Source organism: Streptomyces sp. NPDC086989 (genome assembly GCF_044745505.1).
Taxonomy (GTDB): Bacteria; Actinomycetota; Actinomycetes; order Streptomycetales; family Streptomycetaceae; genus Streptomyces.
The window spans coordinates 170,681-219,241 of sequence record NZ_JBIVAL010000007.1 but is presented as its reverse complement, the minus strand read 5'-3'; the positions used below and the strand labels follow the sequence as shown (position 1 = coordinate 219,241).

Annotated in this window: 36 protein-coding genes; 7 read left to right on the top strand and 29 right to left on the bottom strand. The window is 73.3% G+C overall.

Features of this window, described 5'->3' with window-relative positions; all coding sequences use genetic code 11:
• On the top strand, positions 1-1,391 hold a 1,391-nt coding region (locus ACIPK4_RS19010), incomplete at its 5' end, for a condensation domain-containing protein (RefSeq protein WP_402313979.1).
• A complete protein-coding gene (locus ACIPK4_RS19005) occupies positions 1,384-2,565 on the top strand; it encodes an NAD(P)/FAD-dependent oxidoreductase (RefSeq protein ID WP_402313977.1) in 1,182 nt (393 codons plus the stop codon). The genes ACIPK4_RS19010 and ACIPK4_RS19005, both read left to right, overlap by 8 nt.
• Positions 2,566-2,625: 60 nt before the next feature.
• Here the strand turns inward: ACIPK4_RS19005 and ACIPK4_RS19000 are convergent, their stop codons facing one another.
• The 14 genes from ACIPK4_RS19000 to ACIPK4_RS18935 form a co-directional block, all read right to left on the bottom strand.
• The gene (locus tag ACIPK4_RS19000) at positions 2,626-4,689 is read right to left on the bottom strand and encodes an amino acid adenylation domain-containing protein (RefSeq protein WP_402313975.1); all 2,064 of its coding nucleotides are present in this window, start codon (positions 4,687-4,689) and stop codon (positions 2,626-2,628) included.
• Positions 4,686-5,924 (bottom strand): MFS transporter, encoded by a 1,239-nt coding sequence (locus tag ACIPK4_RS18995; RefSeq protein ID WP_400768589.1) that lies wholly within the window; start codon positions 5,922-5,924, stop codon positions 4,686-4,688. Before ACIPK4_RS18995 ends, ACIPK4_RS19000 begins: the two co-directional genes overlap by 4 nt.
• Before the next feature lie 162 nt (positions 5,925-6,086).
• The gene (locus ACIPK4_RS18990) at positions 6,087-6,662 is read right to left on the bottom strand and encodes a hypothetical protein (protein WP_402313973.1); all 576 of its coding nucleotides are present in this window, start codon (positions 6,660-6,662) and stop codon (positions 6,087-6,089) included.
• Between the two features lies 1 nt (position 6,663).
• Positions 6,664-7,941, bottom strand: a complete 1,278-nt coding sequence (locus tag ACIPK4_RS18985) for an adenylosuccinate synthase (RefSeq protein ID WP_402314392.1) — start codon at positions 7,939-7,941, stop codon at positions 6,664-6,666.
• 124 nt (positions 7,942-8,065) lie between these two features.
• Positions 8,066-9,070 carry a hydroxyacid dehydrogenase gene (locus ACIPK4_RS18980; RefSeq protein ID WP_054226546.1) on the bottom strand — a complete coding sequence of 335 codons (1,005 nt, stop codon included), beginning with the start codon at positions 9,068-9,070 and terminating at the stop codon, positions 8,066-8,068.
• Positions 9,071-9,244: 174 nt separating this feature from the next.
• Positions 9,245-9,853, bottom strand: coding sequence for a sigma-70 family RNA polymerase sigma factor (locus ACIPK4_RS18975; RefSeq protein ID WP_376195387.1), 609 nt, complete (start codon positions 9,851-9,853; stop codon positions 9,245-9,247).
• 150 nt (positions 9,854-10,003) lie between these two features.
• Positions 10,004-11,275, bottom strand: coding sequence for an aspartate aminotransferase family protein (locus ACIPK4_RS18970; RefSeq protein ID WP_402313971.1), 1,272 nt, complete (start codon positions 11,273-11,275; stop codon positions 10,004-10,006).
• An 85-nt stretch (positions 11,276-11,360) separates the two neighbouring features.
• Complete coding sequence (locus tag ACIPK4_RS18965) at positions 11,361-13,391, bottom strand: class I tRNA ligase family protein (RefSeq protein ID WP_402313969.1); 2,031 nt, start codon at positions 13,389-13,391, stop codon at positions 11,361-11,363.
• A 78-nt stretch (positions 13,392-13,469) separates the two neighbouring features.
• Positions 13,470-14,801 carry a lysine N(6)-hydroxylase/L-ornithine N(5)-oxygenase family protein gene (locus ACIPK4_RS18960; RefSeq protein WP_402313967.1) on the bottom strand — a complete coding sequence of 444 codons (1,332 nt, stop codon included), beginning with the start codon at positions 14,799-14,801 and terminating at the stop codon, positions 13,470-13,472.
• A gap of 13 nt (positions 14,802-14,814) precedes the next feature.
• Positions 14,815-16,002, bottom strand: a complete 1,188-nt coding sequence (locus tag ACIPK4_RS18955; RefSeq protein ID WP_402313965.1) for a saccharopine dehydrogenase family protein — start codon at positions 16,000-16,002, stop codon at positions 14,815-14,817.
• A 31-nt stretch (positions 16,003-16,033) separates the two neighbouring features.
• The gene (locus ACIPK4_RS18950; RefSeq protein ID WP_402313963.1) at positions 16,034-17,296 is read right to left on the bottom strand and encodes an acetyl-CoA carboxylase biotin carboxylase subunit family protein; all 1,263 of its coding nucleotides are present in this window, start codon (positions 17,294-17,296) and stop codon (positions 16,034-16,036) included.
• Between the two features lie 388 nt (positions 17,297-17,684).
• On the bottom strand, positions 17,685-18,242 hold the full coding sequence (gene ssuE / locus ACIPK4_RS18945) for an NADPH-dependent FMN reductase (RefSeq protein ID WP_402313961.1): 558 nt from the start codon (positions 18,240-18,242) through the stop codon (positions 17,685-17,687).
• Between the two features lie 41 nt (positions 18,243-18,283).
• Positions 18,284-19,513 carry a Rieske 2Fe-2S domain-containing protein gene (locus tag ACIPK4_RS18940; RefSeq protein WP_402313960.1) on the bottom strand — a complete coding sequence of 410 codons (1,230 nt, stop codon included), beginning with the start codon at positions 19,511-19,513 and terminating at the stop codon, positions 18,284-18,286.
• Positions 19,514-19,622: 109 nt separating this feature from the next.
• On the bottom strand, positions 19,623-20,549 hold the full coding sequence (locus ACIPK4_RS18935) for a PfkB family carbohydrate kinase (protein WP_402313959.1): 927 nt from the start codon (positions 20,547-20,549) through the stop codon (positions 19,623-19,625).
• Positions 20,550-20,675: 126 nt separating this feature from the next.
• Between ACIPK4_RS18935 and ACIPK4_RS18930 the strand changes: the two genes are divergently transcribed.
• The 4 genes from ACIPK4_RS18930 to ACIPK4_RS18915 all read left to right on the top strand — a co-directional run bounded on the left by ACIPK4_RS18930 (position 20,676) and on the right by ACIPK4_RS18915 (position 25,679).
• On the top strand, positions 20,676-21,830 hold the full coding sequence (locus ACIPK4_RS18930) for a transposase domain-containing protein (protein WP_402313957.1): 1,155 nt from the start codon (positions 20,676-20,678) through the stop codon (positions 21,828-21,830).
• 202 nt (positions 21,831-22,032) lie between these two features.
• The gene (locus tag ACIPK4_RS18925) at positions 22,033-23,100 is read left to right on the top strand and encodes an LLM class flavin-dependent oxidoreductase (RefSeq protein WP_402313955.1); all 1,068 of its coding nucleotides are present in this window, start codon (positions 22,033-22,035) and stop codon (positions 23,098-23,100) included.
• A 4-nt stretch (positions 23,101-23,104) separates the two neighbouring features.
• Positions 23,105-24,466, top strand: a complete 1,362-nt coding sequence (locus tag ACIPK4_RS18920; RefSeq protein ID WP_402313953.1) for an NtaA/DmoA family FMN-dependent monooxygenase — start codon at positions 23,105-23,107, stop codon at positions 24,464-24,466.
• A 43-nt stretch (positions 24,467-24,509) separates the two neighbouring features.
• Complete coding sequence (locus ACIPK4_RS18915; protein ID WP_402313951.1) at positions 24,510-25,679, top strand: amidohydrolase family protein; 1,170 nt, start codon at positions 24,510-24,512, stop codon at positions 25,677-25,679.
• Positions 25,680-25,742: 63 nt separating this feature from the next.
• On the opposite strand, the gene ACIPK4_RS18910 is transcribed toward ACIPK4_RS18915, so the two are convergent.
• From ACIPK4_RS18910 to ACIPK4_RS18845, 14 genes are all read right to left on the bottom strand, one after another.
• Positions 25,743-26,906: an NAD(P)/FAD-dependent oxidoreductase gene (locus tag ACIPK4_RS18910; protein ID WP_402313949.1), complete on the bottom strand. Its 1,164-nt coding sequence runs from the start codon at positions 26,904-26,906 to the stop codon at positions 25,743-25,745.
• Positions 26,903-28,558 (bottom strand): FAD-dependent oxidoreductase, encoded by a 1,656-nt coding sequence (locus tag ACIPK4_RS18905; protein WP_402313947.1) that lies wholly within the window; start codon positions 28,556-28,558, stop codon positions 26,903-26,905. The genes ACIPK4_RS18910 and ACIPK4_RS18905 overlap by 4 nt, the downstream gene beginning before the upstream one ends.
• Before the next feature lie 93 nt (positions 28,559-28,651).
• Entirely contained in the window at positions 28,652-30,076 is a 1,425-nt protein-coding gene (gene purB, locus ACIPK4_RS18900) for an adenylosuccinate lyase (protein WP_402313945.1), read from the bottom strand.
• A 17-nt stretch (positions 30,077-30,093) separates the two neighbouring features.
• Positions 30,094-31,116 carry a beta-ribofuranosylaminobenzene 5'-phosphate synthase family protein gene (locus ACIPK4_RS18895; RefSeq protein WP_402314390.1) on the bottom strand — a complete coding sequence of 341 codons (1,023 nt, stop codon included), beginning with the start codon at positions 31,114-31,116 and terminating at the stop codon, positions 30,094-30,096.
• Positions 31,117-31,148: 32 nt separating this feature from the next.
• The gene (locus ACIPK4_RS18890) at positions 31,149-32,138 is read right to left on the bottom strand and encodes a phosphoribosylaminoimidazolesuccinocarboxamide synthase (protein WP_402313943.1); all 990 of its coding nucleotides are present in this window, start codon (positions 32,136-32,138) and stop codon (positions 31,149-31,151) included.
• Positions 32,139-32,284: 146 nt separating this feature from the next.
• Positions 32,285-34,255, bottom strand: coding sequence for an alpha/beta hydrolase family protein (locus ACIPK4_RS18885; RefSeq protein ID WP_402313941.1), 1,971 nt, complete (start codon positions 34,253-34,255; stop codon positions 32,285-32,287).
• Between the two features lie 7 nt (positions 34,256-34,262).
• Positions 34,263-35,117: an HAD family hydrolase gene (locus ACIPK4_RS18880; RefSeq protein ID WP_402313939.1), complete on the bottom strand. Its 855-nt coding sequence runs from the start codon at positions 35,115-35,117 to the stop codon at positions 34,263-34,265.
• Entirely contained in the window at positions 35,114-36,310 is a 1,197-nt protein-coding gene (locus tag ACIPK4_RS18875; RefSeq protein ID WP_402313937.1) for an MFS transporter, read from the bottom strand. Before ACIPK4_RS18875 ends, ACIPK4_RS18880 begins: the two co-directional genes overlap by 4 nt.
• Positions 36,307-36,744 carry a hypothetical protein gene (locus ACIPK4_RS18870; protein WP_402313935.1) on the bottom strand — a complete coding sequence of 146 codons (438 nt, stop codon included), beginning with the start codon at positions 36,742-36,744 and terminating at the stop codon, positions 36,307-36,309. Before ACIPK4_RS18870 ends, ACIPK4_RS18875 begins: the two co-directional genes overlap by 4 nt.
• 39 nt (positions 36,745-36,783) lie before the next feature.
• Complete coding sequence (locus tag ACIPK4_RS18865) at positions 36,784-37,452, bottom strand: SDR family oxidoreductase (RefSeq protein WP_402313933.1); 669 nt, start codon at positions 37,450-37,452, stop codon at positions 36,784-36,786.
• 88 nt (positions 37,453-37,540) lie between these two features.
• A complete protein-coding gene (locus ACIPK4_RS18860; protein WP_376199353.1) occupies positions 37,541-38,260 on the bottom strand; it encodes a phosphoribosylaminoimidazolesuccinocarboxamide synthase in 720 nt (239 codons plus the stop codon).
• Between the two features lie 323 nt (positions 38,261-38,583).
• Positions 38,584-39,756: an MFS transporter gene (locus tag ACIPK4_RS18855; protein WP_402313931.1), complete on the bottom strand. Its 1,173-nt coding sequence runs from the start codon at positions 39,754-39,756 to the stop codon at positions 38,584-38,586.
• Between the two features lie 13 nt (positions 39,757-39,769).
• Entirely contained in the window at positions 39,770-42,631 is a 2,862-nt protein-coding gene (locus ACIPK4_RS18850) for an FAD-binding and (Fe-S)-binding domain-containing protein (RefSeq protein WP_402313929.1), read from the bottom strand.
• Between the two features lie 57 nt (positions 42,632-42,688).
• Positions 42,689-43,183 (bottom strand): DUF402 domain-containing protein, encoded by a 495-nt coding sequence (locus tag ACIPK4_RS18845; protein WP_402313927.1) that lies wholly within the window; start codon positions 43,181-43,183, stop codon positions 42,689-42,691.
• A gap of 339 nt (positions 43,184-43,522) precedes the next feature.
• On the opposite strand from ACIPK4_RS18845, the gene ACIPK4_RS18840 reads away from it, so the two are divergent.
• The gene (locus ACIPK4_RS18840; RefSeq protein ID WP_402313925.1) at positions 43,523-46,030 is read left to right on the top strand and encodes a SpoIIE family protein phosphatase; all 2,508 of its coding nucleotides are present in this window, start codon (positions 43,523-43,525) and stop codon (positions 46,028-46,030) included.
• A 90-nt stretch (positions 46,031-46,120) separates the two neighbouring features.
• On the opposite strand, the gene fusA is transcribed toward ACIPK4_RS18840, so the two are convergent.
• Complete coding sequence (gene fusA / locus ACIPK4_RS18835; protein ID WP_402313923.1) at positions 46,121-48,199, bottom strand: elongation factor G; 2,079 nt, start codon at positions 48,197-48,199, stop codon at positions 46,121-46,123.
• Positions 48,200-48,561 lie beyond the last annotated feature (362 nt).

Here is a 48,561-nt window from a genome sequence, read left to right as displayed (position 1 = left end):
TCCGGGCACTGGCCGGCGGGGACGACGGACCGCAGCCGCCCGCCGCGCGGGCCGAAGGCCCCGCTGCGGGTGTCGAGGACGACGACGTGGCACAGCGGTTCGGCCCGGAGGTCGAGAGCGCGTATCCGGCCACGCAGATGCAGCTCGGGTTGCTCTTCGAGGCGGAAGCGGACCCGGACAGCGGCCTGTACATCGACGTCATCAGCCGCCGGGTGTCCGGCCGGTTCGACGAGGCCTCGTTCACGGAGGCCCTGCGGCTCGCCCTGGAGCAGCATCCGGCCCTGCGCACCGGCTTCGACCTGCACACGCTGAGCACCCCGGTGCAGCTGGTGTTCGCCGAGCCCGTCGTCGACCTGGAGATCACGGACGTCCGCGGCCAGGATCCCGACGTGTCGGCCGCGGCCGTGGCAGCGGCCGACCGGGCGGCAGGCCTGCCCTTCGCCCCGGACGCGCGCACGCTGATCCGTTTCCGGCTCGTCCTGACGGCTGCCGAAGAGTACGTCCTGACGTACGGCTTCCACCATGCCGTGATGGACGGCTGGAGCGAGTCCGTCTTTGCTGCGGACCTCCTGCGCCGGTACGACGCGATGCTGCGTGGGGCCGCTCCCGAGCCGACCCTGCCGTCGCGGGGCTGCGCCGAGTTCGCCGCCCTCGAACAGCAGGCGGTCGGTTCGGAGGAGACCCGCAGGTTCTGGAAGGAGCGCTGCGCGGCCCTGGCCCCGACCCTCACCAGCCCCCGCGCCCAGGAGGGTTCCGACCGCAGGACGCTGGTCTCCGCGGTCCCGCAAGACGTCGTGGCCGGGCTCCGGCACGGGTCGCGGCTGTGGCGGCTGCCGTACAAGAGCCTGATCGTAGCCGGTCACCTCGCGGCGCTCGGCCGCTTCACCGGTTCGGTCGAGCCCGTGACCGGCCTGATCGTCAACGGTCGTCCGGAGACCGCGGAGAGCGATCGCCTGGTGGGCCTCTTCCTGAACGTGGTCCCGATGTCCGTCCCCGTCACCGGCTCGTGGAGGGACATCGTCGAGGGCGTCTTCGAGGCGGAGAAGGAACTGCTGCCCCACCGTCGTTTCCCGTTCCCCGCGTTGCGCGAGGTCATGGGTGCACCGCTGTTCGACGTGGCGTTCAACTACGTGCAGTTCCATCGCAGTACGGAGCTGGACGCGCTCGAGGCCGTACGCGTGCTGGACACCCGCATCGAGGACAAGACCAGCTTCCCGCTGGCGTTCGACGTGGTGCAGTCACCGGACGGCGAACGGCTCGTGATCGAAGCGGCCGCTGCGGCCCATGCGTTCTCCGCGGCCGATCTCGACGCGGTGGCGGCTGCCCACCTGGACGTCTACCGGGAGATCGCGGCAGAGGCGCTCGCGGCCGGGGCAGCCCGCGATGTATGACGTCATCGTCGTGGGGGCCCGCTGCGCGGGAGCGTCCACCGCGCTCCTGCTCGCACGGCAGGGCCACAAGGTCCTGCTCATCGAGCGGGCGAAGTTTCCCAAGGACACGCTGTCCACCCTGTACATCCACCAGCCCGGCGTGGCCCGCCTCGCCGCGTGGGGCGTTCTCGACGACATCGCCTCCACCGGCTGCCCGCCGGTGGACACGGTCGAGTACCGCGTCGGGGACGTACGGCTGACCGGGTCGAGTCGGCCCGTGGACGGGCAGCGGGCCGCATACGCCCCGCGCCGGTACCTGCTCGACCGCATCCTGGTCGACGCGGCCGTCGCGGCGGGCGTCGAGTTCCACGACGAGACCACCGCGGGCGACCTGCTCTTCCGGGACGGACGGGTCGTCGGTCTCAAGTGCCGGACCTCCGGCTCGGCGTGGACGGACCGGCACGCGCGCCTCGTGGTCGGCGCGGACGGCATGCGCTCGCGGGTGGCCGACCAGGTCCAGGCGGAGGTGTTGGACAGCACCGGCCCCAAGACCTGCGCGTACTACACGTACTGGGACCTGCCGGGGCCGCGGATGGCGCTGCACGAGGCCCCCGGCCGCTGGGTGGGCGCCGTGTCGACCAACGACGGGGCCACGCTGGTGGGGTGCTACTTCCCGCAAAGCGACTTCCGGCAGATGAAGGGCAACGCCACCGAGGCGTACCTGGGCTGCTTCCGCGAGCACGCTCCGGAACTCTACGAGCAGGTCGCAGGGAAGGGACCAATCGACCGGCTCTACGGAACGGGTGACCAGCAGAACTTCATCCGTCGGGCGGCGGGTCCTGGATGGGCCCTCGTGGGTGACGCGGCGCACCACAAGGACTCCATCACGGCGCGCGGCATCACCGATGCCTTCCTCCAGGCCCAGTTGCTCGCCGATACCCTGCCGGGCGAGGCCGGCAACACGCAGGACCTGGACACGGCCCTGCGCCGGTACGCCACCGCCCACTACGACCTGGTCGTCGAGGGGTACCACAGCACCTTGTTCGTCGCGGATCTGACGGTGACCCCGGAACGGCTGGCGATGCTCCGCGCCGTCGCCGAGAGCGCCGAGATGACCGGGCTGTACTTCTCGATGCTGTCCGGTGCCTGTGGCTCCGACGAATTCTTCAGCGACGAGTTCGTGGCCTCGCTCTGATCTTGCGCCGCACGACCGAACGGTCCGGCGTCCTGCCCGCGGGCAGGACGCCGGACCGTTTCAGCGTGCGCCCAGCATGCGGCGCACCTCGGCGCGGTCGACCTTTCCGTTCGCCGTCAGCGGCAGCGCCTCGGCACGGACCAGGCGGCCGGGGACCGCGTACGGCGGAAGCGTCCTGCGGACCTGTTCGAGCACGGTCGCGTGGTCCAGGTCGGCGCCGCCCACCACCAGAGCGCCCAGGATGCGGCCGCCTCCGGCGGCCTCGGCCATCTCCACGACGGCCTGGCGGACCCCGGTGGCGGCCGCGAGCACGCCCTCGACCTCGGCGGGCTCGACACGGAATCCGTTGACCTTGACCTGTCGGTCGATCCGGCCCAGATAGTCCAGGGCCCCGTCGCCGCGCCACCGCGCGAGGTCTCCGGTGCGGTACACCCGCGTCCCGGGCACTTCGGGCAGTTCTACGAACGCGGCGGCCGTGCGCTCCGGATCGTCCAGGTAGCCCGTGGCCAGGGACGGGCCCGCGATGCACAGTTCCCCGACGGCACCCCTCGGCCGGAGCCGCAGTTCCTCGTCCACGACGAAGGCAGTGCATCCGGGGAGGGGACGCCCGATCGGCGGTGAGACGGTCCACTCGCCGGTGAGCCGCTGCAGGGTCACAGCAACGGTGGTCTCGGTGGGGCCGTAGCCGTTCCACAGTTCGCGTTCGGGCGAGTCCCACTCGGCCACGAGCGCCCCTGCGACCGCCTCCCCTCCCACCGAAACCATCCGCAGGGTGGGAAGTTCGGCCGCGTCCAGCAGCGGCAGCAGTGCCGGGGGCAGTTCTGCGAGGGTGACGCCCTCCTCATTGATGACGTCGGTGAGGAGCATCGGGTCCAGTCGTGCGTCCGCATCCGGGATCACCACGCGGGCGCCGGCGGCCAAGGTGGCGAACACTTCGAAGACGGAGACGTCGAACACCGGGCGTGCGAAGGCGAGGACCCGGTCCTCGTCGCCGATCGCGTAGGCCGCGTTGATCTCACGGCAGAAGTGGGCGAGGCTGCGCTGGCTCACCTCGATCCCCTTGGGGACCCCGGTGGTACCGGAGGAGAAGAGCACGTACGCGGCCGCCGAGGGCTCGGGAGGGCGGTGCACCGAGGGCTGCGCCGCCCGGGGGGCGAGGGTGACGGGCACGAGTGGGGTGCCCTCCGGGAGGAATTCGGCTCCCCGTGCCGTCGCCGTCGCCTCGTCGGCCCAAAGGCAGGCAGCGGCGCCCGTCCCGGTGGCGACCTGCTCCAGCCGTGCGCCGGGGGATTCGACGTCCAGGGGTACGTACGCGGCGCCGAGCAGGTGGCAGGCGAGCATGCCCACCACGGTCAGGTCCGACTGGGCACCGTACAGCAGGACGCGCGCACCAGCCCCGACGCCGGCGGCCCGAAGTCCCGCGGCGGTGGCCTGCGCCTGCCGGATCAGGTCCTCGTACGTGAGCGTCCGGCCCGCGAAGCGGACGGCGGGACGCCGGGGGTGGCGCTCGGCCCGGTCGGCGATCGCCTCCACCACGGTGCGGTACGGGGCGTGCGTGGGGGCTCCGCCGTCACCGAGGGAGAGCAGACCGCCGGTGTCGGTCGGGGAGAGCAGCGGGAGGGAGCCCAGGTCCGCCCCGGGGTCGGCGAGCCATCCCGTCATCAGGGTGTGCAGGGAGTCGAGGAACGCCGCCACCGTCCGCGGGTCGAGCGTGCCGGCGTCCCAGGATGCGGAGAGGGTCATCTCTGCCCCCGCCGCGGTGTCCGGTGCGGCTCGCACGGCGAGCGTGAGGGCTCCCGCAGACTCCGGCGGCGGCTCGACGACTCGCTCCGGGATGCGCTGCAGGACCTGCCCGAGCGTCTCCCCGGGTTCGGGGCGGGCGTATGCGCTCCACCGCTCCGCCAGGTGGGCCGCCATCGCCTGGACCACGTCCTGCGGCTCCACTGCGTGACGGTGGCACCAGGTGAACAGCGAGCGGGCCGTTTCGCCGGCGCGCAGCACACGGTGCGCTTCGCCGGATCCGCTTCCCCCCGCGTTGTGGTCGGGTGGAAGGAGCAGGTGCCGTACGGCTTGCGGCCGCGCCCCTTCCTCCGTGCGGCCGGCGGGGTGCGGGGTGGTGTTCACGCCTCTTCACCCTGTTTCATAGTGGCGTTCCGCAGCGGGGCGGACGACAGGGCGAGCAGGCCGGCGGCGACCAGGACGGCGGCGCACACTACGGCCGTGGTGAACGCGTCCACGGCTTCGGCCAGCTGGCCGAGCAGGTTGAGGGTGGCGACCAGGACGAGGCTCTGCACCAGCGTGATGAGCGACTGGATCCGGGCGAGGTGGGTCTCGGGGCTGGCTCCCAGCATCAGCGGGCCCAGGTGCGTCACGAACAGGCCCAGCCCGAGGCCGAACAGGGTGGCGGCCGCCACGGCGAGCGGGGCCGCCTCGGCCAGCGCGAGCAGCCATATGCCGAGGCCCATGGGTACGACGCTCAACGCCGCGACCAGGCCCGGCGCCCGGAGGGCGCCCTTGCGCGCCACGGTCATGGCGACGGCGAGTGCACCGACCGCTTGGCCGCCCAGGACCACGCCGGCAGTCTGCGCGCTCCAGTGGTTCTCCCGTGCGAGGAGCGGGACGAGCAGGGAGCCGACGGGGATGGCGAAGCCGGCGACCGCACCGGTCAGGATCAGGGCCGGCCGCAGGACCTGGTGGCGCAGCGAGAACGTCACGCCCTCGCCCGCCTCGCTCAGCAGGTTGCGCCGCTCGCCCTGCGGCACTTCGTGGCGGGGGCGGACGAGGACGGCCACGAGGACGGCGAAGGCGAACGTGAGGCCGTCGAAGACGGCGGCCCCGCCGAGGCCTCCGGCCGTGACCAGGGCGCCGCCCAGGGAGCCGCCCACCAGCGAGATGAGCTGGCCGCCCGTCTGGCTGAGGCCGACCGCACGGTCCAGCTGGTCCGAGCCCACGAGCCGGCGCGGCATCGAACCCGACACCGGCAGGTAGAAGGCGTCGATGGTGCCCATGACGACGCCGGCCCCCACCAGCAGCCACACGGTGCTGCCCCAGGTGAACGCGACGAGGGCCACGATCACCGTCATGGCCAGCATCAGGGAGTCGCCGATGATCAGGATGCGGCGGGGGGAGAACCGGTCCGCAACGGCCCCGCCCAACAGGAGGAACAGCGTCCGCGGCAAGGCGACGGCGGTGAGTACGAGGCCGGCGGCACCTCCTCCGTGCGAGGTGGCGGCCCAGCCCAGGGCGAAGTACATGGCGGCGTCGCCCAATTGGGACGTGAACGCTCCGCTGAGCCACAGGAGGTACGTTCTGGAAAGGCGGGTCCGGGCCGCCGTGATGTGATTATCAGCAATGGTCATGAGAGATCACAGTAATGGTGCTGACACCCCTGTGTCCCGAACAACTTGGCGCCGGATCAAGGGTGTTCCACCTGCGACGACGTCGTGCCGGGGGCGGGCACCGTGTCGCACCCGGTGCCCGCCCCCGGCCGCCCGCGTCAGGCCTGAAAGAGCCCGCGTGTGTCAGGCCTGGAAGAGGGCGCGGACCGAGTCGTCGTACGCGGCGCTGATCCGGAAGGCCTTCTCCGCCAGGGCCAGGCGTCGGGACAGGGGGACCGCCGAGGGGCTGCCCGCACCGGACTCCAGCAGGGCGAGGACCTCGTCGTAGTCGTCGGGGTCACCGAGCGGGATGACGTGCTCGCAGTTCTTCGCGGCGCCACGGAGCATCGCCGGGCCACCGACGTCGATCTTCTCGCGGAAGGCGGCGAAGTCGATGCCCTGCTGCCGCTCGGGCAGCAGGTAGTAGTTGCAGGCGACGAGGTCGACGCGGGTGATGTCGTACGCGGCGATCTCCGCCAGGTCCGCGGGGGTGTCACGGGCGAGGATGCCGCCCATGACGGACAGGGTCAGGGTCTTGACCCGGCCCCCCAGCAGCGTGGGCGCGCCGGCCAGGTCGGCGATCCGGCCGACCGGGTGGCCGGCGTCCGCCAGCTGCTTCTGGGTCCCCTCGGTCGCCACGACGTCCCAGCCCAGTCGCAGCAGGCCGATCGCCAGGGTGTCGATGTTCCGCTTGTCGCTCACGGCGAGCACGGCAAGCACGTCAGTCCTCCTCGGTGATGGTGATCAGGGCGTCCCGGTGGGAGCCCACCGAGACGTGGCGGACGGGTACGCCTAGCAGTTCCTGGATGCCCTCGACGTAGGCGCGGGCTGCGGCCGGGAGCTCCTCGTACCGGCGGATCCCGGAGATGTCCTCGTCCCAGCCGGCGAACGTCCGGTACACGGGCTTCATCCGGGCCAGTTCGGCCGGGCTCGTGGTGAACTCGGACACCACGGTGCCGTCCTGCTCGTACGCGGTGCACACCTGGAGCTCGCCGATGCCCGTGAGCTGGTCCAGGTTGGTGACGGCGATCGCGTCCGCGCCCTGGACCCGGGCTCCGTAGCGGGTGGCCACCGCGTCGAAGGCCCCGAGCCGGCGCGGCCGGTTGGTGGTGGAGCCGTACTCGCCCCACTGGCGGCGCAGCCGGTCGGCGCGCTCCTCGTCGAACTCCGTGACGAAGGGTCCCGCGCCCACGCAGGAGGAGAACGCCTTGGTGACGCCGACCGTGTGGTCCACCGTGGCCCACGGCACGCCCATGCCGACCGGGGCGTGCCCCGCCAGGCAGTTGGACGAGGTGGTGAAGGGGTAGATGCCGAAGTACAGGTCCTTCAGGGCGCCGAGCTGGCCCTCGGCCAGGACGGCGGCGTTCTCGTCGAGGGCGCGGGAGAGCAGCGCGGTGACGTCCGCGACGTGCGGCTCCAGCCGGTCGCGGACGTCGGCGGCCCACCGCTCGACCTCGGCGAGGACCAGCGGGGCGCCTCCGTACAGCTTGGTGATCCGCTCGTTGGCCCAGTCGACGACGGAGGCCAGCCGGCCCGGCAGGCCCTCCTTGTCGAACAGCTCTCCCACCAGCAGCGTCTTCTTCATGACGCGGTCGCCGTAGGCGGGTGAGATGCCCTTGCGGGTGGAGCCGTAGCGGCCGTGGGAGAGGCGCTCCTCCTCCAGTCCGTCCAGGTCCCGGTGAAAGGGGAAGCAGACGGACGCCCGGTCGGAGACGAGCAGCCGTTCGGGGGTCACTCCCGGATGGCCGGCCAGGGCGTCGATCTCGCCGAGCAGGCCCTCGACGTCGACGGTCATGCCGGGGCCCAGAATGCTGATCACGTCGGGGCGCATGATGCTGCTGGGCAGGCTGTGCAGCTTGAACGTGCCCTGGTCGGTGTGGATGGTGTGGCCGGCGTTGCTGCCGCCGTGGTAGCGGACCACGTAGTCGGCATCCGCGGCGAGATTGTCGACCATCCTTCCTTTGCCCTCGTCACCCCAGTTGAGGCCGACAACTGCCATGAGCACGATGGAACTCCTCTGTTCTGTTCCGGCGGTTCTGTGAAACGGGCGTGCCGGGCCGCCCGCCGGGGTGTCCTGCGTCGCCACCGGCGGGCGGCCCGTCACGGATGCCTCGGACGGCCGCTCAGGCCAGCAGCTCGCGCCGGCGCTCGGCGGCGCGGCCCCAGGCGTCCGGGTTGAGGGCGCTCGGGGGCTGCTTGCCGCCGAGGGCGGTGATCAGCTGGTTGGCGGCGTTCAGCGCCAGGGCGCGCTTGGTCTCGACGGTGAAGTCCGCGATGTGGGCGCTGAGCACGACGTTGTCCAGGGTGAGCAGCGGGCTGTCGTCCGGCAGCGGCTCGTCCTCGTACACGTCGAGGGCGGCGCCGGCGAGGTGGCCGCTGCGCACGGCGCGGACGAGGGCGTCGGTGTCGGTGACCCGGCCGCGGGAGGTGTTCACGAAGTAGGCCCCGGGCTTCATCTGCGCGAAGGTCTTGTCGTTGAACATGTGCTCGGTCTCTTCGTTCATCTCCGGGTGGGCGGTGACGAAGTCCGCCTCGGCGAGGAGGTCTTCCAGTCGCTCCACCTTGATCGCGCCGACCTCGGCCATCTTCTCGGCCGAGACGTACGGGTCGTACGCGAGGACCTTCATCAGGAAACCGCCGTGGGCGCGCCGGGCGGTCCAGCCTCCGACGTTGCCGAGGCCGACGATGCCCAGGGTCTTCCCGGTGAGTTCGACGCGGTGGCTGCCCAGCCGGCTCTCCCCCCAGGCGGCCCGGTTGCCGTGGCGGTGGATCGCGGCGAGGTTGCGCGTGACCATCAGGAGCAGCCCGAAGAAGTGCTCGGAGACGGGCTTGCCGCCCAGACCCGGGTTGTTGGCGACGACCACACCTGCCTCGGTGGCGGCCTCGATGTCGATGTTGTCCACGCCGCGTCCGCTGGAGAGCACGGCGATCAGGTGGGGGGCGGCCGCGAGGAGTTCCCGGTCGATCCGGGCGGGGTAGCGGGCCACCAGGCCGTGCGCGTCGGAGAGGGCCGCCAGGACGGCCGCCCGGTCGGAGTCGTCCACGCGGCGGACGTCGGCGTGCTGCTCCAGCAGTTCCTCGGCTTCGGCGGCGTACATCGAGCCGACGAGGACTACGTTCGGTCGCATGATGGTGTGCTTCCTGTGGGGCCAGGGGCCGACGGGGCGCTCCTGGACGCGAATGCGGATCGAAGGATGCGGTGGATGCGAGGGATACGGGGGTAGCGGCGTGCGAGGGGTACGGGGGTGCGAGGAACGGCGCGGTGCGGGTGATACGGGGGTGCGGGGGCCGCGGAGGCCGGATCAGGCCGCCACGCTCGCGGCCAGCAGGCTTTCCAGCGGCCTGAGTTCTCCCCCGCGGCTGGCGGCGAGCAGCCGCTCGGTGAGTTCGGCCTGCTCCACGGGCGCGGCCGTGAAGCGGGGCCGGCCCTCGGCGAGCCGGTCGTGGGCACGGCCGTACAGCTTGCGGCAGTACACCTCGCTGATGCCCAGTACGGCGGCGATCTCCCGGTAGCTGTACTCGAATGCGGTGCGGAGCACGAGCACGGCCCGCTCGGCCGGGCCGAGGCGTTCCAGCAGCCAGGCCACGCCGCGCCGGAGTTCCTCGGCCCGCTCCACGTTCTGGAACGGCTCAGGGGTGGTGGTGACGGTCTGCTCCGGCACCAGGGCGCCGACGTAGGAGACCCGCCGGGTGTGCGCGGACTTGCGGTAGTCGGCGCACAGGTGGGTGACGACGGTGGAGAGGAAGGCCCCGTGGTTCTCGACGTTCTCGACGTTCTGCGCCGTCATCCAGCGCAGCCAGGCCTCGGAGATGATGTCCTCGGCTTCCTCTGCGGAGCCGACGCGACGGTAGGCCAGCGCCTGCAGGCTCGCCCTGCGGCGGTGGAACTCTTCCTGATCAAGATCGAACAAGGTTTTGCCTCCAGGCCGGCCCGTGGCGCAGCCCATCACTCGGGTCAGCTCAGGTCACTAGGAGCAGTACGGGTCACTCGGAGCAGTACGGTCACTCGCAACAGCCGGTGCCGGTCCGGGCCGGCGCGGGCCGGCCCGGACCGGCACGGATCAGGCCCGGCCCTCGGCCAGCACCTGGCGCACGCTCGTGTCGAAGGCCTCGGCGAACGCGGTGATGTCCTCGTCGGACATGGGGGTGGAGATGCAGCCGAGGCCGCTGTCGCCGATGTGGACACCGTTGTCCAGCAGCACCCAGTACAGGCGCTTCATGGCCGCCGCCGGGCTGGTGTAGCCCTGGGGGGCGCTGGTGGCGATGACGCGGAACAGCGAACCGAGGCCGTTGACCTGCCAGTCGAGTCCGGCGGACTCGATCGTGGCGCGCATGGCGGTGCGGGCCCGCTCGCCGAGCTCGCCGATGCGCTCGTGGGCCTCGGGGGTGAGCAGGCGCAGGGAGGTCACGCCGGAGCTCATGCTGACCGGGTTGGCGTTGTACGAGCCGGAGTGCGGCAGCGCCGGGGAGCCCTGGCTCGGGTCGAAGACGCCCATGAACTTGCGGCGGCCGGCGACCGCGCCGATCGGCATGCCGCCGCCGATGACCTTGCCGAGGACGGTCAGGTCGGCCTCGCTGCCGAGCAGGTGCATGGCGCCGTGGTAGCCGACGCGGTAGGAGCCGACCTCGTCGGAGATGAGCAGGGCGCCGCTCTCGTCGCAGAAGGCGCGCAGCGCGTCCAGGTACTCCTTGTCGGCCGGGACCAGGCCGATCCGCCACGGCACCGGGTCGATCAGGACGCAGGCCAGGTCGTCGGCGTGCTCGCGGAGCACCGCGAGGGCGCCCTCGGCGTCGTTGAAGGGGAACACGACGGTGTTGTCGACCACGCCCGCGGGGTTGCCGGTGACGGCGTGGTTGATGAGCGAGCCGGAGCCGTCGTTGTTGACGGCGACCGCGTCGTAGGCACCGTGGTAGGCGCCGGCGATCTTGGCGATCTTCGGGCGCTTGGTGTAGGCGCGGGCCGCCTGGACGGCCATCATCACGGCCTCGGTTCCCGAGCTGGTGAAGCGGACGTGCTCGAAGGTCTCGTTGCGGGCCGAGAGCGCCTCGGCGTACTCGACCTCGACCGGGGTGGGCATGCCGAAGCTGGCGCCGCGGCTCACGGCTTCGGTGACCGCCTTGACCATCTCGGGGTGGGCGTGGCCGTGGATCAGGGTGGTGCTGTTGTTGAGGAAGTCGAGGCGCTCGACGCCGTCGGCGTCGGTCACCCGGGCGCCGCTGCCGGACTGGATGTAGACCGGGTACGGGGCGCTGTAGACGGCGGTACGGCTGTTGCCGCCGGGCATGACCTCGACCGCGCGGGAGTACAGCTCGGCAGACTTGTCCGTGTTCACGTTGTGCCCTTTCACTACCGGAAGGAAGAAATGGAGGGGGACGAAATGGAGGGGGAAGCCGGGGTGACGCGCGGGGCGCGTCGGGTCAGCGGGCGGTCCTGATCGCCACGTCCGCCGTGAAGTACGGTCCGGCCAGGCGCACCGGGGTACCCGCGGGGACCCATTGCGGGGTGTCCGTGGCCACCGTTCCCGCCGTGCCGAGCTGTTCGTCGAGCCGGGCGGCCAGGACGGGCACCAGCGGACGGGCCGTCTCGGCCAGCGTGCGCACGGCCATCAGCTCCAGTGCCACGCAGGTACGGGCGTCGCCCGAGGGCGCCCCGGCGGCCAGCACGTCCTCGGCCACCTCCGCGAACCGGCGGGCCCGGTGGACGAACGTACGGAGCAGTTCGGCCGCGCCGCGGGAGTCGAACCGCTCGGGCTGCAGGGCCCGGGGCAGTGCGGCGCGGAACTCGCGGATCTGTCCGTAGAACCGCTCGGCCTCGGCGTTCCAGCTGCCCGCCTCGGGGGCGGCGCCGCCGAAGTGCTTGTCGACGCGGGCGGCGACGGAGGCGAGCCAGGGCTCCCAGCCGTCGAGGAGTTCGGTCCGGACGAACGCGGCGTACTCGTCGATGACGAAGTCCCGGCGGCGGATGTCGGGCCGGGTGCCGGCCAGGTAGAGCCGCAGCTGGTCGCGGGTCTGCTCGCGGAAGACCTCCCGGCCCCAGATCGCGTGCATCCGGCCGGTGGAGAACTTCTGCCCGTCCAGCGTGTAGAACTCGTTGCAGATCATCGTGTCGGGCAGGGCCGGCCGGTCGGTGAACGAGCCGAGGACGGCCGGGAAGACGATGGTGCGCAGGAAGGCGTTGTCGAAGCCGAAGAACAGCACCGTGCGCGGGTCGTCCGCCCGGACGTACTCCCGCCAGCCGCTCTCGCCCTTGCCCCGGGCGAGGGCGTCGAGGGCGGTGATGAAGCGGGCCGCGAGCTCGAACGCGGAGTACATGCGCTGGCCCTCGGTGCCGCCGGTGGGGTCGGCCGGGACCAGGATCCCGTCGGGGGCGACGGTGCTGACCGGGAGGTCGGGCAGCGGTCCGGCGAGGACCCGGTCGACGTACGTGCGCAGCCGGGCGCTCATGTGGACGGTGCGCAGGTACGCGGTGAGCTTCTCGCGCAGCGGCTCCAGGGGCAGGTACCACCGGGTGAGGTCGCGCTGCTCGGCGGGGGTGCCGCAGGTGGCGCAGCTCGGCTCGCGCAGGTCCTCGTCGGCGAAGGGCAGCGCGCAGGCCTCGCACTCGATGCCGGCGGTGTCGTGCGAGCCGCAGTGCGGGCAGGCTCCCGCGACGAACGCCTCGAAGAGGAACGTGCCGCAGGGGGCGCAGTGGTTGGCCCGCACGGTCTTGGTGACCACGGCGCCCTTGGCCCGGAGGTCCTCGAAGATCTCCAGGGCCACCCGGGGGTATTCGGGCGAGGAGGGGCGGACGAAGACGTCCCAGCGGACGTCGGCCGCGGTGAGGGCCTCCTGGATGGCGTCGGTGTTGCGTTCGGCCAGTTCGTAGAAGGACAGGCCCTGGCTGATGGCGGCGGAGGCGACCTGGGACTGGTGGCCGACCGTGCCGAGCAGCAGGTGGGCCTGGGTCCCGCGGCCTTCCAGGCCGCGCCGGACCAGGTCCGCACCGAGGAACGGGCCGACCATGTGGCCGAGGTGCAGCTCGCCGTTCGGGGTGGGGAAGGAGGGCAGCAGCAGGACGGGCCGCTCGGCTCCGCCGGGCTGCTCCGCGCGCTCGCCGTGTGCCGCGTCGAGGGCCGCCATGTCCTCCCACCAGGTGGTGAGGAAGGTCAGCGGGCGGTCGCCGGCGGTGTTGTGCAGGGTGTGGACGCCCAGCGGCGGCAGGCTTACGGTGTCGCCGGCGCCGACCCGGACGGTCTGCCCGTCCGAGGTGACCTCGCCCTCGCCGTCCAGGACCACCCACACCTCGGTGTCGTGGTGGTTGTGCGGGGCGGTCTTCTCGCCGGGGCGGAGGGTGACCCGGCGCAGGTTGAAGGGGAGGGTGCCCCCGCCGGCCCAGGCGGGCTCGACGCTGCGGACGAAGTCGGGCAGGTCGAGTTCCCCGACCGTACGTGGGATGCGTATGACGTGCATGGCTGGGCGCGGAACGCCGTGCGGCCGGAGCCGGCCGCGGACGCCCCACTGCTCCTCTCGGGAAGGTCGTGTGCGGGATCAGGCCCGTCCGGCCGCGACGGCCCCCGGCCGGCTCGGGTCCGGCACGTCGGAGCCCAGCGGCTCCCAGTCCAGGGCGGTGCTGACGGATCCGGTGTCGTACCGCTCGTGGCCGAGCAGGCTGTTGGCGATGACGGCGCTGCGCCAGGCCAGCAGGCTCAGGTTGGGGTCGGCGACGCCGAACTCGCGGCGGGCCGCGTTCTGCACGTACACGCGGTGGTCGGCCGGCCCGTCCCAGTCGAGGCTGAAGTCGGAGCGGACGACGGGCAGTCCGTCGTGCAGGTTGAGACGGTCCTTCAGGCCGAGGAGCGGTTCGGACATGCCGTGCTCGTAGCCGGTGGCGCAGATCACGATGTCGACGCTCTCGTGCACCGGGTCGCCGCCGCGGGTGGCCTGCCAGGTGGTGGCGAGCCCTTCCGGGGTGCGGGTCAGGGCGGTGAGGTGCTGGTCGAGCAGGATCCTGCAGGGCCGGCCGCCGCCCTCCAGCAGTTCCAGGTCGTACAGGCGCCGGTAGAGGGCCTGGAGGGTCGACAGGGAGATGCCGTCGCTGGCCATCCGCAGCCGCCGGACCACGTCTTCGCGTTCGGCCTCGGGAAGGCTGTGGAAGTGGCGGCTGTAGTCGGGCAGGAAGAGCTCGTCCACGAACGGGCTGTCGTCCAGCGGCAGCAGGTTGGTGCGCCGGGTGCCCCATACGATCCGTGCCGGGCGCTGCGTCTCGGAGGTGAGCAGGTGGCTGACGACCTCGGCGCCGCTCTGGCCGCCGCCGATCACGGCCACCCGCTTGCCCGCGAAGTCGCGGGGCCTGCGCATGAGCTGCTCGGCGTGGAAGACCGTCTCGGGGTCGTGGCCGACGGCGCACTGCGGGAGTTTGGCGGTGAGTCCGGTGCCGGTGGCCACGTTGCGGGCGCGCAGCACGCCGTCGGTGGTGTGCACCAGGAAGGCGGAGCCGTCCCATTCGACGGTCTCGGTGGTGACGCCGAACCGGAGGTTGTCCAGGCGCTGCGACACCCAGCGGCAGTACTGCTCGAACTCGCGCCGCGGCACCTTGGAGCGGCCGGTGACCAGCAGCCGGTACAGCCGCTTCTGCTCCACCTGGAAGGCGAGGAAGGAGTGCGGGTTGGTCGGGTCGACCGGTGTGACCAGGTCCTTGAGGAAGTGCACCTGCATCTCGGCGTCCGGCACCATCAGGCCGGGGTGCCAGTCGAAGGCGTCCTTGCGGTCGAGGAACACGGCGCAGAAGCCGGGCTCCCGCGAGGTGAGCGCGGCGAGGCTGAGGTTGGAGGGGCCTAACCCTATGCCCACCAGGTCGTAGGTTCGCGGTGTTGTACTCATCATGGGGCTCCCGTTACAGGTGGGGGCGTTCGGCTTCGGCGACCTCGTGGGCCGGCAGCCAGGTGACTCCGCGCCCGGTCAGCGACTGCATCACTCGCTCCGTCAGCTCCTGCGACAGGGCGAGGTGCGGTTTGATCCACCCGGTGCCGGTGACGGCCCGCTCGGCGAGCAGCCGGGTGGCGGCGGCCATGGTGAACCCGGTGGTGCGGGCCATCGCGGACAGGCCGGTCGTCTCGTCGGCGATGTCCACGACGGTGGTGCGCAGGGAAGCGGGCCGTCCGTCGAGTTCCCCGTGGGCGGTGAGGTCCAGGACCACCGCGTCCCGGTCGTCCGCCGTGGCCCGCACCTGGGGGGAGAGCACGCGCTCGACCAGGCGCCGGGGGACGACGCGGGACCCGTCCACGTCCACCGGGTCGTCGGCCAGCAGGCCGAGACGGGCCAGTTCGGTGACGACGCGGGCGAAGCCCGGCCAGCGCAGGGTCTTCTGGGTGCAGTCCGCGTCGCGGAGGGCGGGGTGTTCGCCCAGCCAGGGGGCCATCCCGTCGTGGTAGGCCTCCAGCCGGCCGACACCGGCGTATTCGCGGGTCACCACTCCGGAGAACCGGGGGTGGTGAACCGGTCGGCCCCGGTCCAGGGCCAGTGCCTCCCGCTGGGCGATCGGCAGGTGGTGGTCGTTCTCGCCGCCGAAGAAGGCGGTGTAGCCGAGGGGCTCGCGGGGCTCGGTGGGTATGCCCCCGCAGTAGATCTCCAGGGAGTGGACCCGGTCGAGCCGCTGCGCGAGGTGGACGGCGAGCAGTTCGGTCAGGCCGGGTTCCAGGCCGACCGGCAGCAGAACGGTGCCGCCGGCGGACCGGATCCGGGTGTCGAGCAGGGACAGTTCGGCCGTGGGCGGCCGGGTGATGGCGGCGACCGGGCGGCCGGCGCCGACCGCGGCGTGCAGGGCCTCGTCGGTGGGTGCCCAGGGCATCGCCATGGCGACGACCTCGCACCCGGTGAGGGCGGAGTCGAGACCGCCGGTGGCCCGGACCGTGGCGGCGGGCCGGTTCCCGGTCCCGCCGCCGTCCTGTAACCAGTCCCGCAGGGCGGCGGCCTGGCCGGGATCCCGGTCCAGGAGCAGCAGCTCCTCGGTTCCGGGGTCCGTGGCCAGCGCGTACGCGGCGGCCCGGCCCATCTGGCCGCAGCCGAGGAGGGCCACCTTCATGAGCACGCCCTCCGTTCCAGCGTGCTCCGGGTCATTCCGCGGGGTCGGCGGCAGGTGTGATCCTGGCCGTCGCCTCGGTGGTGACACGGTGGAGGAGCTGCTCCAGCCCCTCGCGGGTGGCGTGGCGGGCGATGACCGCGATCACCCGCTGCTGGCCGAAGTTCTGTGGTGGCAGGGCCACTTCGGTGCCGACGGGGACCTCGGTGAAGAAGTGGTCGTAGCCCGCTTCCTCGCCGAGGGGTGTCAGGCCGTCGGCGCCCTCGAACCGGCCCGCCCGCTCGGCGAGGACGAAGCGCAGGCCGGCGTTGAGCTGCCGGTCGTGCTCCAGCCTCAGCGGCTCGCCGGTGGCGACGCGGATCACGTTCTCGAAGTAGTCGACGCCGGTGGCCAGCGGTACGAGGTGGGATCCGATGTAGTCGCCGGCGGGGCGGCCGGCGATCTCGATGAACCGCAGGCCCCGCTCGCCCCACTTGGCCTCCAGGTGGAAGGAGCAGTTGTCGAACTCCAGGGCCCCGACGATGTCCTTGGTGGTGGCGCTGATCTCGGCCCAGGCGTCCGCGGGCAGGGCGCTGGGCACCTTGTGCTCCAGTTCCAGGTGGAACGGGACGCTGGTGATCTTGTCGGTGACGGTCACGATGTGGACCTCACCGCCGGAGACGAAGCCCTCGACGCTCAGTTCGTCGCCTTCGAGGAACTCCTCGACGATGAACTCGGCGCCGAACTGCTTGAACACCGGGTCGAAGTCGGGCCGGGCGATGTCGGCGAGGCGCTCCATCGCCGCGTCGAGGTCCTCCGGCCGGCGCAGTTCGAAGATGCCCTTCGAGCCGGAGGCGCCGGTCGGCTTGACCACGGCCGGGAGCCCGACTTCGTCGACGGCGGCCTGCAGGCCGGCCAGGTCGGTGACCTTGGCGAAGCGCGGGAGGACCCCGTCCAGGTGCCGCAGTGCGTCCTTCATGACGTACTTGTTGCGGGCCCGGAGGGCGGCGGTCTCGGACATGCCGGGAAGTCCGAGATCGGCGGCGATGGCCGATACCAGCTGGACGTCGACTTCGGTGAAGTTGGCGACGCCGGCGAATTCGTAGGTGGCGTGGAGTTCGCGGGCCGCTGCGATGGAAGCGGCGCGGTCGTACGTGTCGACCTGCCGGAATTCATGGACGAGCGGCTTTGCGAATTCAGGAATGGACCGGCCGAGGAGAACCACTCGGTATCCGAGGCGCCGGGCGGCGAGCAGGGACTCGAGCCCTTCCCTCTGGATGCGCCGGAGATTGACAAGGAGAAGATGACGTTCCGTCATGAAACAGCCCCCGCTACATCGGGCGTACATATGGAATCTCAAGCACCAATCGAGTGTCAGTCAAGCACAGCACCTGAGGGTTGTGAAGGGGATCTTGGGTGGATCCTCGCCAATTCAGTTAAGACCTGGCCGAAACCTTTCACCCTCTCCCCGAAAGCCATGGTTTCGGCCATGAAGCGATAACTCTGAGGCATCCGGGCGGCGACTTCGATGACTTACCGGGCGCTTAACTTAATTGATCGCTCCCTCGCGCCCACAGCCCGGCCGATCACCCTGGTACCCCCTCTGACATGCGGAAACGCCGCCCGGCCGACCGGTCCCGGAGTTATCCGGGCCGGCCGGTGCGGACGGCGTCGTGAGAACTGTGTAAAGGTGTCGCTGGAATGCGTTAAAGAACCGCGCCGACCGGCGCCCGGCGATCGCAGAGCGCTGCGGAGAATTGCTCGGTGACGCGTTCCAGACCCACGGCGGATTCCGCGGCCACGCTCACCTCGCCGGCCTCCCCCAGGGTGATGTGCCGGTCGAGGGTGAACCAGCCCGGCGCGATGTACGCGGCGCCCATGGAGGCCAGCACCGGTCGCAGCGCGTAGTCGATGGCCAGGACGTGGGCGGTGCTCCCGCCGGTGGCCAGCGGCAGCACCGCCTTGCCCGCGAAGGCGTACTGCGGCAGCAGGTCGAGCAGCGACTTCAGCAGTCCGGAGTAGGCGGCCTTGTAGATCGGCGTGCCGATGACGATGCCGTCCGCACGCTCGAAGAGTGCGGCCGCCGCCACGATCGCGGGATGCCGCACCTCGGCCCTGAGCAGGGGTTCGGCCGGCAGGGAACGGACGTCGAGGTGCGTCACCTCGTGCCCCTGGGCGAGGAGTCGGGCATCCAGGTGACGCAGCAGCCCGGTGGTCCGGGAGGTCGCCGAGGGACTCCCCGAGACGGACAGGACGGTGGCCATGAGAGGTCCCTTTCACTGGGGTGGCCTGGGGCCGGAGCGGGCTACGAGGACGCGGAGCGCCAGTCCTCGCCCTCCGGTACGACGATCACGGCGGAGCGGACCGCGGCGTAGTCGGCGTCGGGGCCCAGACCCGCGGGGGTCCCGCCGGCGGCGTGCGCCTTGAGGGCGTCGAGCAGGAAGCGGCGGGTGCGGACGATGCCGCGGTCGCTCTTGCCGGGGTTCTCGATCGTGCGGTCCACGATCGGGCCCATGCTCTCCTGCACGGCCACGTCCTGGAGGACCAGGCCGCGGATGCCCGAGAAGCTCTTGCCGTCGCGCATGGCCTGCCGGTCCTGGCCCCAGCCGTTCTCGGCGGTGTAGCCCTCCCGGATGTTGTCCGGGTTGAGCGTGTCCAGGTCCAGGCCGAACTGCTCGCTGAAATAGGACGGGTCGACCGGCTGGTCGTCGTTCCACCACAGGTACCACATGATCGTCTGGTGGTCGTTGACCGGAACCCAGGCGTGCCAGAGCCGGTCCCCGTTGGGCAGTTCGGGCACCACCGTGTACCAGGGCATGGCGAAGGGCTTCACCCGGGCCAGGGTCTCCCCCGAGGAGAGGGTGCGCAGGGCCGCGAAGCGCAGTCCGTAGGGCTGCGGGTCGATGTCGTCGCGCGGGGCGGTGTCGTCCAGCAGGTCCTTCAGCGGCCCGTTGCGGGCCTCGGTCTCGTGCAGCAGGGAGACGTGGGCGGAGTCAATGTCCGCCTCCAGGCCCTGCAGCCAGTTGCAGTCCACCAGGGCGATGGTGGCGAAGACGTTCTCCGCGGGGAGCTTGGTGAACGGGAACTCCGGGAAGGGCGCGGGCTCGCGGCCGGTGCCGCCGAGCCAGACCCAGACGACGCCGCCGGCCTCGACGACCGGGTGGTGCTGCAACTTGACCCGCTCACCGAACCGGGGGCCGTCCTCCTCCGGCTCGGAGGGGGTCTCCAGCACCCTGCCCGACACGTCGAACTTCCAGCCGTGGTAGATGCACCGCAGCGCGCAGTCCTCGTTGCGGGCCAGGACCAGCGAGGCTCCGCGGTGCGGGCAGGCCTCGGCGAAGCAGCCGACGGTGCCGTCGTCCGCGCGGAAGAACACGTACTTCTCACCGAGCAGTTCCACCGGGAGCGGGGCGCCGCCCCGTTCCGCGATCCGCTCCGAGCGCATGACGGGCAGCCAGTACTCGCGAAGCAACTGCCCCATGGGGGTGCCAGGACCCACCTGGGTCAGGGTCTCGTTCACCTTCTGAGTGGTCACTTCCGGCCTCCGTGATGATCGATATCCGGGATCGGCGCCGACTTCCCGGCCGCCGCCCACCCTTCAAGACGATCCAGGCCCGCCCGGTGTGACAGCCGGCGGCGGCGGATCAGGCCCTCGCCTGGTCCGCCAGGACCCCGTACGGGTGCGGAGCGTCCTCCGGCGCTCCGAGGAAACGGCTGGTCAAGGCGGTGGCCTCGGCGAGTGCCGGAGCCCAGTCCAGGCCCGCCAGCCGGCCGGCCAGCAGACAGCCGAACAGCACGTCGCCGGCGCCGACCGTGATCACCTCGCCGGCCAGGGAGACCGCCGGCTGGTGGACCGGTTCGGAGCCGTCGGCGGGTATCAGCAGGGCTCCGTCCGCACCGAGGGTGACCAGGCAGCGCCCGCCGGGGGCGGGCAACCGGCGGGCGGCGGCGACGAGATCGGCCCGCCCGGCCAGCGGCCGCCCGGCCCACAGCGAGAGTTCGCGCAGGTTCAGGGCGACGAGATCGGCCCCGCGGCCCTGCGGACGCAGTTTGGCCACCTCGTTGGGGTCTGCGGACAGCAGCCAGAACGGCACGCCCCGGGCTCGGGCGGTGTCGGCCAGCCAGGCCAGCCCCGGCTCCTCGGCGTCCGTGCCGGCGGCCAGCACGCCCGCGTCCTCGAACAGGTCCCGGGACCGGTCGAGGAGTGCGGGCGTGATCAGGCCGAGGGCCCGCTCGCCGAGGAACCTCTTGTCGGCCACGGACCCCTCGACCAGTTCGGCGTGGAACACTGGCAGCGGCGCCCGTTCGGGCAGCCGCAGCCACTCCACGCCGTTTCCGGCCAGATGTCCGCCGACCGCCGGACCCAGCTCCCCCGTGTACGCCACGGTCGCCAGGGCCGGCCGGGCGCCGCGCGCGGCGAGCGCGCAGGCGGCGTTGTTGGCCACCCCGCCCCACCGCACGGTGGCCGGGTCCTGGCCGCGGCCCAGCGGGCCTTCGTGCAGGAAATCCAGGGTGACGGTGCCGACCAGCACCGGCCGTCCGGTCATGGAATTGCTCTTGATGGAACTCACCCTTCTTTTTTGAATTTCTTTGCCGGGGCGGAAGGAAATCGCATAACGCGCACGGGGCGTGGCGGAGCGTGAGAATATGCACCCTCTCCACCCCACCCAACCCGATCGGCAAAAGGAGGACCCTAAATGGTGCGCGCCGGCGAAGTGGCTTCGGCGGATTACGCCCGCCAGGCGGACGGAATTACCGCCGGCATTCTGACCTGGGCCTTTCCGCCGGCCCTCGTGGACGAGGCCGTCGCGGCCGCCAGCCGCACCGAGCAGCGCTCGCGGACGCTGTCCGCCCGGACCATGGTCTATCACGCCCTGGCCATGTGGCTGTACCCCTCGGCAGGCCACGAGGAGGTGATGCGCAGGCTCATGCGGGGGCTGGCACGCAAGCACGGCTGGGCCCGCGGCTGGCGCATGCCCACGCCGTCGGCGCTCGCCCAGGCCCGGCAGCGGCTGGGACCCGCCCCGCTGCGGCTGTTGTTCCGTACGGTCGCCCCGCGTGCCGTTCCGCAGGCGCCGCCCGGGATGCGGCGGCCGGTCACGCTGGACGCGCTCACGCTGTGCGTGCCCGACACCCACGCCAACCGGGACCGGTTCGGCACGGCGGTGACCGCGGACCGGGGCACCGTGCCGCAGGTGCGGCTGGTCGCGCTCGGGCACTGCGGTGCACACGCGGTGCTCGACGCGGCCGTGGGTCCGCCGGCCCTGGGTTCCGCCTGCCTCGCGCTGGAGCTGCTGCCCTCGCTCGGCGAGGGGACGCTGCTGCTCGCCGAACTCGACGCACTGTCGGTGGGTTTGTGGCGGCAGGCCGCCGGCACCCGGGCCGACCTGCTCTGGCGGGCCGGGCCGGACTGGCCGCTGCCGGTGGACGAGGTCCTGGCCGACGGGAGCTACCTCTCGCGGCTGGCGGAGCCCGAGGCTCCGGCCGCCGCCTCGGTGCCGGTGCGGGTGATCCCGTACGACCGCGACGGCTGGTCGGGTCCCGCGGAGCGGCTGATCACCACGCTGCTCGCGCCCGAGGAGGCGGCCGCGGCCCAGCTGATCGAGGCGCACCGCAGCCGCTGGGGGCTGGCCGACATGGTGGAGGACATCCTCGCCGGCGGCCTGTCCGGGATCGAGCTGCTGCGCTCGCGCGGCCCCGATCTGGTCGAACAGGAGATCTGGGCCATGCTGCTGGTCCACCACGCCGTGCACGGACTGATCGTGGACGCCCAGGACTTCGGGCCGGCGGCCGCGGAGGGGCTGGGCGCCTTGGCCGGAACCGTACGCATGGGACCACCGGACCGCTTGTAGGCCCCTCCAAGATCGTGTTAGCTTCCGGCGAGTCTGCCCGGTTCTGCCGACGCGACGGAGCACCTGTCTCCGGCCGGCATCGAACCGTCACGCGTTCCCGCCGCCGCCCCCTGTGCGGGTGTCCGTTGCGGCCGCGTCTCCTCTTCCGCCCCTCTCCACGATGCTCTGCCCGTCTGTTCTCCCCTGTCATTGGAGGCACCACGTGAGCACGGGAATGCTCCTGGGTTACGAACTGCCCGAGGCGGGTCTTCCGGACCCCACCGCCTTCCTGCTGGCCGTCGCCCGCAAGGCCGAGGCCGCCGGGGTCCACCACCTCGTCCTCGGGGACCGGCCGGCCGCCGGCCCCGCCGGGCCCGGGACGCCGGCGTCGCTGGTCGCCGCGTCCCTGCTGGCCGTCAGCACCAGCCGCATCGGCCTCGTCATGACCGCCGCGCCCGCCTACAACGAGGCGTACAACCTGGCCCGCATGGTGGCCTCGGTGGACCACATCAGCCATGGCCGGGCGGGCTGGCGGGTGGTCACCGGGCCCGACGCGGCCGCCGACGCCAACCACCGTCGCGAGGGGGTGGATCCGCTCACCGACCGGGAGGCCCGGGCCCGCGAGTTCGTCCCCGTCGTCCAGAACCTGTGGGACACCTGGGAGGACGGTGCCTTCGTCCACGAGAAGGGCACCGGCCGGTTCATCGACAGCGGCCGCGTGCACGTCCTGGACCACCGCGGCACCCTGCGGGTCCGCGGGCCGCTGAACGTGGTCCGCCCGCCCCAGGGTCACCCGGTGGTCCTCGCCGACGCCGCCGACCCGCTGGTCTCGGCCCACGCCGACGTGCTGACCGTGGGCGACCCCGACTCCGCGCCCACCGCGGCGCAGGCCGGCGGCCGGCCCCGGCTCGGGGTGGTCACCCCGTTCGTCGCCGCCACCGAGGAGCGGGCCCGCGAGCTGCACGAGCTGGCCGGCGCCCCGGCGTCCGACCGCGGCCGCGCGGTGCTGACCGGCACGCCCCGGCAGGTCGCCGAGCGGCTGGGCGCCTGGTTCGACCGGGGCGCGGTCGAGGGATTCACCGTGCGCTTCCCGGCCCCCGCCCCCGAGGGCGGCGCCGCGAGCACCGACGGCGTCGCGGAGTTCACCGACGCCGTGCTGCCCCTGCTGACCGCCGCCGGACGGTTTCCGGCCACGTACACATCCGACACGCTGCGCGGTCACTTCGGGCTGACCCGGCCCGCCAACCGCTTCGCCGAGCGGATCGCCGCCGCCGGCCCGGAAAGGAATTGAGGGCATGCCCACCGAACGACAGCTCCATCTCGGCCTGATGTTCTGGGCCACCGGCACGCACGCCGCGGGCTGGCGCCACCCGGACGCGCGCGCGGACGCGGCGTACGACATCGACCTGATCCAGGAGGTCAGTGCGGAGGCCGAGCGCGCCAAGTTCGACTTCGTGTTCCTCGGTGACCGGCTGGCCAGCGACCCGGCCCTGCAGCACAGCAACCCGGCGCAGATCTCACGGCTGGAGCCCTTCGCCACGGCCACCGCGATCGCCGCCGCCACCAGCCGGATCGGGGTGGTCGTCACCGCCAACCCGACCTACTCCGACCCGTACTCCATCGCCCGGCTGCTGGCCTCCCTTGACCACGTCAGCGCGGGGCGCGCCGCATGGAACCTGGTCACCGGCGCCGACACGGCGGCCGCGTTCAACTTCGGCCGCGAGGAGCACTGGGACACCGCCAAGCGCTACGCCTGGGCGGAGGAGTGCCTCCAGGTCGTCCGCGACCTGTGGGACAGCGGCGCCGGCGCCGGGTCCGGGCCGCGCCCGCTCGGCCACCGGGGCGCGTACTTCTCGGTGGACGGGCCGCTGGACGTGGCGCGGCCCCCGCAGGGACAAGTGGTCCTGTTCAACGCGGGCACCTCGGACCAGTCCCGCGAACTCAGCGCCCGCGAGGCCGACATCGTCTTCGCCGGCATGCAGCCGACCTTCGCGCTGCGCCAGGCGTACTACGCCGACATCAAGGAGCGGGCGGCCCGCTACGGCCGGGCGGACCAGGTCACCATCCTGCCCGGGCTGACGCCGATCGTCGCGCCGACCACCGAGGAGGCCGTCGAACTGTACGACCTGCTCAACTCGCTCCTGGTGCTGGACCCGGAGGAGGAGCCGGGCCAGCTGGTCCGCAAGGGCGGCATCGGCGAGGGGCACCGGCGCAACCTGTCGTCCGCGAGCCGGGTGTTCGGGGTGGAGTTGCGCGGCAACGACCTGGCCGCGGAGGTTCCGGCCGAGACCCTGGCCGCGGTGTCCGAGGAGGGCGCCCTGCGGCTGGCGGAGATCACCCGGCTGACCCGGAGGACCGTCGACGGCCCCCGCCGGATCACGTACGGGGACCTCGTGCACGCGGCGCCGTCCGAGCTCTCGCACACGGTGGTCGGCAACCCGGAGGAGGTCGCCGACATGATCCAGGAGTGGTTCGAGGGCGGCGCCGCCGACGGGTTCAACATCTACCCGGCGTACGTGCCCGGTTCGGTGACCGCGTTCACCGAACTGGTGGTGCCCGTACTCCAGCGGCGCGGCCTGTACCGCAAGGACTACACCGGGAACACCCTGCGCGAGCACCTGGGGCTGCCGGTGCCGCCGCGCCGCCCCGCCCCCTGATCCGCCGACCCGCAGAACCCGTACGCAAGGAAGAGGTGAACCGGTGGCCACATTGGCCGTCGTGGGCGCCGGGACCGTGGTCTCCGGCGATCTCGCGCACCCCCTGATCGAGGACGCCGACACGGTGCTGTGCGCCGACGGGGTCATCACCGCGGTCGGCCGGGCCGCCGACCTGGCCGGGCAGGTCGCAGCGGCGGACCGCGTCCTGGACGCGGCCGGGGCCACCGTGGCCCCCGGCCTCATCGACTCGCACGGACACGTCACGTTCGGCGACTACTCGCCGCGCCAGAAGGCGGTGGACTACCTGGAGGGGTACGTCCACGGCGGGATCACCCGGACCATCTCGGCGGGCGAGGTGCACGTGCCGGGGCGGCCCCGCGACCGGGAGGGCGTCAAGGCGCTCGCCGTCGCGGCCCGGGCCAGCTTCGACACGTACCGGCCCGGCGGCATGCGGGTCCACGCGGGCAACGTGCTGCTCGAACCCACGCTGACCGAGGAGGACTTCGCCCACCTCGCCCGCTGCGGGGTGTGGCTGGCCAAGTTCGGGTTCGGCGCGTACGAGAAGGCGGTCGACGGCGTCGAGCAGATCCGCTGGGCGCGGGCCCACGGCCTGGTCGTGATGTGCCACGCCGGCGGTGCCAGCGCCGCCGGTTCCGCCTCGCTGCGCGCCGACGACCTGCTGGCCCTGGCTCCGAACGTGTGCGGGCACGCCAACGGCGGCCCGACCTCGATGCCCGATGCCGATGTGGACCGCCTGCTGGCGGAGAGCACGATGGCGCTCCAGCTCGTCCAGGCGGGCAACCTGCGCGCGGCCCTGCGGATCCTGGGCCGGGCCGTGGAGGAGGACGCCCTGGCCCGGATCGTGGTGGGCTCGGACACCCCCTCCGGGTTCGGGGTGATCCCGCTGGCCGTGCTGAAGACGCTGGTGGAGCTGTCCTCGCTGGGCCCGCTGGACCCGGCGCGGGCCTGGGCGCTGGCCACCGGCAACGTGGCGGACGTCTGGGGGCTGCCGGCCGGCCGGATCCGGGTGGGCGCAGAGGCCGACCTGCTCGTCCTGGACGCGCCGAGGGCCTCGGCGGCGTCCACGGCCCTGGAGGCCATGTCGATCGGTGACATGCCCGGCATCTCTGCGGTCGTGACGGACGGCGTGCCGCGGTTCCTGGCCAGCCGCAACACCCCGCGGGCCACCCGGCCGGCGACGCTGGTGCGGTAGGCGGCGCGCAGCCCGAAGGGGGACCGCCCGGTGCCTGGCACCGGGCGGTCCCCCTTTCGTGCGTCAGGCCGTGCGGGCGGCGAAGCGGCCGGGGCGGAAGGCCGCCGCGAGCTCGGAGGGCCGCCCGAGCACCTCGCCGGCGACGATCTCCCCCAGGACCGGGGCCAGGGTCAGCCCGCTGTGCGTGACGACCACGTATGGGGACCCCTCCCCCCGGACCGGGCCGAGGACGCTCATTCCGTCCGCGGGCATGGGCCGGACGCCGACGTAGGCCGACTCCACCCCGACCCCGGCGCCGGCGCCGGGCAGGACCGCGTCCAGCCGGCCCAGCACCCGCTCGGCCGCCCGCCGCGCCTGCCCGGCCGGGTCCGGGTGGTCCGGGTCCAGCTCGTGGTCGACGTCGTGGCAGTGCAGCACGAGCCGGCCGCCGGTGTGGGGGCGCACGCTCAGCTCCGGGGCGTGCAGGATGCGTTCCACCCGGGCTCCGGTCACCGGGGAGGTGCGTACCAGCAGGCCCATGGTGAGGGTGCCCTCGTCCCCCGGCTCCACCAGCGGGACCTCGGCCCCGGCGAGGGCCAGGAGGTCCCGGGTGCCGCGCCCGGCGCAGCTGATGACGGCGTCCGCCTCGATCCGTTCGCCGGAGGCCAGGACCACGCCGCGGACGGGGTCGGCGCCGATGAGGCCGGTGACCGGGTCGCCGGTGCGGATCTCCACGCCGTGGGCCCGGCCGAGGTCCTGGACTGCGGCGAGGAAGCGGTCGCTGATCACGTGGGCGTCGGCCGGGTAGTGGTACAGCGGGCCGTGTACGTCGTCCAGGGCGAGGCCCGGCTGGAGTTCGGCCAGCGCCCGCCCGGGCCCGTACTCCTCGACGGGATAGGCGCGGGCGCGGTAGCCGGCGGCGATCTTGGCCAGGCGTTCGGCGCCGTCCTCCGTGTCGGCCCAGTGGAGGTTGCCGGTGCGGAAGAACCACGGGTCGCCGCCGGTGCGGGCGGCGAGGCGTTCGTGGGCGCGCAGGCCCTCGGCGGAGAGGGCGAAGTAGGCGTCGGAGCCGTTGTCGACCGCGTTGACCCAGCCGAAGCCGTGGGCGGAGAGCCCGCGGCGGGGGTCCTGGCCGTCCACCAGGACGACCGACACGCCCTGTTCGGCCAGGTTCAGCGCCACGCAGCTGCCGATGGAGCCGGCTCCGACCACGACCGCCCGCACCGCCGTCCTCCCGGCCGCGCTCATCGGTCCCCCTCGGCGAGGCCGGTGCCGCACAGGTAGCCGCCGACCAGCGCCGGGCCGAGGGTACCGCCCGAGCCGGGGTAGCCCGGGCCCATGGGCGTGGCCGCGACGTTGCCGCAGGCGTACAGGCCGGGAACCGGGGTGTCGTCGTGGCGCAGGACCCGGCCGGTGCGGTCGGTGACCACCCCGCCCTTGGTGCCGAGCATGCCGGGCCCGACCGGGACGGCGTAGAAGGGGGCCTGCTCCAGCGGGCCCAGGCAGGGGTTGGGGCCGTGCCGTTCGTCGCCGTAGTAGCGGTCGTGGCTCGTGCCGCCGCGGCCGAACTCGGGGTCCTCGCCGAGCACCGCGTGCCGGTTGAACGCGGCGAGGGTGGCGGTCAGGGCCACCTCGTCGACGCCCAGGCGGCGGGCCAGTGCGGCGGGTGAGTCCGCGCGGACGAACCAGTCGGGGACCGGGTCGGCGGGCTGGACGGAGGCGATCGGGTAGCGGCTGCGGAACGCCTCGTCGAAGACGAGCCAGGCCGGGGCGTTCGGGTACGTGTGCGTGGTGGGGTCGAACGCCAGGAAGGCCTTGGTGATGTCGTTGTAGTTGACGGCCTCGTTGACGAACCTGCGGCCCTGCCGGTTGACGATCACCGACCCGGGCAGGCAGCGCTCGGCCACCAGGTGCCGGGAGAGCGGCGCCCCGTCGTACTCGTCGCCCGGTGCGCCCACCGCCGGCACCCACCACGCCTGGGACATGCCGTCCAGGGCGGCGCCGGCCGCCATGGCCATCTGCAGCCCGTCGCCGTGGTTCCACGGCGGGCTGATCGGGCGGGTGTCCGCGACCCCGAGGTAGGCGTGCTTGAGGCGCTCGTTCCACTCGTAGCCGCCGCTGGCGAGGACCACCCCGGCGCGGGCCCGGTAGGTGACGGGGCCGTCGGCGGTCTCGGCGCGGACCCCGGTGACCCGGCCGTCCTCGACGAGCAGTTCGCGGACGCGGACGCCGGTGGCGAACCGCACGCCGCGCTCGTCGCAGGCCGCGACCAGCCCCGCCACCAGGGCGGCGCCGACGGTCAGTACGCCTTCCGCCTTGCGCCGGGCGACCAGCTCGTGGTCGTACAGCTCCGGCGAGTGCCAGCGGTGACGCTCGTCGTAGGTGACGGCGTCGAAGTGCGCCCCGCGGCGGATCCGCTCGACCAGGCCGGGCCGGTCGGCGGTCGGGAAGGGCACGTTGTCCAGGGTGCGGCCGACGTCCCGGGCACCGGGCCAGTCCGAGTGGTAGTCGGGCCGGTCGATGGGGAAGAACCGGACCGGGGTCTTGGCGTGCAGGTAGTCCACAACCTCGGGCGCGGTGGCGACGTACTGCTCCAGCCGCCAGGACTCGACGGCGCCCTCGGTGACCAGTTCCAGGTAGCGCAGGGCGTCCTCGGCGGAGTCGGGCATGCCGTGCTCGCGCATGACGGAGCTGTTCGGCACCCAGACCATGCCTCCGGACACGGCGGTGGTGCCGCCCAGTACGGGGGTGCGTTCGAGGACGAGGACGCGTCGTCCTCCGTCGGCGGCGCGGCAGGCGGCGAGCAGTCCGGCTCCGCCGGAGCCGATCACCAGGGTGTCGATGTCGATGCCGCTGTCGCCGTCAGGCGCGGGTTCGGGGTGGAAATCGGTGTGGGGCACGGAAGCGGGTTCCTCTTCCTCTGTTTCCTGGTTCCTGGTTCCTGGTTCCTGGTTCCCAGGGTTCCTCGGGCAACGGGACGCGTGCGGACGCGGTCAGAGCAGCCGGCCGGGCTTGTAGTGCACCGCGTCGGGGTGACGGGCCGCGATCTGCCCGATCTCTGCCACCAGCGCCGTGACCTGGTCGGCCGCCGCGCCGGTGAACCCGATGCGGTCCGTGAGGAGTTCGTCCAGCTGCGCGCGGTCGAGGGGGAAGCGCCCGTCGGCGGCGAGCCGGTCCAGAAGCAGGTTGTCGGCGCCGTCCGCGCGCATGGCGAGGGCGGATCCGACCGCGTGCTCCTTGATGACCTCATGGGCGGTCTCGCGGCCGACACCGTGGCGGACGGCGGCCATCAGCATCTTGGTGGTGGCCAGGAAGGGCAGGTACCGCTCCAGCTCGGCCTCGATCACCGACGGGAACACCTCGAACTCGTCGAGGACGGTCAGCAGGGTCTCCAGCATCCCGTCCAGGGCGAAGAACGCGTCGGGCAGTGCCACCCGGCGGACCACGGAGCAGGACACGTCGCCCTCGTTCCACTGGTCGCCGGAGAGCTCGGCGGCCATCGACGCGAAGCCGCGCAGGACGATCATCAGACCGTTGATCCGCTCGCAGGAGCGGGAGTTCATCTTGTGCGGCATGGCGGAGGAGCCGACCTGGCCCTCGGCGAAGCCCTCGCTGACGAGTTCGTCGCCGGCCATCAGCCGGATCGAGCGGGCCAGCGAGGACGGGCCGGCGGCCAGCTGGACCAGCAGGCTCAGCACCTCGTAGTCGAGGGAGCGCGGGTAGACCTGGCCCACGCTGGTGAAGCGGTGCGCGAAGCCGAGGTGGGCGGCGATCCGGTCCTCCAGCTCGGCGAGCCGGGCGCGGTCTCCGCCGAGCAGGTCCAGCATGTCCTGGGCGGTGCCCATCGGGCCCTTGATGCCGCGCATCGGGTAGCGGCCGATGAGCTCCTCCAGCCGCCGGAAGGCGACCAGCACCTCCTCCGCCACGGTGGCGAAGCGCTTGCCGAGGGTGGTGGTCTGGGCGGCCACGTTGTGCGACCGGCCGGCCATGACCTGCCCGGAGTGCTGCTCGGCCAGCCCGGCGAGGCGGGCGAGCAGGGCCACGCAGCGGTCGCGGACCAGGACCAGGCTGTCGCGCACCTGGAGCTGCTCGACGTTCTCGGTCAGGTCGCGGGAGGTCATGCCCTTGTGGACGTGCTCGTGGCCGGCGAGGGCGTTGAACTCCTCGATGCGGGCCTTGACGTCGTGCCGGGTGACCTGCTCCCGCCGGTCGATGGAGTCCAGGTCGATGGTGTCCAGGACCCGCTCGTAGTCGGGTATCACCTGGTCGGGGACGTCGATGCCGAGGTCGCGCTGGGCGGTCAGCACGGCCAGCCACAGCCGGCGTTCGAGCACGATCTTGTGCTCGTGCGACCAGAGTCCCGTCATCTCCGGGGAGGCGTAGCGGGCGGCAAGGACGTCGGGGATGTTGGCGTTCATCGCACTCTTTCCGAAGTTCAGGACAGACACGTGGTGCTGATTCCGTTGTTGTTGGCCTGGGTGAACCAGAAGTCGCTGATCAGGCCCCGGCGGCGGAGGTCCTCGGCCCATACGGCGGCCTCGTCGGTCCGCCGGGTGAAGGCGAAGCAGGCCGGGCCGGTCACGCTGAGCGCGATCGCGTCGACGGCGGGCGCCGCGCGTCCGGCCTCCAGGACGCCGGTGACGGCCTCGCCCTGGAAGGCGATCTGGGCCTGCTTGAAGTGGCCGGTGAAGGTGATCTCGTTCACGGCGGCGCAGAACGCCTCGTAGTCCTGCTCCAGTACGGCCGGGGCCAGGCCCATGAAGACCAGGTGCGAGGTGCGCCAGGACTCCTCGGGCGGGATCGGCGTGACCCGCTGGAACCAGTCGAGTTCCTCCTGGCCGCCCAGGTGGCGGCCGTGGGTGAGGAGGACCAGGACGGGCCAGTCGGGGAAGTCGAGCCGGACCACCGGCCGGGGCGGGGCGACGTCCTGGGCGAACCGGCTGGGCCGCAGGTAGGTGTGCGGGGCCCGGGCGAACTCCGGCGGGTTGCGGTGCCCGCCGTCCACCAGGAAGCCGCCGTGTTCGGCGAGGCCGGTGCTGGCTCCGGAGGTGCGGCCGCGGCCCAGGGTGCGGGCGAGTTCGCGCAGGTCGGTCTCCTGGCCGCAGAGGCGTGCGTACGCGTGCCCGACGGCGAGCAGGGTGTTGGTCTTCGAGCCGAAGCCGCTGTGCTGGGGAAGCGGCCGGGTGACCGTCACCCGGGCCGGCGGGCCGTCCCACAGCTTGCGCAGGGTCTCGACGGCCCGCGCCACCTCGCGGGTGGTCTCCTCGGCGGTTCCGGTCACCTCGGTGACCCCGTCGGCGGCGGGCCGCACCTCGGCGGTCAGTCCCGGCCGGTCCACGGCCATCGCGGCGATGCCGTTGCGGCGCATCGAGGTGGCGTCGAGGCTGATCAGGGTGAAGCTCAGGCGGGCCGGGGCGGACACCCGTACGGCCGTCCCGGGTTCGGTGGGCGGTTCCATCGCCACGGGGGCATCTCCTCGTCGGTGGTCGGTCAGAGCCCGGTACGGTCGCCCAGGGCGGCCCCGGTGACCTCGGCGAACTCCCGGACCGCGGTGGACAGTCGGGCGCGTACGGCGGCGTCGGGGCCGCTCTCGCCGGCCGGGCCGGTCCACAGGGCGGTCAGCGCGGCGTAGACCTCGGAGGTCGCAGCCACCGCTGCGGCGCCCAGCGGCTCGGGGCGCGGCCACCGGTCGCGGGGCAGACCGTCCCTGATGTGCTGCTGGACGTGCTCGCGCAGGCCGGGGTGCAGGCAGCGCAGCAGTTCCTTGCAGACCGGTACGCCGTCGTAGTAGAAGCGGTTCTCGTCGGGGGTGCCCGCGTGGTCGATCACGATCGGCTCGCCGTCCCCGTCGAAGCCGTACTCGGCCTTGCCGTCGACGAGTTCGAGGCCGACGGCCGTGCAGTGGGCGGTGAGCACCGGGGCGAGCTGCCGGGTGAGCTTCTCGATCCGGGCAATGTCCTCCGGCGTGATCCGGCCGACGGCGGCGGCCTCCTCGCGGGTGACGAAGCGGTCGGTCTCCTCGAACTTGGTCGTGAACTCGACCATGACCTCGGACAGCCACGGGGAGCCGGGCTCCCGGCGGTCCGGTACGAGGGCGGGGTCGAGGCGGCCGGCCGCGACCCGGCGGTGCACCGAGGACTCCCGGGCCAGGGCGTTGCGGTAGACGACCTGGAGCGGGATCATCCCGCCGGGGCCCGTCCGGGGCCGGACGCCCTCGAAGTCGATGTCGAGGAGCTTGATCCGGATGGCGTTGTCGGAGACCTGCTCCACGAAGTGCGTGCCGATGCCGGCCTCGTGCATGAGGCCGAACGACCGGACGGCCATGGCGCAGGACGCCTTGCCCTTGCCGGGGATCTCGTCGGGCATGACGCCGAAGTCGTAGACGGAGTAGCGGTCCGTGAAGGTCAGGATTCCGTCGCCGGGCCGACCGTCGCGGGGTGGTGCCAGTGTGTACAGATCCTTGGTGGACCAACGCTTCATGGGCTCTTCTCTTCCTGGCGTGCGCCCGGGCGGGGCCCTCGGCGGCGCGGGTGCGGGAGGGCGGCACCCGGAATGGAAGACGATCGAGGCGACCCGGATGTGACACCCCGGGGGGCCGCCGCGACGCGCTCGGCCTCCGCCGGCGGTCACCCGGGGTCGGGAGTGAACCCGAACACCTTGCCGTACAGGCTCAGTTCGGTCCGCAGGGTGCGGGCCACCGTCCCACCCCTGCGGAACCCGTGCCCCTCCCCCTCGAAGACCTCGTACGTGTGCTCCACGTCGGAGCCCGACAGCCGCTCCAGCAGCCGCTCGGCCTGGCTCGGCGGGCAGATGGCGTCCAAGGACCCCTGGAAGAGCGCGAACGGGGCCCGGATGCCGGCTGCCCCGTGCACCGGGGAACGGCGGACGTACGCGTCCCGGCTCTGCGGCCAGGGGCCGATCAGCGTCTGCGCGTAGCGGGATTCGAAGTCGTGCGTGGTGCGCTGCCAGGTGTCCGCGTCCAGTACGGGGAAGTGGATGGCGGCGGCCCGGTACAGCTCCGGTTCGGCGATCAGTGAGGCGGCGGCGGTCCAGCCGCCCGCGCTCGCGCCCCGGATCGCGAGGCGCCGCGGGTCGGCGAGCCCTTCGGCCACCAGCCCGCGGGCGGCCGTGGCGCAGTCCCGTACGTCCACCACGCCCCAGCCGCCGCGCAGCCGGTCCCGGTAGGCCCGCCCGTGACCGGTGGAGCCGCCGTACTGGACGTCGAGGACGCCGATGCCCCGGCTGGTGAAGTAGGCGATGTGCGGGTGCGGGGTCATATGGGTGCGGTTAGTGGGGCCGCCGTGCACCAGCACCACGTAGGGCGGCAGTTCGCCGTCCGGGCCCCGGTGGCGGGGGTGGTGGGGCGGGTAGACGTGGGCGTGCACCTCTTCGCCGCCGGGTCCCTGGTAGGTCCGCCGGAAGGGGGCGGGCCACAGTTCGGCGTGCTCGCGGGAGGGCGGGCGCAGGACCTCCAGCCGGCCGCCCGGTTCCCGGGGGTCCAGCAGCACCACGGTCGGCCGGTGGGCGGGGCCCGCCGCGACGGCTGCGATCCGCTTCCCGTCGGTGGCGGGCGAGTGCCACTCGGTGTACGGCCCGTCCGGGTCGAGTGCGGTCCGTTTCCCGTCGGGGCTCAGCAGGGCGGGGCGGCGGCCGGCGGTGCCGTGCAGCACGGCGAGGGTGCCGTCGTGCAGGGGCAGGAACCAGCGTGAGCCGACGCGCCAGAGGGCTTCGGCGTACTCCTGCGGTTCGGCGCGCAGGGGGCGGGAGCCGCCGTCCGGGCCGATCTCGTGCAGGTTCCACCAGCCGTCGGGGTCGGTGACGGCGAACAGGCGTCCGGTGCCGTCGGCGGCCCACTCCGCCTGGGCGACCGAGCGGCCCGGGCCGCCCGCGACCCGTACGGCGGGCCCGAGCAGGCCCTCGGGGGTGATCGCGGCGACCATCAGGTCCGTACGGTCCCAGGGCATGTCCGGGTGGTCCCAGCCCAGCCAGGCGACCCGGTCCCCGCCGGGGGCGATGCGCGGGCCGGTCAGGAACCGGTGGCCGGCGGCCAGCACCCGAACCGCCGCCGGGTCCTCGGCCGCGCTGCCGTCCAGCGGCAGGGCCACCAGCTCGCGCCGGACACCTTCGGGGACCGGGTCCCCGGCGGCGTCCGGCAGGGTCTCGCGCACGCACCACAGTTCGGCGCCGCGGACCGCGAAGTCCCCGTATCGGTGGACCGCTCCGGGGCCTGCGGGCGGACTGACCGGTACCGCCGGGGCGGCGGGCCGCCACCGGTGGACCCGCTGGTCGGTCCCGTCGCTGAAAACGATGCCGTCGCCGGGCCGGCCGGACACCGGCAGCCAGGGCCTGGCCCCGTACTCGTTGAACCGGCTGCGCACGTCCCGGCCGCCGGGCAGCACCTCCTCGGGCGCGCCGCCGGGCCCGCGCCGCATCAGTGCGCTGCGGCCGCCGTCGTGGGCCAGCGGCTCGGTCCACCACACCTCGTCGCCGACGAAGTCCAGCCACTCGGGCAGGGCGGCCCCGCGGGCCACGTCGTCGGCGGCGAGCGCCGACCGCCAGCTTCCGTAGGGCGCTTGCTTGCGGGCGTCGTCGGGCACGGGGTCCTCACTCCTCGGTGGTGTACGGGCGGCGGCCGTCGAGCAGCAGGGCGACCAGCGTGGCGACCGCGTCCTCGTCGTTCGAGGGCAGGACGAGCCCGGCGGCGCGCCGGACCTCCTCGGGTGCGTTCGCCGGGGCGGCGCCCAGTCCGGCCAGGTGCAGCATGGACAGGTCGTTGAGCCCGTCCCCGACGGCCACCGCCTCGGCCGGGTCCACGCCGGCCTCGGCGCACAGCCAGCGCAGGGCCTCGGACTTGCCGGTGCCGGGCGGGACCAGTTCGACGAAGCCGCCGCCCGAGGCGGTGGCGGTCGCGCCCCCGCCGACGGCGCGCTGGACCTCGGCCACGACGGCCGGCCCGCAGCCGGTTCCGGTGTGGACGAGCAGCTTGGGCACCCGGGCGGGCAGGTCGAGCCGGTCCGCGCAGGTGCGGTGGCTGACGTGGGTCCAGTGCGCGGCGGCCTCGCGCGGGAAGGGGTCGAGGGTGACGGTGCGGTCCACCAGGTCCAGCGCGCAGGACCAGTGGGGCGAGGCCGCGCGGACGGCTTCGAGGATCCGCAGGACCGGGCCGGGGGCGAAGCCGAGGACCCGGCGCGGCCGGGCCTCGCCGGGCGCGTGGATCACCGCACCGTTGCTGTACGCCCAGTACGCCGAGTCCGGGACCCCGCCGGTCACCGCGGCGGGGATGTCACGGCCCGGCCGGGCCGTGATCACGGCGAGGGCGAGTCCGGCGTCCCGGACCCGGAGCAGGGCGGCGCGGACCGGTGCGGTGAGCCGGCCCCGGGAGTCCAGCAGGGTTCCGTCCAGGTCGCAGGCGAGCAGCCGGGGCCGCGGCCGGGGGCCGCCGCCGGGCGGGGGGATCACCCGGCCGCCGACGCGGGGGCGGTCCGCCGGGCCGCGGTCTCGGGCAGCCGGTGGCACAGCAGCAGGAAGCCGGTCCCGAGCAGGGCGCAGAGCCCGGTCGAGGCGGTCGCGGGGCCCGGCCCGCTGAGTTCCTGGACCAGTCCGGCGAGGGCCGATCCGAGTGCGGTGCCGGTCGTGAGCAGGGTGATCAGCCAGGCGAAGGCCTCGGTGAGGGTGCCCTCGGGGGCGAGGGCGTCCACCAGGGTGAAGGACACCACCAGCAGCGGGGACAGGAAGAACCCGGTGGACAGGCAGACCAGGGCCATGACGGCCGGCGGGGCCATGAGGGCCACCAGCAGGTAGGTGACGGTGAGTCCGGCCCCGCAGAGCACCGCCTGGGCGGTCGGGGCCGCGTTCCACCGGCCGCGGCCGTAGACCACGGCGCCGACGAGCGCCCCGCACGCGGACAGCGCGAGCAGGGTGCCGGCCCCGCCGGGCAGCGGATGGCGTTCGGCGTAGGCGACGGCGCCGATGTTCAGGCCGCCGATGGCCGCCCCGGCTCCGGCCAGCCCGAGGAAGAGCAGGACCAGCGCGCGGCTGCGCAGCGGACCGAGCCAGTCGCGGGTGCCCGGGCTCCCCCGCCAGCGCCGGGAGGGGCGCGAGGTGGCCATGACGAGGGCCCCGCCGAGACAGAGCACGGCGGAGAGCACCACGGCGGCCTCCGGCGGCCCGAGGGCCACCGTCGCGGAGACGAGCAGGGGACCGCCGATGAAGACGAGTTCCTGCGCGGCGGCGTCCATCGAGTAGGCGCGCTGGAGGTTCTCCTGGCCGACGAGGACCGGCCACAGGGCGCGCAGGCACGGCTCCAGCGGCGGGGTGGCAGCCCCGGCCAGGACGGCGCCGGCGAGCACCGCCGGCCGCGAGGCCGGCGCGAGGGCGATCAGCAGGATGCCGCAGCTGGACAGCACGGCGCTGGCGAGCAGCACGTACGTCTGCCCCCAGCGGTCCACCATGCGGCCGAGCACCGGTCCCCCGACGGCCCCCGCCACGGCGAGGACCGCCGTGGCCAGGCCGACGAAGCGGAAGTCCGCGTCGTGGGCGCGCAGGGTGAGGGTCATGGCGAGGGCCGTCATGGCGGTGGGCAGCCGTCCGATCAGCGCGCCCCCGAGGGCGTGCGGAACGGACGGCCGGCGCAGCAGGGCCGCGTAGCTCACGTGCTGTTCTCCTGGTCGGGGAATTGCCGGTCGGACACTTCGTCGAGGAACCGCAGCGACAGGCCGGTCACGGCCTGGCTGCGGAGCCTCAGTTCGATCTCCGCCAGGCCCGAGCGGTGCTGCTCGGCCGGGTCACCGCTGAGCGGTATCCACAGCCAGCCGCTGTCGAGCCAGGCGTTGCCCACGGTCTCCGCGTCGCGGGCGGTGGGGATGGCAGGGGCGACGCGTTCCGGGATGTCCGGCACGTTCACCGCGCAGACTCCGCCGTCGGGGGCGAAGCCCACCGAGGCCACCGCCCGGAAGCCGATGGGGGTTTCCCCGGCAGGTCCGGTCGGCGGGGTCCGGCCGTCCGTGCGGTCCCCGATGGGGGCCCGCACGGCTTCCAGGACTCCGGATTCCGCGTCCCATTCCGTGATGAAGGTTCGTGGCGCCATCACAACGCTCCCGTCAGGTCATAAGGGGAACTGGATCACTCACACATGCTGGAGCCGCTCGAAGCCGACGGCGGGCGGGGTGCCGAGCCGCGCGGGCCTCAGTTCGACCTCGCCGACGACGGTGTCGGCGGGGGCGGCGACCACCCAGGACACCACCGAGGCCACCGACTCGACGCTCATCTTGAGTTCCGAGAAGTCGTCGTCGAAGTTGCGGATGGCACCCGGGTTGAGCAGCGTGGTCCGCACGCCGTTCGGGCGTTCCTCCATCAGCAGCACCTCGGCCACCGACTTCAGTGCCGCCTTGGTCGCGCAGTACGCCATTCCGCCCTCGAACGGCCGGTCCCCGGCGTGCGAACCCATCAGGACGATGTGCCCGCCGGCCGCCCGCAGGGCGGGCAGCGCCGCCTGGATCACGCGGACGTTGGCGGTGAGGTTCACCGCCACCGCCTCGTCCCACACCCGCGGGTCGAGCTCGTCGACCCGGCCCAGGCCCCGCGTCACCGCGTTCAGGACCAGCAGGTCCAGCGCGGGCACGTCGGCGAGTACCGTCCGGGCGGCCTCGAACGCGGCCCGCCCGTCCGCGAGATCGGCCGTGACCGGGTCCCGGTGGTCCGTGCAGGAGCTGCGGTTCAGGCAGCGGACGGTGAAGCCGTCCGCCGCCAGGCGTTCGCGGATGGCCCGCCCGGTCCCCCGGTTCGAGCCCGTCACCAGAGCCCGTCGCCCGGACGCCCGTCGCGCGGCTTCTGGCGGCTCGGCCACAGGCCGCTCGGCCACAGATCGCTCAGCCACGGGTCGCTCAGCCACGAGTGATGAGCCGCATCAGCTCGGTCCACCGCTTGATGATCTCGTCGCCCGAGACGCCCTGGCGGAACAGGTCCTTGTCGTAGCACTCGCCCGCGGCGGAGCGCAGCCGCATGCAGTCGGGCGAGATCTCGGAGTTGATCACGAGTCCGCGCTCCGCGTCGGGCGCGATGATCAGGCAGAAGTCCCAGAGCTCCAGGGGCTCCAGCAGCCCGCGGAGCACGGTGTTGCAGTGCTGCGCGGCGGCCCGGTAGGCGTCCACGTCGAGGCCGAGCAGCCGCAGGTAGTCCTCGCCGATGGGCTGGTCCTCGGGGTCGGTCCGGTAGTCGAACTTGACCACCGGGCGGTCGAGCACCTGGCCCTCGGTGAACAGCCCGGGGTACTTGCGGATCGTCGAACCGGTGGCCCGGTTCTTGACGATGACCTCGAAGGGCGTGGACGGCCGGTAGTCGGCCAGGTAGGTGAGCGGTCCGGTGCGCTCGCGGAAGACCGTGTGCACCCCCTCGGCCGCCAGCCGTCCGGAGACGTACTCGAAGAAGTCAAGTCGCAACTCGCCGGTTCCGTCGATCAGTTCATTGCGGTTGTACGTGAAGCTGCTCAGCGAGGGGATCAGCTCGACCAGGCAGGTGTCCTCGTCGACGAGCCACACCTTCTTGCTGCGCCCCGAGACGTCGGGCGCCTTGGACATCAGATCCATCACATCGGAGGAATGCACGCCTCACATCCATTCTGGCTCGCCGGGCGAACCCATGGGAAGGGAAGGACGGCAGCCCCGTACGCAGGCAGGGCAGGCCGCATTGAAACGTTCGACTCCGGGCCGCGTGACAGACGGGACAGCACGCCTGGCCGAGGGAGGGACTCGCTCGCGTTGCACGTGAACGGAAGGGAACGGCAACGCAAGAGAACGGCTGCGCCCCGCACGGGGGGCCGAGCCTCACTGAATTGCACCCTAGTCGCGCCGTTGAGTGATCGTCAACAGCCCGGCCGGGCGTGAGCAGGACTATTCAACGCGCTCTGGAATGGCGGGAATTGGACGGTTCAGGCGGGGACGGAGACGCGCAGCTTGCGGCGCCCCGTGAACAGCAGCAGCACCGTCACCGAGACGCCGAGCGCCCCGCAGGCGGCGCCCCAGTGCTCGCCGGTGCCCTGGAGCACCCAACCGGTGATCGCGGAGCCCAGGGACGTCCCCGAGGCGAACAGGGTGATCAGCCAGGCGAAGGCCTCGGTGGTGGTGCCGGCCGGGGCCAGCTCGCCGACCAGCATGAAGGTGGTGGCCAGCAGCGGCGCCAGGAACAGGCCGGTCAGCACCAGCAGGGGGCCCATCAGCAGGGCCGGGGGCAGCAGGATCAGCAGGGTGTAGCCGGCCAGCAGGCACAGGGCGAGGGCCAGGGCCCGGCGCGGCAGCGGGGCATCCCACTTCCGGGCCCCGTAGACCAGAACGCCGATCAGCGAGCCTGCGGCGTGCAGAGCCAGCAGTCCGGGCGCTCCGCCGGGGAACGAGCGCTGTTCCGCGTAGTGGACGACCAGGATGTTGAGGGTGCCGATGGCGAAGCCGACGCCGGCCAGGCAGACGAGCAGCAGCACGAGTCCGCGTTCGCGGAGCGGACCGAGCCAGTCGGTGGAGCGTGCGGCGGTCCGCCACCGGCGCGACGGGCCGGAGGTAGCCACCACCAGCACACCGGCTATGCCGAGGACGGCCTGGGCCCAGAGCACGGTGGCGGGCGAGGCCACCGCCACCGTCCCGGCCACCACGAGGGGGCCGGCGACGAAGACCAGCTCCTGGGCGCTGGAGTCCAGGGCGTAGGCGGACTCCAGATCATCGGGGGGAACGAGATCCGGCCACATCGCCCTGAGGCAGGGTTCCAGCGGGGGCGTCGCAGCTCCGGCCACGGCGGCGCCCAGGATCACCAGCGCCCGCTGGTCCGGGGCCACGGCGACGGTGATGAACCCGGCAGCCGCGAGCAGCGCCGTGACCAGCAGCACCAGGGTCTGGCCGCTCCGGTCCACCAGCCGGCCCACCAGCGGGGCGCCCACCGCGGCGGAGAGGGCGAAGGTGCCCGCCGCCAGCCCGACGAAACCGTACGGGGCCCCCGCGTCCCGCAGGGCGAGCGGCACGGCCAGGGCGGCCATGGCGGACGGCAGCCGGCCCACCCAGCTGCCGGTGAGCAGCCGGAACACGGACGGGCGCCGGAGTATGTGTAAGTAGGGCATGAGCGGTCCTTCTTCAGGGTGCCGGAGCCGGCGGCAGGGCCTCGGCGATGAGTTGGGCGAGGTGGGTGCCCCGGCGGTCGGTCTGCTGGGCGATCTGGGTGCGGCAGCTGAATCCGTCGGCCAGGACGCGGGTGTCCGGGTCCGCGGACCGTACGGCGGGCAGCAGTCCCTGTTCGCCGACGGCCACGGAGACCTCGTAGTGGCCGCGCTCGAACCCGAAGTTGCCGGCCAGCCCGCAGCAGCCGGAGCCGACCACCGTGTTGTCCACGCCCATCCGGCGCAGCAGGGCGGCGTCGGCGCCGAAGCCGGACGTGGCGTGCTGGTGGCAGTGCGTCTGGCTGATGGACTCGGCCCCGATCTCGGGGGGTTCCCAGTCGGCGGCCCGCTGGACCAGCAGTTCGGCGAGGGTCAGGGTGGCTCCGGCCAGCGCCTGCGCGTCCTGGTCCCGGCCCAGCAGTTCGGGCAGGTCGGTGCGCAGGGCGGCGGTGCAGCTGGGTTCCAGACCGACGACGGGCACGCCGGCCCGGACCGCGGGGGCGAGCGCGGCGGTGGTGCGCCGGGCGATCCGCCTGGCCACCCCGAGCTGTCCGGTGGTGATCCAGGTGAGGCCGCAGCACTGGGTGCCGTCGGGTACCCGGACGGTGAACCCGGCGTGCTCCAGTACGGCCACGGCCGCCCGGAGGACCTCCGGCGAGAAGTGGTTGTTGAACGAGTCCACCCACAGCACGACCGGCCCGCGGTGCCCATCGCCGCCGGGCGCCCGCCCCCGGAACCAGGAGAGGAACGTCCGGTCCGCGAAGCGCGGCAGGCTGCGCTCGTCGGCGATCCCGCCGAGGCGCTTGACCAGCGGGGCGAGCCGTGATCCCAGGACGGCGTTGGCCAGGCCCGGGGCCCGGGAGGCCGCCCGGGACAGCAGGGGCAGCCAGCCCATGCTGTAGTGGGAGGCCGGCCGGATCCGCCCCTGGTAGTGGTGGTGCAGGAACTCCGACTTGTAGGTGGCCACGTCGACCCCGACGGGGCAGTCGGTGCCGCACCCCTTGCAGGACAGGCACAGGTCGAGGACGTCCCGTACCTCCGTGGAGCGCCAGCCGTCGGTGACGATCTCGCCCTGGGTCATCTCGTACAGCAGCCGGGCGCGTCCGCGGGTGGAGTCCTTCTCGTCCCCGGTGACCCGGAAGCTGGGGCACATGACCCCGGTGCCGTGGTCGGCGGAGGCGCGGCACTTGCCGACGCCGACGCAGCGTCGGGTGGCCTTGGCGAAGTCCCCGTCGTCGGAGTGGTAGGCGAAGACGGTGGCCAGCGGGAGCGGGGGGCGGTGCGGGCTGATGCGCAGGTGCCCGTCGACCGGTGACGGCCGGACGATGATGCCCGGGTTGAGGCCGTTGTCGGGGTCCCAGGCGTCCTTGAACCGCTCGAACAGGGCCATGGCCGCGGGGGAGTACATGAGCGGGAGGAACTCGGAGCGGGCCTTCCCGTCGCCGTGCTCCCCCGAGAGCGAGCCGCCGTGCCCGGCGATCAGCCGGGCGAGGTCCGCGCCGAAGGCCCGGAAGACCGCGGTCCCCTCCTCGGTCGTGAAGTCGAAGTCGATCCGTACGTGCAGGCAGCCTTCGCCGAAGTGGCCGTAGAGGGCTCCCGTGAGACCGTGCCGCTCCATCAGGGCCCCGAACTCCCGCAGGTAGGAGCCGAGCCGCTCGGGGGGGACCGCCGAGTCCTCCCACCCGGGCCAGGCCTCCGACCCGTCGGCCCGGCGGGTCGCCAGTCCGGCGCCGTCCTCGCGGATCCGCCACAGCCGGCGGGCGTCGGCGGGGTCCGCGACGGCCCGGCCGCCGGTGAAGCCGGCCGCTTCCCCCGCGGTCGCCACGAGAGCCTCGGCCCGGTCGGCCAGCTCCTCGGCGGTGCCGCCGAGTTCGGCGAAGAGCCAGGCGGCTCCCGCCGGCAGGGTGTCGATGGCGGCGCGGGTCTCGGGCCGCGTCACCACGTCGGTCAGCGCCTGGTCGAGGCCCTCCAGGGCGAGGAGCCGGTGCCCGAGCAGCGGGACCACCGCCTCCGCGGCCGCGTACGCGTCCTCGAAGCCCAGGACCACCAGGGTCCGTGCGGGCGGCGGCGCGATCAGCCGGACGGTGGCGGACAACACCAGCGCCAGCGTGCCCTCGCTGCCGACGAAGGCCCGGGCGAGGTTGAAGCGGCGCTCCGGCAGCAGGTGTTCCAGGGCGTATCCGGAGACCTGACGGGGGAACCGTCCGAACTCGGTGCGCAACGTGGCGAGGTTGTCCCGGGCGAGGGCGGACAGGGCGCCGATGAGCCGGGCCCGGTCGTCGCCGGCCGCGACGGCCCGGTCGATCTCCTCCCGGCTCATCTCGCCGAGCCGGACGACGGTGCCGCGGTACGTGACCACCTCCAGCTCGACCACGTTGTCCGAGGTGCGGCCCCAGGCGACGGAGTGCGTGCCGCAGGCGTTGTTCCCGATCATGCCGCCGAGGGTGCAGCGGTTGTGGGTGGAGGGGTCGGCCCCGAACAGCAGTCCGTGTCCGGCCGCCGCGCTCTGGAGGTCGTCCAGCACGATGCCGGGCTGGACCGTGGCGGTGCGGGCCTGCGGGTCCAGGGCGAGGAGCCGGTTGAAGAAGCGGGAGAAGTCCAGCACCACTCCCGCGCCGACGGCCTGGCCGGAGGTGCTGGTGCCGGCGCCGCGCGCGGTGACGGACACTCCCAGCCGCCGGCACACCGCCAGCGCGTTGAGGACGTGCGCCCGCTCCCGGGGGAAGACCACGGCCAGCGGGATCTGCCGGTAGTTGGAGGCGTCGGCGGAGTACTGCGCCCGGCGGCCCGGGTCCCCGGACACCTCCCCGCAGTCCGCCTCCGCGAGCACCCGCGCCACGGCCGCCGCGTCAGGTCCCCCGGGGCCCGGTGAAGTCGCCGCCACGGGTGGCCCCGGTCAGCCCGGCAGACCGGGCAGCGCACCGCTCTTGGCGAGCCGCTCCAGTTCGTCCAGGGCCGCGACCGCCTGGCGGGCGGCCTCCGGGTCGCTCTCGGCGAGCCCGCTCTGTGCGAACTCGTCCTCGTCCAGCCGCAGCACCTGGCTGCCGTCCGCCGAGACCCACAGGTCGAGGTCGAGGTCGTCGATCACGATCTCGGCCGCCCCCTCGGGGGGCCGGCGGACCTCCGCGGGGCGGGTGACGTCGCAGTACCAGCCCTTGAGCGCCCCGGCGCCGTCGCGGACCTCCTTGACGGCGTACCAGCGGTCGCGCCAGTAGTGCTCGACGAACACGTCGCCCGGCTCGAAGCGCACGAAGCCGAAGTCCCGCACCTTGGGTGCCGACCACGGGGCGGTCACGGAGATCTGCGCGCCGTCGTCGGCCAGCACGCCGGCCTCGTAACGGATCTTGACCCGGCCGGCCTTGGTCAGCACCACGTCGATCAGTTGCCGCATCCCACTGCCCCAGTCCTCGGTCCCTCGCACGCGTGTCGCCCGGTGATCGTATCGAAACGGGCATCCGATGACGATCATCATTCCGGCCAGCCGCGAGCCGGCGACGGGGCGCGTCCCGGGGTGCGTCCGGGTGCCTGCGGGGCGATCCGCGGCCCTCCGCCCTGGCCGAAACCGGTGCCTCCGGCCGGTGGGGCCGGCCGGCGGGGCGGCGCGGCGGGCCTCGGCCGGCCGGGCGTCCCCGTGGTGCGCCGCACACGGACGGTAACCGGGGCGCGGTGGCCCGGCTGCACACGGGGTGACGCAGAGCGATAATTGCACCAGTACGCACAGAGCCGTTCCGTGGCCGTTCCGCAGATCCGGAAGTGGGGCGCAGTGATGCAGGACCCGGTGTTCCAGGATGCCTCCGGCGGGCCTGCGGAACCGGGCGACGAGACGTACGCCCTCCTCGACTCGCGCGGTGTCGTGATCGGCTGGGGTCCCGGGGCGGAGCGGCTGCTCGGCTACACGGCCCGGGAGGTGCACGGGCTGCGCGGGGCCGATCTGCTGCTCGCGCGCCCGGACACGGGGCGCACGGTCCTGCGGCACCGCAGCGGGCGCGGGGTCGAGGTCGCGCTCCACGCCCGCCCCATGGTGTCCACGACCGGTGACCGGCAGTGGCTGATCCAGGCGACCGACGTCGGCGCCACGCGGCGGCACGAGCTCAGCGAGGCGCTGATCAGGGGGTTGTTCACCGAGTCCCCTTTCCTCATCGACGTCTTCGACACGCAGTTGCGCTTCATCGCGCAGAACGACGCCCTGCGGCGCGGCGGGGGCTTCGCAAACGAGGAGTTCATCGGGCGCACGATGTCCGAGGTGGCGCCGTCCGACCTGCTGGACATGGCGGCCCTGGAGGCGCGCCAGCGCCGAGTTCTGGAGACCGGTGAGGCCCTGGTCCACACCGAGGTGCGCGGCCTGCTGCGGGGTGACCCCGACCGGCAGCACGTCTGGTCCGAGAGCATCCTGCCGCTGCGGAGCAGCTCCGGCGAGCTGATCGCGCTGGCCCACGCCGTCACCGACGTGACCGAACGGGTCCGGGCCCGCGAACGGCTGGCGCTGGTCAACGACGCGAGCACGCGCATCGGCACCACGCTGGACGTGCTGCACACGGCGCGGGAGCTCGTCGAGGTGGCGGTTCCGGAGTTCGCCGACCACGCCTACGTCAACCTGCTCGCCCCCGTGTTCGGCGGCGAGGAGCCGGTCGTGGGCCCCGTCGGCGAGGCCGTGACACTGCTGCGGGCGGCGACGTCCGTCCCTCCCGGCGGCTCGGCCGAGCCGGCCGTGGCGACGGGAGACGCCGACCCGTTCACCTCGGGGCCGGGCTCCCTGTTCACCCGGGCCATGGCCGGCGGGGAGCCGCTGCTGCTGACGGGCGAGGAGCTGATCGCGGAGGTCGCCCCGGTCGACCCCCGGCAGGCCGAGCTGGTCCGCGCGCACGGGGTCCACTCGTGGCTGCTGGTTCCGATGTCCGCCCGCGATGCCGCGCTGGGCGCCGCGGTCTTCGTACGGTACGCGCGCGCCCACGGGTTCGAGCCGGACGACGTCCTGCTGGCCGAGGAGCTCACGGCGCGCGCGGCGGTGTGCATCGACAACGCGAGCCGCTACACGCGGGAGCGGACGGCGGCGCTGGCTCTGCGGCGCAGCCTGCTGCCCCAACGGCTGCCCGAACTCGGCGCGTTGGAGGCCGTGACCCGCTATCTGCCGGCGCACGGCCGGGCGCAGCTGGGCGGGGCGTGGTACGACGTGATCCCGCTGTCGGGCGCACGGGTGGCCCTGGTGGTGGGCGACGCGCAGGGGCACGGCCTGAACGCGGCGGTGACCATGGGGCGGCTGCGGACTGCGGTCCGCACCCTCGCGGACCTCGACCTCTCCCCCGACGAGCTGCTCTCGTACATGGACGACCAGATCCACCGGTTCGCGGACGAGCAGGCCCAGGACGGGGACGGCGGGCCGCGTCCGGGCGGGGCGGCGGGCACGACCTGCGTGTACGCCGTCTTCGATCCGATCTCGCGGCAGTGCGCGGTGGCCAGCGCGGGGCATCCGCCGCCGGTGCTCGCCCCCGTGGGCGGGGCGCCCGCGATGGTGGCGCTGCCCGCGGGGCCGCCCCTGGGTTTCGGCGGATCCCCCTTCGGGAGCGCCGAGTTGACGCTGGACGACGGGGACGTGCTCGTGCTGTACACCCACGGCCTGGTCGCAGCCCCCGACCGGGAGGTGGACCTCGGCCTCGAACGGCTTCCGGAGGCGCTGTCGGGCATCGCGCTCACGCCGCCGTCCGGGGCCGGAGGCACCACGGGGAACGGGCTGGACGAGGCCTGCGACGCGGTGATCGGCCGGTTGCTGCCGGTGCTGCCGCAGAACGACGTGGCGGTGCTGATGGTGCGCCTGCACGAGCTGGCGGCCGGACACCACGTCACCTGGGACCTGCCGGCGGAGCCCGAGGTCGTGGGCCGGGCCCGTACCCTCGCGACGCGGCAGCTGGCCGCATGGGGTCTGGAGGAACTGGAGTTCACCACGGAGCTGGTGGTCAGCGAGCTGGTCACCAACGCGATCCGCTACGGCAGCGAGCCGGTCCAGCTGCGGATGATCCGCGACCGCGAGCTGATCTGCGAGGTCTCGGACGGCAGCAGCACCTCCCCGCACGTGCGGCGCGCGGAGGAGACCGACGAGGGAGGGCGCGGGCTGTTCATGGTGGCGCAACTGGCCCAGCTGTGGGGCACCCGCTACCACGCCCGCGGCAAGACCATCTGGGCCGAACAGCCCTTCCCCGAGGGGTTCCTGGAGGCGGCGGACGCCGCCGCGGCCGAAGACTGACGGCGGACGGCGGACGGCGGACGGCGGACGGCGAACGCCCGGAGCGTGTGCCCCCGGCCGCGGTTGCGGCCGGGGGCACAGGGACGGCCCTCAGCCCTGCAGGGCCCGGTCGAGCACCGCCGCCGGTACGGGGGCGTAGCCCGTGGGCCGGGCGGTGAACGTGCCCCGGCCCTGGGTGCGGCTGCGCAGCCGGGACGCGTAGCCGAACAGCTCGGCCAGCGGCACGGTGGCGGTGACCGCCGTGCCGCCCGCCCGCGCCGCCGAGCCCGAGACCCGGCCGCGCCGCGCGGCCAGGTCGCCCAGCACCCCGCCGACGGCGTCGTCGGGTACGGTCACCACGACCTCGGCCACCGGTTCCAGCAGCTCCATCTCCGCGGCGCGCAGGGCCTCGCGCAGCGCGAACCTGCCCGCCGCCCGGAACGCCGTCTCGGAGGAGTCCTTGGGGTGGGTGGCCCCGTCGGTCAGGGTGACCCGGAGCCCGGTCACCGGGTGCCCGCCGAGGGGGCCCTCGGCGAGCGCGTCCCGGCAGCCCGTCTCCACCGCGCGGACGTACTCCTGCGGCACCCGCCCGCCGACGACGGCCGAGCGGAAGGCGAAGCCGCCGGCGTCGCCTTCGGCGTCGGCGCCGCCCAGGGGCTCGACGTCGAGGACCACATGGGCGAACTGGCCGGCCCCGCCGTCCTGCTTGACGTGCCGGTAGACCAGCCCCGACACCCCGCGCACGACGGTCTCGCGGTGGGCCACCCGCGGGCGGCCCACGCCGATGTGCAGCCCGTGGCTGCGGCGGATCTTCTCCACCGCCACCTCCAGGTGCAGCTCGCCCATGCCCGACAGCACCGTCTGGCCCGTCTCGGGATCGGTCCGCACCACCAGCGACGGGTCCTCCTCGACCAGCCGGGCCAGCGCCGCGGACAGGCGGCCCGCCTCGGCGCCGGTGCCCGCCTCGACCGCCACGGACACCACCGGGGCGGCGGTCTTCGGCGGTTCGAGGACGAGCGGCGCGCCGGGGGCGCACAGCGTGGACCCGGCGCGGGTGCCCTTGAGCCCGACCACGGCGACGATGTCCCCCGCCACGGCCTGCTCCACCTCGGCGTGCCGGTCGGCCTGGACGCGCAGGATGCGCCCGATCCGCTCGGTGCGGCCGGTGCCCGCGTCCAGCACGGTGTCCCCCTTCCTCATCGTTCCCGAGTACACCCGCAGGCAGGTCAGCCGTCCGGTCGGCGTCGCGTTCACCTTGAACGCCAGCGCGGCGAACGGCGCCGACGGGTCGGCGGGCCGCTCCTGCACCGCAGCGCCGTGGGCTCCCCGTACGGGCGGCACGTCGGCCGGCGAGGGGAGGTACGACACGATGGCGTCCAGCAGCGGTTCGATCCCGCGGTTGCGGTACGCCGAGCCGCACAGCACGACGACCCCCTCCCCGCTGCGCGTCAGGTCGCGCAGCGCGGCGCCGAGCGTGGCGGCGGAGAGCGCCGAGGTGGCGCAGTACTCCTCCAGGGCGGCCGGATGGAGCTCGGCGACCCGCTCCTCCAGCTGCCGGCGGCGGCTGCGCGCCTCCTCGTACAGCTCCTCGGGTACGGCGCCCGTCTCGTACGCGTCCTGCCCGGCGCGCCAGAGCAGCGCCCGCATGCGGACGAGGTCGACCGTCCCGCGGAACCCGTCCTCCTGCCCGACGGGCAGCTGGACGACCAGCGGGACCACGTGGAGCCGCTGCGCCACGGAGGCGACCACCCGGTCGAGGTCGGCGCCGACGCGGTCCATCTTGTTGACGAACACGATCCGCGGCACGCCGTGGTGGTCGGCCTGTCTCCATACCGACTCGCTCTGCGGTTCGACGCCCGCGACGGCGTCGAAGACCGCGACCGCGCCGTCGAGCACGCGCAGCGAGCGCTCCACCTCGTCGGAGAAGTCGACGTGTCCCGGTGTGTCGATCAGGTTGATGCGGTGGCCGTCCCACGTACAGCTGACGGCGGCCGCGAAGATGGTGATGCCGCGGTCGCGCTCCTGCGGGTCGTAGTCGGTGACGGTCGTGCCGGCGTGGACCTCGCCGCGCTTGTGGGTGGCGCCGGTGGTGTAGAGGATCCGCTCGGTGACGGTGGTCTTCCCGGCGTCGACGTGGGCGAGGATGCCGAGGTTGCGGACGGTGGTCGCGGTGTTCGGGTGGGTGCGCATGGCCCGGGGCCTTTCGGCGGAGGGGTGAAGAGGGCAGCGCGATTTCCGGACGGGACGGGGCTCGGAAGGGGCGGGCGTCACAGGGCTCGGCCACGCCCCGGGTACGCCCGGGTGTGCGGGGCCGGCTCGCCTGCCGTCATGAGGGCGGGTCCTCGTCGCGGACGTCCGATGGCGGCCGCGCAGCCGTCATCGGGAGGCCGAGGACACCGGGATCACGTCGTACCGGGAGCGGGGAGCGAAGACGGCGATGCGGTGACACATGGCCCGGCTCCCCTCACTGGAATCACTGGAGTCGTTCGACTCGTACGACGGAGCGCACGCCACGTCGCGCGGCGGCACGGGAGCGAGTGTAGTGACACGGC

Coding starts and splice junctions, on each gene's coding strand:
- ACIPK4_RS18955 (WP_402313965.1), bottom strand. CDS start 16,002: ATGAAGGTGGCCCTCCTCGGCTGCGGCCAGATGGGCCGGGCCGCCGCG.
- fusA (WP_402313923.1), bottom strand. CDS start 48,199: ATGCGCACCCACCCGAACACCGCGACCACCGTCCGCAACCTCGGCATC.
- ACIPK4_RS18985 (WP_402314392.1), bottom strand. CDS start 7,941: ATGGCAGTTGTCGGCCTCAACTGGGGTGACGAGGGCAAAGGAAGGATG.
- ACIPK4_RS18910 (WP_402313949.1), bottom strand. CDS start 26,906: ATGAGCGCGGCCGGGAGGACGGCGGTGCGGGCGGTCGTGGTCGGAGCC.
- ACIPK4_RS18855 (WP_402313931.1), bottom strand. CDS start 39,756: ATGCCCTACTTACACATACTCCGGCGCCCGTCCGTGTTCCGGCTGCTC.
- purB (WP_402313945.1), bottom strand. CDS start 30,076: ATGAACGCCAACATCCCCGACGTCCTTGCCGCCCGCTACGCCTCCCCG.
- ACIPK4_RS18965 (WP_402313969.1), bottom strand. CDS start 13,391: ATGCACGTCATACGCATCCCACGTACGGTCGGGGAACTCGACCTGCCC.
- ACIPK4_RS18845 (WP_402313927.1), bottom strand. CDS start 43,183: ATGCGGCAACTGATCGACGTGGTGCTGACCAAGGCCGGCCGGGTCAAG.
- ACIPK4_RS18895 (WP_402314390.1), bottom strand. CDS start 31,116: ATGGAACCGCCCACCGAACCCGGGACGGCCGTACGGGTGTCCGCCCCG.
- ACIPK4_RS18920 (WP_402313953.1), top strand. CDS start 23,105: ATGCCCACCGAACGACAGCTCCATCTCGGCCTGATGTTCTGGGCCACC.
- ACIPK4_RS18870 (WP_402313935.1), bottom strand. CDS start 36,744: ATGGCGCCACGAACCTTCATCACGGAATGGGACGCGGAATCCGGAGTC.
- ssuE (WP_402313961.1), bottom strand. CDS start 18,242: ATGGCCACCGTCCTGTCCGTCTCGGGGAGTCCCTCGGCGACCTCCCGG.
- ACIPK4_RS18890 (WP_402313943.1), bottom strand. CDS start 32,138: ATGAAGCGTTGGTCCACCAAGGATCTGTACACACTGGCACCACCCCGC.
- ACIPK4_RS18995 (WP_400768589.1), bottom strand. CDS start 5,924: ATGACCATTGCTGATAATCACATCACGGCGGCCCGGACCCGCCTTTCC.
- ACIPK4_RS18950 (WP_402313963.1), bottom strand. CDS start 17,296: ATGACGGAACGTCATCTTCTCCTTGTCAATCTCCGGCGCATCCAGAGG.
- ACIPK4_RS18960 (WP_402313967.1), bottom strand. CDS start 14,801: ATGAGTACAACACCGCGAACCTACGACCTGGTGGGCATAGGGTTAGGC.
- ACIPK4_RS19005 (WP_402313977.1), top strand. CDS start 1,384: ATGTATGACGTCATCGTCGTGGGGGCCCGCTGCGCGGGAGCGTCCACC.
- ACIPK4_RS18980 (WP_054226546.1), bottom strand. CDS start 9,070: ATGCGACCGAACGTAGTCCTCGTCGGCTCGATGTACGCCGCCGAAGCC.
- ACIPK4_RS18930 (WP_402313957.1), top strand. CDS start 20,676: ATGGTGCGCGCCGGCGAAGTGGCTTCGGCGGATTACGCCCGCCAGGCG.